52 protein-coding genes (1 of these 52 running past the window's edge) are annotated in these 57,671 nt (G+C 44.5%); 9 read left to right on the forward strand and 43 right to left on the reverse strand.

Annotation, left to right across the window (positions count from 1 at the left end):
* Positions 1 to 35 precede the first annotated feature (35 nt).
* The gene (locus tag Q7S57_04765; protein MDO8512561.1) at positions 36 to 197 is read left to right on the forward strand and encodes a hypothetical protein; all 162 of its coding nucleotides are present in this window, start codon (positions 36 to 38) and stop codon (positions 195 to 197) included.
* A 209-nt stretch (positions 198 to 406) separates the two neighbouring features.
* Here the strand turns inward: Q7S57_04765 and efp are convergent, their stop codons facing one another.
* From efp to Q7S57_04800, 7 genes are all read right to left on the reverse strand, one after another.
* Complete coding sequence (efp, locus tag Q7S57_04770) at positions 407 to 958, reverse strand: elongation factor P (protein MDO8512562.1); 552 nt, start codon at positions 956 to 958, stop codon at positions 407 to 409.
* A 221-nt stretch (positions 959 to 1,179) separates the two neighbouring features.
* On the reverse strand, positions 1,180 to 2,271 hold the full coding sequence (locus tag Q7S57_04775) for a hypothetical protein (GenBank protein ID MDO8512563.1): 1,092 nt from the start codon (positions 2,269 to 2,271) through the stop codon (positions 1,180 to 1,182).
* Entirely contained in the window at positions 2,252 to 3,535 is a 1,284-nt protein-coding gene (locus Q7S57_04780; protein ID MDO8512564.1) for a glycosyltransferase family 4 protein, read from the reverse strand. Before Q7S57_04780 ends, Q7S57_04775 begins: the two co-directional genes overlap by 20 nt.
* A 55-nt stretch (positions 3,536 to 3,590) precedes the next feature.
* Positions 3,591 to 4,568 carry a hypothetical protein gene (locus Q7S57_04785; protein MDO8512565.1) on the reverse strand — a complete coding sequence of 326 codons (978 nt, stop codon included), beginning with the start codon at positions 4,566 to 4,568 and terminating at the stop codon, positions 3,591 to 3,593.
* A gap of 49 nt (positions 4,569 to 4,617) precedes the next feature.
* Positions 4,618 to 5,262, reverse strand: coding sequence for a hypothetical protein (locus Q7S57_04790; protein ID MDO8512566.1), 645 nt, complete (start codon positions 5,260 to 5,262; stop codon positions 4,618 to 4,620).
* Between the two features lie 166 nt (positions 5,263 to 5,428).
* A complete protein-coding gene (locus Q7S57_04795; protein MDO8512567.1) occupies positions 5,429 to 5,962 on the reverse strand; it encodes a thermonuclease family protein in 534 nt (177 codons plus the stop codon).
* Positions 5,963 to 5,969: 7 nt separating this feature from the next.
* Positions 5,970 to 6,980, reverse strand: coding sequence for a glycosidase (locus tag Q7S57_04800; protein MDO8512568.1), 1,011 nt, complete (start codon positions 6,978 to 6,980; stop codon positions 5,970 to 5,972).
* Positions 6,981 to 7,113: 133 nt separating this feature from the next.
* Here Q7S57_04800 and Q7S57_04805 point away from each other — a divergent pair, with 133 nt between their 5' ends.
* The 4 genes from Q7S57_04805 (at position 7,114) to Q7S57_04820 (ending at position 12,313) form a co-directional block, all read left to right on the forward strand.
* The gene (locus Q7S57_04805) at positions 7,114 to 8,553 is read left to right on the forward strand and encodes a hypothetical protein (protein ID MDO8512569.1); all 1,440 of its coding nucleotides are present in this window, start codon (positions 7,114 to 7,116) and stop codon (positions 8,551 to 8,553) included.
* A gap of 145 nt (positions 8,554 to 8,698) precedes the next feature.
* Complete coding sequence (locus Q7S57_04810) at positions 8,699 to 9,436, forward strand: class E sortase (protein ID MDO8512570.1); 738 nt, start codon at positions 8,699 to 8,701, stop codon at positions 9,434 to 9,436.
* A 4-nt stretch (positions 9,437 to 9,440) separates the two neighbouring features.
* Positions 9,441 to 10,763 (forward strand): hypothetical protein, encoded by a 1,323-nt coding sequence (locus Q7S57_04815; GenBank protein ID MDO8512571.1) that lies wholly within the window; start codon positions 9,441 to 9,443, stop codon positions 10,761 to 10,763.
* Between the two features lie 113 nt (positions 10,764 to 10,876).
* On the forward strand, positions 10,877 to 12,313 hold the full coding sequence (locus Q7S57_04820; GenBank protein ID MDO8512572.1) for a hypothetical protein: 1,437 nt from the start codon (positions 10,877 to 10,879) through the stop codon (positions 12,311 to 12,313).
* Positions 12,314 to 12,996: 683 nt separating this feature from the next.
* On the opposite strand, the gene Q7S57_04825 is transcribed toward Q7S57_04820, so the two are convergent.
* From Q7S57_04825 to Q7S57_04835, 3 genes are read right to left on the reverse strand one after another with little or no spacing between them, the layout of a single operon-like run.
* Positions 12,997 to 14,016, reverse strand: a complete 1,020-nt coding sequence (locus Q7S57_04825) for a transketolase C-terminal domain-containing protein (protein MDO8512573.1) — start codon at positions 14,014 to 14,016, stop codon at positions 12,997 to 12,999.
* Positions 14,017 to 14,021: 5 nt separating this feature from the next.
* Positions 14,022 to 14,888, reverse strand: coding sequence for a transketolase (locus Q7S57_04830; GenBank protein ID MDO8512574.1), 867 nt, complete (start codon positions 14,886 to 14,888; stop codon positions 14,022 to 14,024).
* Between the two features lie 18 nt (positions 14,889 to 14,906).
* Positions 14,907 to 21,326: a chitobiase/beta-hexosaminidase C-terminal domain-containing protein gene (locus Q7S57_04835; GenBank protein ID MDO8512575.1), complete on the reverse strand. Its 6,420-nt coding sequence runs from the start codon at positions 21,324 to 21,326 to the stop codon at positions 14,907 to 14,909.
* A 374-nt stretch (positions 21,327 to 21,700) separates the two neighbouring features.
* On the opposite strand from Q7S57_04835, the gene Q7S57_04840 reads away from it, so the two are divergent.
* Together Q7S57_04840 and purQ are read left to right on the forward strand one after the other, a co-directional pair.
* The gene (locus Q7S57_04840; GenBank protein MDO8512576.1) at positions 21,701 to 24,580 is read left to right on the forward strand and encodes an AIR synthase-related protein; all 2,880 of its coding nucleotides are present in this window, start codon (positions 21,701 to 21,703) and stop codon (positions 24,578 to 24,580) included.
* Positions 24,573 to 25,361, forward strand: coding sequence for a phosphoribosylformylglycinamidine synthase I (purQ, locus tag Q7S57_04845; GenBank protein MDO8512577.1), 789 nt, complete (start codon positions 24,573 to 24,575; stop codon positions 25,359 to 25,361). The genes Q7S57_04840 and purQ overlap by 8 nt, the downstream gene beginning before the upstream one ends.
* 27 nt (positions 25,362 to 25,388) lie before the next feature.
* On the opposite strand, the gene Q7S57_04850 is transcribed toward purQ, so the two are convergent.
* The 23 genes from Q7S57_04850 to Q7S57_04960 form a co-directional block, all read right to left on the reverse strand.
* Complete coding sequence (locus Q7S57_04850) at positions 25,389 to 26,555, reverse strand: FGGY family carbohydrate kinase (GenBank protein MDO8512578.1); 1,167 nt, start codon at positions 26,553 to 26,555, stop codon at positions 25,389 to 25,391.
* Positions 26,536 to 27,471 carry an NAD(P)-dependent oxidoreductase gene (locus Q7S57_04855; GenBank protein ID MDO8512579.1) on the reverse strand — a complete coding sequence of 312 codons (936 nt, stop codon included), beginning with the start codon at positions 27,469 to 27,471 and terminating at the stop codon, positions 26,536 to 26,538. Before Q7S57_04855 ends, Q7S57_04850 begins: the two co-directional genes overlap by 20 nt.
* A gap of 7 nt (positions 27,472 to 27,478) precedes the next feature.
* Positions 27,479 to 28,207: a hypothetical protein gene (locus tag Q7S57_04860; protein ID MDO8512580.1), complete on the reverse strand. Its 729-nt coding sequence runs from the start codon at positions 28,205 to 28,207 to the stop codon at positions 27,479 to 27,481.
* 71 nt (positions 28,208 to 28,278) lie between these two features.
* Positions 28,279 to 29,328: a hypothetical protein gene (locus tag Q7S57_04865; GenBank protein ID MDO8512581.1), complete on the reverse strand. Its 1,050-nt coding sequence runs from the start codon at positions 29,326 to 29,328 to the stop codon at positions 28,279 to 28,281.
* A 61-nt stretch (positions 29,329 to 29,389) separates the two neighbouring features.
* On the reverse strand, positions 29,390 to 29,983 hold the full coding sequence (locus Q7S57_04870; GenBank protein ID MDO8512582.1) for a CYTH domain-containing protein: 594 nt from the start codon (positions 29,981 to 29,983) through the stop codon (positions 29,390 to 29,392).
* 29 nt (positions 29,984 to 30,012) lie between these two features.
* Positions 30,013 to 30,612: a hypothetical protein gene (locus Q7S57_04875; protein MDO8512583.1), complete on the reverse strand. Its 600-nt coding sequence runs from the start codon at positions 30,610 to 30,612 to the stop codon at positions 30,013 to 30,015.
* 24 nt (positions 30,613 to 30,636) lie between these two features.
* Positions 30,637 to 30,894: a hypothetical protein gene (locus Q7S57_04880; GenBank protein MDO8512584.1), complete on the reverse strand. Its 258-nt coding sequence runs from the start codon at positions 30,892 to 30,894 to the stop codon at positions 30,637 to 30,639.
* A 3-nt stretch (positions 30,895 to 30,897) separates the two neighbouring features.
* The gene (locus Q7S57_04885; GenBank protein ID MDO8512585.1) at positions 30,898 to 31,167 is read right to left on the reverse strand and encodes a hypothetical protein; all 270 of its coding nucleotides are present in this window, start codon (positions 31,165 to 31,167) and stop codon (positions 30,898 to 30,900) included.
* 28 nt (positions 31,168 to 31,195) lie between these two features.
* Positions 31,196 to 33,403: a copper-translocating P-type ATPase gene (locus Q7S57_04890; protein ID MDO8512586.1), complete on the reverse strand. Its 2,208-nt coding sequence runs from the start codon at positions 33,401 to 33,403 to the stop codon at positions 31,196 to 31,198.
* Positions 33,400 to 34,422, reverse strand: coding sequence for a cytochrome c biogenesis CcdA family protein (locus tag Q7S57_04895; GenBank protein ID MDO8512587.1), 1,023 nt, complete (start codon positions 34,420 to 34,422; stop codon positions 33,400 to 33,402). Before Q7S57_04895 ends, Q7S57_04890 begins: the two co-directional genes overlap by 4 nt.
* A gap of 12 nt (positions 34,423 to 34,434) precedes the next feature.
* Positions 34,435 to 35,391 carry a hypothetical protein gene (locus Q7S57_04900; GenBank protein ID MDO8512588.1) on the reverse strand — a complete coding sequence of 319 codons (957 nt, stop codon included), beginning with the start codon at positions 35,389 to 35,391 and terminating at the stop codon, positions 34,435 to 34,437.
* A 2-nt stretch (positions 35,392 to 35,393) separates the two neighbouring features.
* On the reverse strand, positions 35,394 to 35,888 hold the full coding sequence (locus Q7S57_04905) for a DUF1573 domain-containing protein (GenBank protein MDO8512589.1): 495 nt from the start codon (positions 35,886 to 35,888) through the stop codon (positions 35,394 to 35,396).
* 35 nt (positions 35,889 to 35,923) lie between these two features.
* Entirely contained in the window at positions 35,924 to 38,866 is a 2,943-nt protein-coding gene (locus Q7S57_04910) for a heavy metal translocating P-type ATPase (GenBank protein MDO8512590.1), read from the reverse strand.
* Between the two features lie 4 nt (positions 38,867 to 38,870).
* Positions 38,871 to 39,071 (reverse strand): heavy metal-associated domain-containing protein, encoded by a 201-nt coding sequence (locus tag Q7S57_04915; GenBank protein ID MDO8512591.1) that lies wholly within the window; start codon positions 39,069 to 39,071, stop codon positions 38,871 to 38,873.
* Between the two features lie 77 nt (positions 39,072 to 39,148).
* Entirely contained in the window at positions 39,149 to 40,867 is a 1,719-nt protein-coding gene (locus Q7S57_04920) for a sulfite exporter TauE/SafE family protein (protein MDO8512592.1), read from the reverse strand.
* A gap of 22 nt (positions 40,868 to 40,889) precedes the next feature.
* Positions 40,890 to 41,162, reverse strand: coding sequence for a metal-sensing transcriptional repressor (locus Q7S57_04925; GenBank protein ID MDO8512593.1), 273 nt, complete (start codon positions 41,160 to 41,162; stop codon positions 40,890 to 40,892).
* Between the two features lie 90 nt (positions 41,163 to 41,252).
* Positions 41,253 to 42,023, reverse strand: a complete 771-nt coding sequence (locus Q7S57_04930; GenBank protein MDO8512594.1) for a C39 family peptidase — start codon at positions 42,021 to 42,023, stop codon at positions 41,253 to 41,255.
* Between the two features lie 77 nt (positions 42,024 to 42,100).
* Positions 42,101 to 42,664 carry a hypothetical protein gene (locus Q7S57_04935; GenBank protein ID MDO8512595.1) on the reverse strand — a complete coding sequence of 188 codons (564 nt, stop codon included), beginning with the start codon at positions 42,662 to 42,664 and terminating at the stop codon, positions 42,101 to 42,103.
* Between the two features lie 206 nt (positions 42,665 to 42,870).
* Entirely contained in the window at positions 42,871 to 43,572 is a 702-nt protein-coding gene (locus Q7S57_04940) for a SprT family zinc-dependent metalloprotease (protein MDO8512596.1), read from the reverse strand.
* An 83-nt stretch (positions 43,573 to 43,655) separates the two neighbouring features.
* Positions 43,656 to 44,087 carry an NUDIX domain-containing protein gene (locus Q7S57_04945; protein ID MDO8512597.1) on the reverse strand — a complete coding sequence of 144 codons (432 nt, stop codon included), beginning with the start codon at positions 44,085 to 44,087 and terminating at the stop codon, positions 43,656 to 43,658.
* A 573-nt stretch (positions 44,088 to 44,660) separates the two neighbouring features.
* Entirely contained in the window at positions 44,661 to 45,419 is a 759-nt protein-coding gene (locus tag Q7S57_04950; protein MDO8512598.1) for an endonuclease/exonuclease/phosphatase family protein, read from the reverse strand.
* 9 nt (positions 45,420 to 45,428) lie between these two features.
* Positions 45,429 to 46,229: a class I SAM-dependent methyltransferase gene (locus Q7S57_04955; GenBank protein ID MDO8512599.1), complete on the reverse strand. Its 801-nt coding sequence runs from the start codon at positions 46,227 to 46,229 to the stop codon at positions 45,429 to 45,431.
* 112 nt (positions 46,230 to 46,341) lie between these two features.
* Positions 46,342 to 47,700: a hypothetical protein gene (locus Q7S57_04960; protein ID MDO8512600.1), complete on the reverse strand. Its 1,359-nt coding sequence runs from the start codon at positions 47,698 to 47,700 to the stop codon at positions 46,342 to 46,344.
* Positions 47,701 to 47,721: 21 nt separating this feature from the next.
* Here Q7S57_04960 and Q7S57_04965 point away from each other — a divergent pair, with 21 nt between their 5' ends.
* Positions 47,722 to 48,888: a glycoside hydrolase family 88 protein gene (locus tag Q7S57_04965; protein ID MDO8512601.1), complete on the forward strand. Its 1,167-nt coding sequence runs from the start codon at positions 47,722 to 47,724 to the stop codon at positions 48,886 to 48,888.
* A 62-nt stretch (positions 48,889 to 48,950) separates the two neighbouring features.
* Here Q7S57_04965 and Q7S57_04970 read toward each other — a convergent pair whose 3' ends face one another.
* The 3 genes from Q7S57_04970 to Q7S57_04980 all read right to left on the reverse strand — a co-directional run bounded on the left by Q7S57_04970 (position 48,951) and on the right by Q7S57_04980 (position 50,208).
* On the reverse strand, positions 48,951 to 49,139 hold the full coding sequence (locus tag Q7S57_04970; protein MDO8512602.1) for a hypothetical protein: 189 nt from the start codon (positions 49,137 to 49,139) through the stop codon (positions 48,951 to 48,953).
* A gap of 215 nt (positions 49,140 to 49,354) precedes the next feature.
* Positions 49,355 to 49,546 carry a DUF1059 domain-containing protein gene (locus tag Q7S57_04975; protein ID MDO8512603.1) on the reverse strand — a complete coding sequence of 64 codons (192 nt, stop codon included), beginning with the start codon at positions 49,544 to 49,546 and terminating at the stop codon, positions 49,355 to 49,357.
* 161 nt (positions 49,547 to 49,707) lie between these two features.
* The gene (locus Q7S57_04980) at positions 49,708 to 50,208 is read right to left on the reverse strand and encodes a hypothetical protein (GenBank protein ID MDO8512604.1); all 501 of its coding nucleotides are present in this window, start codon (positions 50,206 to 50,208) and stop codon (positions 49,708 to 49,710) included.
* 147 nt (positions 50,209 to 50,355) lie between these two features.
* Here Q7S57_04980 and Q7S57_04985 point away from each other — a divergent pair, with 147 nt between their 5' ends.
* Entirely contained in the window at positions 50,356 to 50,790 is a 435-nt protein-coding gene (locus Q7S57_04985; GenBank protein ID MDO8512605.1) for a cupin domain-containing protein, read from the forward strand.
* Positions 50,791 to 51,016: 226 nt separating this feature from the next.
* Here the strand turns inward: Q7S57_04985 and Q7S57_04990 are convergent, their stop codons facing one another.
* The 7 genes from Q7S57_04990 to Q7S57_05020 form a co-directional block, all read right to left on the reverse strand.
* Positions 51,017 to 53,143 (reverse strand): NAD(+) synthase, encoded by a 2,127-nt coding sequence (locus tag Q7S57_04990; protein MDO8512606.1) that lies wholly within the window; start codon positions 53,141 to 53,143, stop codon positions 51,017 to 51,019.
* Between the two features lie 31 nt (positions 53,144 to 53,174).
* Positions 53,175 to 54,146 carry a ribose-phosphate pyrophosphokinase-like domain-containing protein gene (locus Q7S57_04995; GenBank protein ID MDO8512607.1) on the reverse strand — a complete coding sequence of 324 codons (972 nt, stop codon included), beginning with the start codon at positions 54,144 to 54,146 and terminating at the stop codon, positions 53,175 to 53,177.
* A 169-nt stretch (positions 54,147 to 54,315) separates the two neighbouring features.
* The gene (gene pncB / locus Q7S57_05000; GenBank protein MDO8512608.1) at positions 54,316 to 55,560 is read right to left on the reverse strand and encodes a nicotinate phosphoribosyltransferase; all 1,245 of its coding nucleotides are present in this window, start codon (positions 55,558 to 55,560) and stop codon (positions 54,316 to 54,318) included.
* A 38-nt stretch (positions 55,561 to 55,598) separates the two neighbouring features.
* On the reverse strand, positions 55,599 to 56,216 hold the full coding sequence (locus Q7S57_05005; protein MDO8512609.1) for a hypothetical protein: 618 nt from the start codon (positions 56,214 to 56,216) through the stop codon (positions 55,599 to 55,601).
* A 158-nt stretch (positions 56,217 to 56,374) separates the two neighbouring features.
* Positions 56,375 to 57,136, reverse strand: a complete 762-nt coding sequence (locus tag Q7S57_05010) for an NUDIX domain-containing protein (GenBank protein ID MDO8512610.1) — start codon at positions 57,134 to 57,136, stop codon at positions 56,375 to 56,377.
* A 192-nt stretch (positions 57,137 to 57,328) separates the two neighbouring features.
* The gene (locus tag Q7S57_05015) at positions 57,329 to 57,595 is read right to left on the reverse strand and encodes a hypothetical protein (protein ID MDO8512611.1); all 267 of its coding nucleotides are present in this window, start codon (positions 57,593 to 57,595) and stop codon (positions 57,329 to 57,331) included.
* Positions 57,596 to 57,611: 16 nt separating this feature from the next.
* On the reverse strand, positions 57,612 to 57,671 hold the final stretch of the coding sequence (locus Q7S57_05020) for a hypothetical protein (GenBank protein ID MDO8512612.1). 930 nt of this gene lie beyond the right edge of the window; only the last 60 of its 990 coding nucleotides appear in the window; its start codon lies off the right edge, out of view; the stop codon is at positions 57,612 to 57,614.

The raw sequence follows: 57,671 nt of genomic DNA on the forward strand, positions 1-57,671 counted from the left end.
CAACCCTGGTTACTTGTTTGTGATAAAATTAAACAATGCTTAAAAAATACGCGTGGTTAATTACAGTGATTGTTGTGTTTGTATTAATTATTATTTTGGTCCGACTGAAAGAAGATACCTGGGTTTGCCAAGATGGTAAATGGGAGAAACATGGAAAACCGACATCGCCCGCTCCAACCTATTTTTGTGATAAGTAAATTTTTATTTGCGGGCGATAATTTTCAATTATCAATTCCCAATTTTCAATTAATTATCAATGATTCAATTATCAACCAACTACGTCGCACTTTGATAATTTAAGAATTGAAAATTAATTGATAATTGGTCATTGAAAATTGATAATTAAATTCCTCTGCTTTACGAAAATTCCCGCTTGCGCGGGAATTTCATTATCAAGAAAAAATTTCTACTGTACCCGTTCCACATATTCTCCGTTACGCGTATCTAAACGCACGACGTCACCTTCTTTGATAAACAATGGCACTTGAATTTTTACTCCGCCTTCAATGATGGCTTCTTTCATAATATTTGATGCGCTATCACCGCGCAGACCCGGGGCGGCTTCAATGATTTTTACTTCAATTTTAATCGGTAATTTCACAGAAACCGGACTGCCTTCAAAAATCATTACCTCCACTTCCATACCTTCGTGTAAAAATTTCGCGACATCGCCAATTTGATCCGCGGTCAAAGCATATTGCTCATAAGTTTCCTGATTCATAAAAGAAAATTCCTTGCCGGTTACATAAAGCACTTGGGCTTTAGTGCGGGCAATATCCGCCTCTTCAATAGAATCACCTTGTTTATAGGTTTTGTTGACCACTTGGCCGGTTCGCAAATTACGCGCTTTCGTACGCATCACCGGACGGCGTTGCGCCTTCTTCATAAAATCCGCTTCTAAAACAATCCATGGATCACCGTTTTCCGCAAAAGTCGCCCCCGTCCGCATATCGTTCATTGTTAACATCAAAGTATTTAGTGAAGATTATTTGAAGATAGTACCAGTACTCACATAATTTATGCAAGACAAATACAATAAACCTCCAAAATTTTCAATTATCAATTCCCAATTTTCAAACGACGTCGTCGTTTGAAAATTGGAGTTTGAACATTATTTGAAAATTGGTCATTGAAACTTGAAAATTACTTAAACAATGATTTTATCTAATGTTCTTCTGCCTAACTTTTACACACCACTTCCGCCCATCTTAGCCGCGCCAACAGATACGTCACGATCGATTCCGCGCCACAATTTATATTCACTCGATCCTCTTGAATACCATCGTATACAGCGCCGTTATCCTTAAGCATCGTACGGCCAATGATGTTATTGCCTTCATACCAGGTTAACCAATTTTCGGCAGATTCTTTGTAATGTTCATGACCAGTGACTTTATATGCCTCCAAACATGCCAAGACCATTGCCGCCGCATCGACCGGCTGTTGATCAAATAATGCTTTTTGTTTGCCTTTGCCGTGCCAACCCATATTCCCAATCAAGGATGGATGCCCGTTGTGTTCCATTACGACAAGCAAAAAACCTAACGCGTCCAAGGCGACAGTCTTTGCTTCCTCGGCAAGGATTGGGTCTGTTTTTAACAACGCTTGCGAAGCCCTAAGTAAAGCAAGAGGAATAGCACCATTACTATAACTCATATCTTTTTCAAACCAACGCCAATCACTCGTCCTTTCTTTCTTGAATTGTTCTATTGCCATTCCTACAAGCTTTTTCATCACATCATAACGTTCAGGAATTCTTTCGTGAGCCAAAGAAGAAATAATTCCCAAAATCACAAAACAATTTGATCTAACATGTTCCAGATTAATCATGAAACCACAAGCTTTCATAAAAATTGCGTCCGCATCACTTCTTTGTTTTTCCGTGATGCCGTTTTTCATCGTATCGCCCAGGGCCCATATTGTTCGACCATAAGAATCCTCCGAACCATTTTTATCAAGCGGTGTTCCTTCCGCCGAATCAAAATTATGAAAACTGCCATCGGCTTCCTGATTGTGGGAAATATACTTCAAATACACTTCCGCCAATTGTTCCAAGTCCCGAGGATCCGTTTCTGTTTTATTTAATTCCGGAAAAAGTTGATTTGCCTTATTTACCACGATTAACGCCCGAGCAATATCATCAATTGAATAGCCCATCGCAAGGTCGGGTTCACTGCCTTTAGTGTGCTGCCAAATTCCCTTTTCTGTTGTGAGCAACCTTAGATAAGAGAGATTTGGAGCGGTGCAGAGATCAAACTGTGACTTGGCCATAACTTTCCGACGTATCTTTTTCTTCCGACTCAATGCCATGCTCCGCGAGCACGCGTCTGAATAAATCCGCGTACCGACTGGCAACGTGATGCCATGTCATTTTACGACTATAAATATAAATCGCCTCTTCCAAATCCCGCTTTTTTTGAGGGTTATCAAGAATTTCATTCAGCGCATTGGCAATCGCCACATCATCACCGAAAGGCACCAGAATACCGCGACCTTTGCGCAAAAGAGATCTCGCGTATCTAAACCGTGTTGAAATAATCGCTTTTCCAAAAGCGGCAGCATACGCCACCGTACCCGAAACATATTGTTCCGGATTAAGCTGTGGCGCCAAATAAATATTGGTTGCTCGTAAAAACAGAGTTAGCTGGTTCAATGTCAAATACTGATTCACAAATTTTACATTTTCCGCCAATCCGTGTTTTTTAACTATCTTTTGCAATTCCCGACGATAACGCTCACCGGCTTCTCTGCGCACCACAGGGTGTGTGGCACCAACAATCAAATAAATTACCTCCGGATGACGATGAACGACGTCGCGTAATGCATTCAAAACATGCTCAATTCCCTTACCCGGACTCAAAAATCCAAAGGTCATCAATACTTCTCGCCCCTCAAGACCAAACACGCGTTTAAAATAATCACTGCCGTGAAATGGCACATCCGGCGCGCCGTGATGAATGAAGGCCATTTTTTCGCGCGGAATACCATAAATCGGCTCTAAAATTCGACGTGAATTTCGTGCCATCAAAACAATCCGATCACTCCTTTGAGCAATTTCTTGGATAGCTTTCAATTGAAGCTCGTTTGGATTTTTTAGTACCGTGTGCATTGTCGTCACGACCGGTTTTTTCAACGCACGCAAAAAATCCAGCACCATACTGCCATCCCAATTGTCTTTAGCGGACTCCGTACCGTAAATACCAAATTCGTGTTGCAATGAAACTAGCGCGATATCACTGTTGTTAATATATTCTGCCGCCCTTAAGTAAGATTCTTTATCATGTTGTTCAATAATAAATTTTACTTCTTTCGAATATGGTTTTGTTTGATTAAGATTAGAGTCGCTAACGGCGACAATTGTTGGTCGCGCGAAAACACCAAGCGTGTTAATAGCCTGAGAAAGATCATACGTAAAAGTCGCAATACCACACTCCCGTGGCGGATAAGTGGTGACATAAGCGATACGCTTACCACGTGGCATTGGACGCACCAATGAAATACCCGATAGCGTCTTCCTTTTAAGAGACTGTTCCATGCGATAAATAAACTATGCCACAACAACCGCGCGCTCACAAGCACGGTAAGAGAGTTTACTCGAAATAGGAGACCAAGATCCTATCATATTCTGAAGTTAATTCTCCCGCGTCAATCAAACCCAAATCCGTCATTAATTTCATTGCTTGATCCAACTTACCAACCAATTCCTTTTTTTCCGTAATTGATGAAAACTCGATGATGATATTGCTGTTTGAAATTAATCTTTGCGCACGACGACAATCGCCATAAGCATCCATAGCGTTACGATAATTCCCTTTCTCGTAAAAACTCCGGGCAATTTTTTGATTTTCTTCTATTGAATCAACAAGCAACTTTTGTCCAAACAGAATTACACCAACCAAACTTTCTTCAGCCAAGTAACTATCAATTTTTATTTGTGTTTGGCTAACTTCTACGGCTAAATCGTCCACAACCATTTTTAAAACCGCATCAGGTACAGGGGCGTCTTCGGGAATAAGACTGGCAACAATTTTTTCCTCAGCCCCCTCAAGAAAATTGTCCCCCAAACTTAAAGACTCGGTACCACTGACCACATTTTCATTAAATTCGGCCTGTATCGCATCCGCACTAGCCAACATTGTTCTCAAAATTCCATCAGTAAGCTTAATCGGTCTTCCACCGCGCATATAATCCCGACCCACAATCTCGGCAGCAAATACTAAATCATTCTGCCAGCTATTTAACAACTTTTGGGCTATTTCATTCGTTATCGTCCCCTGTGAATTTAAAAATTGCAGTTCAGCGACCCGCTCGGCCGCGCTTTCCAAAAATACTTCCGCTCGAAAAGAGCCAATCCCGAAAGTAAAAACATTCTTTTGCACCCATTCATCAAAATTGTCAAGAAAATAAAAAGGACTTGTCGGCAGAACACCGGCATCGATGGTTAAGATTGGCGAACCAATTATTGTTGTTACGGCCACACCTGTTTGCGCAAAAGCTTGCGAACAAGAAAACAAAACCAGCAACAAAAACATTATCGGCAAAAATAACGTCTTTATTGTTTTTCTCATCAAATACATTTTTGTTTTATTTAGCTAATTCTACCACACACCAATAATACTATCCCAAATTAAAAGTACCGGAAATTATTGCGTCAGCGATTACTTTACCCCACCCCTCCATACGATCTCGAAGTTCCGGAAGTTCAACGGGCGTTAAAAATTTACACTGATCATATTCATCATTATTGGGTGCCAGACTCACTTTGTCCGCCCGAACAAGAACCTTATAAATTAAACCCAAATGAACGCGATCAAGCGCCGTTTCTTCGTACATCACAATTCCTGTCGGCACAGGCTTCGGAGAAACTTGAAAAGACAACTCTTCGGAAAATTCACGCAAAATCTCATTATTAAAATACTGTTGATCACCAAAACAATCAGTTGGCTCTAAGTGTCCACCGGCCGCCAGACCGATTTTATTATTATGGCGCGTCTCTTTAAATTCTCCATTCACACTTTGACGCTCTTTCCGCCAGAGTCCCAAAATACGACTGCCATCGGAAACCACCCCATATACTATTGCCTGCAAAATCGTTTCGTCGTCTTCAACATCTTCTCGGGAAAGAAATTTCCCATTTTCACTGAAACACTTCGTGGCTTTACTGAAATAATCAGCGTTTACGGAAAACCCCTTAGGAATATTGCCCCCAAACACTTCTTCTAATTCCTTCCGCTTAATACATAGAACCAGTTTTTTTGACATAGAAGTATCTTAGTACATAATCAAGTCTCATAAAAGTGAAAATTTGAAATTTACAATTTTTAATTTGAAATCAATTTGAAAGATACAAATTTGAAATATCTATTACCGAGTTTTCAAATTAAAATATTAAGTTATTTCAAATTGATTAAAAATTTCAAATTTCAAATTAAAAATTTGTAGCCCCAGTTGCCACCCTCAATCTTTCCTCATACCTAATATTCGGTTCTATCGTCATCAATACGGCCACTCCCGCTTTCAGCAATTCTTCATTCACCATTTTTCCGTCCACCCAAACATACGCCAGCGTTCTTCCGTATTTATCGAATTCTTCCACGTCTTTTTCCAAAATTACTTTTTTTCCTAATACTAATTGCTGATTAAATTTTCGTGCCTCTATGGCTGTAATATTATAATCTGCTGTTTTCTTGTTTTCACCCGACCCTAACTCCGGAGTATCGATTCCGATATAACGCACATGTCGTCCATCTTGCAGAATAATCGTATCACCATCAATTACGTATGTTGCTAAGACTTCCTCAAAATTATTTCCTACTGCTTCCGCGCTTGGCGCAGGAGTAGTTTTTTCTTTTTGAGCAACTGGTTGGTAAATTTGGGGTTGTAATGAATTCGCCCAAACCAAACAAACAGCCAAAAACACCGCAACGACCATCACGACTAACCAATACTGATACTTACGCATAATTTATTTATTTAAGTGAGGCGATAACTTTTTTCAGTGATCCGCGTGCCAACCCAACAACTTTATCCGCCCCACCGTAATACATTAACAATTCGTCGCCACGCAACACTAGACCTTCCGGAAAAACAACACGCGGCACAATTCCTTCTTTTTCATATTTCTCCACCGGTTCAAAGGAGGGTTCAAAACTCCGACCCAAAACGCGCGATAGGTCTTTAAAATCCAAAAGCAAAAAACCCGCGCGGTAAACATTGTGGTGATCCGATCCATGATACAACACCAACCAACCTACATCTGTTTTTATCGGTGGCGCGCCGGTACCAATCCGGCGTTCATCCCAAAGCCCCGGTCGCGTATGTGTCACTTTTTCGTGCCCGTCCCAATCAACCAAATCATCCGAATAGGCCACCCAAATATCCGGTGGCAAGCGATGCAAAATCGCAAACTTGCCATTTACTTTCTCCGGAAAAAGAACGGCGTCTTTATTATCCATCTCCGGCAAAATCACCCCATGCCTCGAAAAACTTTTAAAATCTTTAGTTACCGCCAGCGAAACACGTACCCGCCACGGCTGATCCGGACCAAGCCATGGAGGCAATGGTTCGCCAATCTTATATTTGGATGCCGCGGTGTAGGTCATATAAAATTGCCCGTCCACACAAGATAAACGAGGGTCTTCAACACCTTTTTCTTCAAACTCATTATTTTCATCAGATTCAAAAATTGGTTCCGTTGATCGATAATCGATGTGTTCACCGTTTTTTGTCCGAGCATAACCAAACCTACTAATGCCATCTTTGCCAATTGCGCGATAAACAAGATGAATTATCCCGTCTTTATCTTCGGCCGCCGCAGGATTAAACACCGCTTCCGACTCCCACCAAAGATCCGTGGGCTTTAAAATTGGATTTGAATTGGCACGCGTAAACAGGTCCGTCGCCTTCGACGAAAACGACTTAAATAAAATTCGCGCTGACCCAGTTTTTTTATCTGTTTTAAAGTTCGTAGTTTCTTCCATTTACATCTTCAGGATGCCACAAAAATAGTATTCTGAAAAACACGACATTACTACCTTGCTGTTACACAAACTTGACAAATAAATGTGCCTAGTGTATAAGAACTCCTTAATATATTTTTATTAAACCATCGGCATGAAAACATTACAGATGAAGAAATTGGAACAAAGCAAGAATCTACTTATTAGTGGGGCGTTTTCCATTATTTTGGCGTTATTTGCCTTTGGAGCAAAAGCAAATAACTGCACGGAAAACGTACTAAGCATCGAAAATGTTCTCAATGGGGTGCAAAACAATCAAATAAGCATTTCCTTAACACCGAACCTCGGCGAAAACACTGCTACTGCGGTAATCTCGAATCGTGCTTGTGGCACAATACCGGTTAGTCTTTCCTCTTATACGATGATTGAGCCATACACTACGCGTGTTTCAACACAAGTATTCTTTGCCGGATCGGCATTAACAAACGTCCTTCCGGGCGAAACAAAATCACTTACAGTTGCGATAGCGAATTGTGCCACGCAAGTTGATTTCTGGTACGGACAATTTCCAACCCATTTACAGGATAATCATTCTTACGCCGATGTGTACCTTGCGGCTATTTTGCCCCGATCTGGCAACTGGTGTCCCGTCGCTACTCCAACACCGACGCCAACACCCGTTCCCGCGGCCAAACAATGTGCCAACGGTATCGATGACGATGGTGACGGAAAAATAGATGTTGCTGATTCAAGTTGTCATACCGATTTCAATCCGGCCAACCCTGGGAGTTATGATCCAACTATCAACGACGAAGGTCGTGGTGGTAATGGCACTTGTAACGATTCCCGTGATAATAACGGCAATGGTTTAATTGATGGTGCTGACCCAATTTGTCACACGGATGGCAACGTGGGTAACCCAAATTCATACGATGGAAATCGTAATGAAACAGGAACAACCGTAACTCCAACTTCTACTCCTACTCCAACTTCTACTCCTACTCCAGCAAACAACGTTACAACAGTTACCGATCAAAAAATTACGGTTGTTGTCGCTGCGGATTCTTCCAAGAATGCAAAAGATAATATCGAATTTTCGAAAACTGATGATCGCGAAACGGTTAAACAAGGAGAAACTTTAACCTACAAACTCCGTGTTCGAAACAACAGGGACAACGACATTACAAATGTAAAAATTGTTGATCGCTTACCAAGCTACCTCATTCCATTTGCCACACAACCAACCGCACGCGCCGACGCAAAAAGCAGAACCATTACTTGGGACAACCAAACAATTTCCGCTAATTCCGAAGTAACATTCTCATTACGTGTAAGAGTCGACTTGGATGCCCCGAACGGCTATTTGATTCAAAATTCCGCCATTGTTAACGGTGACGGGATAAGAGGTAACGCGACCGATGCCACATTGATTCAAGGTATCGCCCCGCAAATTGCCAGCGCTTCAATCGCCCCAATCACGGCCGTACCGGTCACAGCCAAAACGGGATTACCTTTTGATACATTTTCAATGTTACTCTCGTTGTCTGGAAGTCTAGCTACAGCCGGAACGCTAATAACAAAACGCTTTATCTAAACGTCAGATTCAAAAAAAAGCACCGTCCGACAAAGGCGGTGCTTTTGTGTTATGGAGAAAGAGAAATGACTTTTTTTTCACATATAATAAACTCCAAATATGGCTTCATTGACATTTATTTGGTTTTGGTGTAGAATAACCCCTTATGTTTTCTACATCAGCAACCCTAATTCACGAAGAAAGAGGGCCGGTAGTCTCGGCAAACCTTTTTTTGACGATCTTGCCCATCATTCTTTTTGTGGCGTTTATTGCCGGTGCCACCACCTTTTTGTTTGGTCAAGACCCGCCCGCCACGACGAACGAAAGACACGCAAAACTCCCGGTTGCGGGCGATCGCTTTATCACCGGCAGTCAGTTGAAAGCGGTAGCCGGCATACCATTAGTCGCTTATGCCGCAAAACCGACTAATCCTCTCACAGCGGTCAGAACCGCTGAAGATGGTAATTGGGTGAGAATTCCCGCTCTGAAAGTAAACGTTCCCGTGTCTGAAGCCATGTCCATGCAAGACAAAGACGTTCTGAATACGCTCGCCACCGGTGTTGCCATGTATCCCAACGGCGTTCATCCCGGGGAAAACGGCAATGTGTTTATCGCGGGCCACAGTACCGGCGAACCATGGAAGGGGCCGTACCGTTTTGCATTTATGAATATTAACAAACTTAAACCTGACGATACAATTCTCATCGATTATAACGGCAATCGTTACACTTACGTGATTACCGACTCGCGCATAATTAATCCCCAGGATACGCGTTTCATCGAATCAACAGGATCCGCGCCCACTCTTTCCCTAATGGCCTGCTGGCCACTTTGGACCGCAAAAAATAGAATGATCATCGAATCGAAACTTGTGACAATTAACCCATTAATTATTATTAAATAATAATATGACAATTATTCAAAAAACTTTAACCGGCCTTTTTGTACTTATGTTGCTTTTTGATACTGCACCTGCTTTTGCGCAAAGCCCGGATCCATTTGGCAATCGCGCCCAGGCCGATACTTCTATTTCCTATAGCCCCCCGGCTATTTATGTGACAAAAATAAACCTAGAGCCAATATCCGCTACCAATGAAATTAAAGGGAAGTTTATGGTATGGAACAACGACAAAGAAACGATCGGCGGACTGCTTTATCGCATCGACTTACTTGATCCGCTTCCGGAACCCGATCCCAACACCGGCAGTGTGGAAGATAATTCAGCACTTTATGACCGTTTTGTTTCAAGCGACCAATTTTCGCTTTCGCCAAACGAACGAAAAGAAATCGCTTTCTCCTACAATCCGCCGGCATTACCGGAAGGAAAATATCGCATTCAAATTACCGCCACCAATTCCCGTGGTCGCGATATGGGCTGGTGGAACGAGGACGTTTCTCTGTCCAGTCAAAAAACGGGTTTTATTAAATTAGTTACGGGTCCATTGCTTTCGCCGGAATATCCTGACCGAAAATTCCCCTCACAAGCCGGACCAAATATTACGCCCGGAAAGTATATCAATCTAAATGTTTCCGCGCTAAATAATTTCGAAACGCCGGCAAATATTATTCCTGTCCTCTATATTTATGAGTTCGATATCGCGCGCGGTCTATTTGATAAAATTAAAATTCCTGCGGTAAAAATTCCTGCCGGCGATGCAAAAAATATCAGCTTTCCTTTACAAGTTGCATCCAAACCAGGTGTTTATTACGGCCTCCTGACACTTGAAGATTTCACTTCGAATCAAAAAGTATCTAATCTCGCCGAATACCGCTGGGTGGTAAAAGGCGAACACGCGGAAGTAATTTCGATGCGAATAATTAAAAACGCGACAAAAAAAGACCAAGAAATGATGGTGCGTGTCGATTTGGTAGGATCAGCCGATGCTTTTACAAAAACAAAAGTTGATCTGAATGTTGCCATCAAAGACAGCGATGGAATTGTCGGCAACATCGACGTCAAAAGCGCGGAACTGACGGATGGCGTCGCCACGACGCAAGGCCCAATTAAACTAACGCGCGATCTTAAGAATAACTCTGAAATTATTGCGACCATCAAAGATCAAAAAGGAAATCAAATTGATCAATATATTATTCCATTGACTGAAAATTCGACTCCCACAATACCACCAAAGTCTTACAAATCAATACAGATCGGGGTCGCAATAATTCTATTGGCTGGAGCGGGATTATATGGCATAAAAAACATTTTCAAGAAAATAAAAAAGATGTAATAAATATTTTAAATCGAGTTGACATAAATATCTAATTGTTGTCTGACATAAACATACCATTGACAAAAATAACCATATAAACTATGTTTATCCGTTAACTAATAATTATCTATATGACCGATTTAATCAAAGGACGGTTGCAAAAAACAGTACTGGTCGCAGGAATATTGCTTTTTGTAATCGGACTCGTCTCGTTTAACATTAATAACGCGAATGCCGCCGGTAGCGGTAATGGCATTGAAGTGCTTTCCCCTGTTACCGCAGGTGCTGTGCGTAGCAATTTTTGGAATTTTGTTGGTAACGCCCAACCGGTAGTACAAGTTTTTGTAAACCAACCGACGCATAACGCGCCGGCCGGCACTTACGAAAAGACCAATGTTCCCTACGCTTATCGCGTGGACTGGATCGCTTGCGCCAACAAATTTGCCGTCGCGCGTGCGATTGTCCGTTATGACAAAAATGGTGGCCGTCAATCGACATTACAAGGCGAAAACAGTAATTGGCAGGTACTCGAAGACAATGTGATCAATGATGTAAATTGTGGTGGTTACGCTTGTATTGCAACACGCAGTTTCTCGGGCAACTATAATCTCTCCGGGTTAGACGCAAGCGCCTGTAATACTACGATCCAATTCGTCGTCAAATGGAATTGGTCCGAATGCGGATTACGCGGCGACTACACACCGACCAGTTCTGTCGATGCCGGTGATGCCCTCATCGCGAAAGGTCAAGCGCACGCGGTCAACGTTTGGGTGAACTTTGTTTGCCCAACGCCAACGCCTGTCCCGACGCCTACACCTACGCCAACGCCGGTTCCTACACCTACTCCAACACCTACACCAACACCTACGCCTACGCCTACACCAACACCTACGCCTACGCCTACGCCTACGCCTACGCCTACGCCTACGCCGGTTCCTCCAACCCCAACTCCTACGCCGGTCCCACCGACACCAATGCCACAAAACAATGTGCAAGTGGTAACGGAACAAAAGATCGTTGTCGTTGTCGCTGATACGAAGAAAGAAAATAAGAACAATATTGAGCTTTCCAAGACGGATAATCGCGAAACGATTAAGCAAGGTGAAACTTCGACCTACAAAATCTCGGTGCGTAACAATCGCGATTCCGATATCACAAATGCTAAAATTGTTGACCGACTTCCATCTTATCTGATTCCCTTGTCCACAAAACCAAATGCTTCCACGAACGAATCAAATCGTACCATCACTTGGGACCACCAAACGATTTCCGCAAACTCTGAAGTAACCTACGCGGTAAAAGTCCGAGTCGCGCTCGACGCTCCAAAAGGTTACCTTCTGCAAAACGTCGTTATCATCAATGGCGATGGCATTCGCGCCACTGCGGTTGACACAACCCTCATTGAGGGAATTGTGCCCCAAATCGCCGCCGCGACGATTACGGCGCCAATACCGGTACCGGTCAGTGCGAAAACAGGACTACCGTTCGACACAATTTCAATGCTTCTTTCCTTCTCCGGTTCAGTCGCAACAGCGGGAACACTGATCACGAAGAAACTGATTAAGTAATTCGTCGTCTTTGCGAGGCCTTTCATGGCCGAAGCAATCTCCCGTTTCAAAGAACAACCCCGCGTAAATCGGGGTTGTTTTAGTTTATGATAATTTATACTTCCTTTACGCTAATTTTTAATTTGAAATTTGAAATTTTTAATCAATTTGAAATATCGTAATAGCTTAATTTTAAAAACGCGGAATTATTTCAAATTTATTTATTAAAAATTGATTTCAAATTACAAATTTTAAATTTCAAATTAAAACCATATAAATACCTTGCCGATCCTTTACTACTATTTTTACTACCAGAAACAAAGCGGGGAATGTCTATTTTGCCCGTTTCCATTGACACGCCGTGAAAGAAATCCTTGCCATATCCTGTACTACCTATAGAATTAAGCGCATCGTTCTTTCATTGGCGCAAATAATATTCGAATTACCGACAAAACTATTTGGGGGCGGGCTGTTGCTGGAAAAGAGATAATTAGAAACAAAGCAAGAACATCTATTTTTTAGACAGAGTGTTTTGTGTTCTAAGGGACCTCAACTTCAACAATAACCCCCGTTGCTGTACGAATTTGCGATGGTAGCTGGAGGGCTTGCGGAAAAAGATATTTTTGCGAGGGTAAATTGCTCTTTTGAGTTATATAGGCACATAAAGTCAAGGACGCTTGGCTTTTTGTGCTGTTCGTTCTATCTCATATTTTTACCAAATCGCGAACGGCTTGAGCAATTGTTTCTGAATCAATTCCGACTTTTTTTATTAAGTCTTGATAACTGCCTGATTCGCCAAATTGGCGTAATCCTAAACGGCGCAGTTTTCCGACATTGTTTTCCGCCATAACTTCCGCTACCGCCGAACCAAGACCTCCGTTAACACTATGATCCTCCACTGTCACGACACGGCCGGTTTTTCGCGCGGATATTAAAAGTGTCATTTCGTCCAGTGGTTTGATTGTTGGTACCGCGATCACTTCCGCATCAATGTTTTCTTTCGCCAAATTTGCGACGGCCACTAACACTTCTGCAACTTGCGGACCCGTGGCCACAATAGAAACATCTTTCCCTTCCTTTAACACATTCGCTTTTCCAATCACAAACTCGGCATCAGTTTTTGTAACCTGCGCCGTAGGTTCACGATACAAACGCAAATAGACCGGCCCCGGATAATTTATCGCCACCACCAAGGCTTTCTTTGCTTCGTTGTAATCGGAAGGATTAATAATCGTCATATTCGGCAACGCCCGCATATAAGCGATATCCTCCAGCGCGTGCGCCGACCCGCCGTCTGGCGCGTTGCTAACTCCTCCATGAGAGCCAACTATTATGACGTGCAAGCCACTTGAAAAAGATGAACTGCTATCTTCAGGGCCTGCCCCGCGCTGCGCCCTTCCGTAGCCTTGCGCGGAGGAGGGAAGCTTTAGTGAAGTGGGGTTCTGACAAATTTGCAAACGAATGTGATCAAATGCCCGAGTAAGAAAAACTGCGAATGAACCCGCAACCGGAATGTACCCACCCAATGCTAACCCGGCCGCCACGCCGGCCATATTTGCCTCTGCCACACCAGTATCAATAAAACGGTCAGGAAACTCTTCCATAATTTTTCCCATCTTCAAACTTTCTCCAAGATCTGCTGTAAGCGCAAAAATGCGCTCGTCTTTTTTCATTATTTCGTAAAGTGCCTCACCAAAAGCTTGTCGTGTAGAAAGAAGTTCCATAAAAATTATTTATCCATTAGTTCATTTTTTGCTTGCTCATACTGTTTTTCCGTTATTTTTCCGGCGTGCCAACTCGGATTGTTTTCCATAAACGACACACCTTTACCGCGCACTGTGTTTGCAATTATCGCAACCGAACGTCTATCGTCCTTTACATCCTCTACTTCCTTTAATGCTGACAAGATTTCGTCAAAATCATGCCCATTAATTTCCAGAACCCGCCAACCAAAAGCGCGATATTTTTCCGCCAGTGGATCAAGACTTGGCATTACCTTGTTTGTCGCACCATCAATTTGCATCCCGTTTTTATCAATAATCGCAATTAAGTTATTTAGTTTTAATTTAGGCGCCAACATGATCGCCTCCCATGTTGATCCCTCCTCTTGCTCTCCATCACTCATCATGACATAGACTTTTTGGCCAGTATTCTTGAGGCGTGCGGCCTGCGCCAAACCAATCCCGACGGATAATCCTTGACCTAAACTGCCGGAACTAATTTCAATTCCGGGCAAAGAACCACGGTGCGGATGCCCCTGTGCACCGGCACCAAGTTGTCGTAATTTTCCTAATTCTGTTTCCGCAAAATATCCAGCTTTCGCCAAAATAGCATAAAGCGCCGGGGCCGCATGGCCATTACTCATCAAAAAATAGTCGCGTTCATTCCAGTCCGGCCTTGCTGAATCATATTTTAAAATCCCGCCGAAATAGAGTGCGGTAAGAATATCCATCGTGGAAAAAGTCGAGCCCGGATGACCAGATCCTGCTTTATAAAGCATTTCCAGTGCACTCAAACGCAACTCTCTGGAAACTTCAGCTAATTCAGCTGCGCTTTTGTCTTTTTGTGGTTCCATGATGTTGTTATCATAGCTCATTCAGTGCATCCCCGTCATTTATCCCCGTCTCATCCCCACCTCGAAGGCCAACGCCCGTGTCGTCGTCTTGATCACCAACTGATTCGCCTGATAAGGAAGATACCCTTCTTTGGTAACGGTAAGGTTATATTTCCCGGGGGTAGTAAGGAGCATAAACTTGCCGGTGTCGGTAGTGGCTTTGGTGGTAAGGAGACGATTGGTGGTTGCGTCATAGAGACGGATGATCGCCAGTCCGATGCCTTCGGATGTTTCTTTGTCTGTCACAAGTCCCAGTGTTTGTTTGAACTTGTTTTTGATGATGATTTTGATCGTGGCAATGATGAGGTAGATAAAGAAGATAACGATGGAAGTGATTGATTTGGTACTGAAGAAGACGAAGGTGTTGATGGTGAAACCGAGCAGAATAACCGGCCAGGAGATGGCATTGAAGAAGGTTTCCAGATGGCTTAATCCTTTGAGCAGTTGCTGTTTGAGTTTGGAAGGAAGATCGGTGATCGGTTTGAGGGCAAGGACAAGGGCGATGACGGCTTCCGCTTTCACGGTGATGGCGGATCCAATGTAACGTTGTTCGGATTTGTTTGTCGCAAAGGATGATTGCTCGGTTGTTAATGTGTAGCCTTGGTTCACAATCCGGAAGAGATACTGTCCGGCCGGTAAGAAGGAAGCAAAGTAACCTTCTTTGTCGGTGTACTCCTGGGCTTTCACTTTGCCACCGGTGGCATCGATAATTAAGACAAGGGTTCTCGCTACTCCCGTACCGGTATAGAAATTAATCACTCTGCCCCAGCTTCTGCGCTTCTTGCCGATGGAGAAGATACCGGAGAAGAGATGGAGGAGGTATTGGAAGAGATACGGTAGGCTTTCAAATAAGCCGATGATACTGGAGACGGCAGAAAGGGCGGCGAGAACGGTAAGAACGGCGAGACCGGTGGTTGCCGCGTCCAGGATGCGGATATTTTTGTCCTGCATGAGGAAGCCGAAGAGACCTTTGAGCGGATTAAAATAAATTTCGGGAAGAGGCGGGAAGACAGTGGCGGGAAAGGGACTGGGGATAAGCTTTTTTATCAGGTCCGAAAGATTCGGAATGGTGATCAGTGGAGCAAGCGGGGTGGCGGCAGGAGTAGACCTTGGCGTCGGATATGTTATACCGACATTATTATTTCCACTGCCACTTGTTTCTGTTGTGGTGGTGGTTGGTGTCGACGTTGAAGTCGGCGTGGCTGGTGTTGTCAATGTTGTCTTCTTGGTCAGTTCCAGTGTCTTCTCGTTGCCATACATATCAGAGGCTTTGAGAATAAAGTAGTAGCCGGTAGCGGAGAGGAGATCGGTGACGGTGGTTTCTTTGGTGTCTTTGATAAGCAAGTTCTTGTCCGAGACACTGTTCCAACTGTCGTTACACTTCTTGGCGTTGCTTAAGGTTAGTCCCAGACAAATCTCATACTCGCGGAAGTTTGCTTCACCGTTGGGTGTACCCCAACTAAAGGAAACTTGGTTGTCTTTGATTGTTGTGGTGTTGAAGCCGGTGATTTGGGGGGCTCTTCCGTCATAGGCAAAGGAATCAGATGTATTTATCTCTCCGTCGGTGATGCCGTCGTACGGGGTAACTCTAAGGTAGACGCTTCCCAGTTCGGTTTCTTCCAGATCCTTGAAAGCGTCCCAGGTAACGATGAGATTGTTACTGCCTTCATCAGTATTGATAGAACTTAATTGTCTTAGATTGTCATTATTAAAGTCCGGTGTTCCACGTGTTCCTTCCACCTTCTTCACGGTGACTTTGGACCAATCTTTATTGTTTTTGGAGTACTCTAGTTTAAGACTGGTCTTTTGCAGATCACTGTCTGACACAGAGACTTTGAAAGAGACATAGTTGGTGCCGTCGGTCGATTCTTTAATCTCGGTAATATCGGTGGAGACGGGAGCGACGTTATCGGGAGTGAGATTGATAATGTATGTTTCTGTCATCACTGCCGATTCATTAGTGGCCGTGTCTACCGCCATTACTTTGAGGGTCAGAGAGGAAGTGATACTGATGGCGCCGGCATAAAGCGTGGAACTTGTTGTTGGAATATCTCCGTTGGTTGTGTAGTAGATGGCGCTACTGCCGGCGGAGGTAAGAGTGACGGATTGTGCTGCAGTGTATGTGCCTCCAATGGGGGTGGCAGATGGGACATCCGGATTGGTTTTATCGTATTTGATAATGAAGGTGCGTTCAGTTCCCCAAGTGCCCGCGCCGTTTTTCGGTCTGACGTGGAAGTAATTGGTGCCTTCAGTAATGGTGATACTGTCTATGTATGGATTGGCTGTGGTTGATTCGTCACCTGTGATGGTGCTTCCTGAACTGGCGTTGAGTTCGTAGTAGAACGTGTCGTCGGAGACGGATGAAGGATCTGTCCATGAGAATGATACTTGATCGTCTGATCCTGTGTTTGAGTATTTAAACCAAGTGTTGGAGGTGAGTGATGTTCTGTCTCCTGAACTGGCGCCGGCATCGATTGCGACGATGTCGGGGATGGTGGTGTCTAAGATGAAGCTCCCCATACTTGTCCAAGCTGATTGTGCTACTCCATCATCATTTTGAGCACACCAGTAATAGGTGGCGTCACTGCCAATTGAAGAACCCGGAGTCCATGATGTATTTTCATTATTTGTAACAGTTGTTGATGATGTTCCACTGGCTACTGTTGTACCTCCTGTGCAATTTACTGAACTGGTGGCAATTCGATAATTAGTGGTGCCTACATCTCCTGTGTCTGAATCAGAATAGCTGGCAGATAAAGTTGGAGTGGAATCTGCTGTGTTTGAACTATTGGCAGGAGAAACTAAAACTGGAATACTTGGCGTAACATTAAAACCTGCCCAGTTCAAATTGTTACCCGAATTTACAGTATTTGTGTTTGCAATTTCACGCCCTAGTGATGCATCTGAATCTTTTACATCTACATAATCAACTGCAAATGTAGTGCTAGTATTTGAAACATTAAGTCCCCATTTTGGATCTCCTGCTGTGAGTGTTCCGCTGGCATCACAACCTCGAAGCGTTAAAATTTTTGCCAAGCCACCTTTCAAGGTAAGTGTTCCACTAGCTGCTATTGCTTGTGTGTTGCTTTGTTGAAAGTATAATGAGTCTGCTGAGGCTGCGGAAATATCTTTTGTAAGGTTGTAGAAAGTGTTGGTGCCTAATACTTTTTGGTCTGTGCCATTGAGGGTGACTGTGCCTGTGCCGGGAGTGAAGGAAGCGGAGTTGGTCCAGTTGCCGGCCAGGGTGATGTTTTGATTGTTGGCGTCTAACGTACCGGCGCTGTTGGTGAGGTTGCCGGCGAGGGTGAGGTTGGTTATTACTGCGCCGGATTGAGTTAAGTATCGAATAATAACAATACCGGAACCGCCCTTACCGCCAGTAAAAGTACCACGACAACCACCTCCGCCTCCACCCGTGTTATCTGTACCTATATTACCATTGGCCGACGCATTATTACCGTTACCACCTCCAGCTGTGGCTGTACCCGGAGTACCACTATTATAGGTAGCACCACCTCCTCCACCACCAATCCAGCGAGTTCCACCAACATCAACACCGGCATTAGCAGCAATCAAAAGTGAAGAATAAGTACTTACACCTGCTCCACCATTACCAGCGATGCCTCCAGTTGCACCTGGTGAACCTACTGCACCAGCACCTCCACCGCCACCCCCAGGATAAGGAGAAACAATACTGCCCGTAGCTCCACCATCATACCCCTGTCTTGGTGATAAATAATCAGCGTCACCGCCTAACCTGCTACCAGCCCCTGATGACTGACCACCTCCACCGCCAGAACCACCCGCACTACCACTTTGTCCATCGTAACCACCCCCACCGCCACCACCTACTGCTGTTATTGTATCAAATGTAGAGTTTACGCCGTTAACACCATTGCCATTGCTAGGTGCAACAATAGCACCATTTCCACCAGTACCGATAGCAACAGCATGAGCCCTTTCGGTCACTGCAAAAGTTGCATTGTATACTATACCTCCAGCACCTCCGCCGCCTCCAGCACCTCCGCCGCCTCCAGCTATTACAAGAGCCTCAACAGTAGAAATACTTGCGGAAGGCGTGAATGTTCCATCTGTTGTAAAAGTGTGAATTGTATAACCACCACTATACGTAATTGTTCCGCCGGTTCCGTCTGACAATGGAATTGCATTTACGGTTAGCGTTCCTGCTCCGGAGTGAGTTATATTATTAAAAGTTCCCGTCGCCACAATTGTCTGTGCCGAACCACTATTAAAATCAACTGTACCCGAATTATGAGTAAATGTTGAATTTAGTTGACTATAATTTCCCCCGACAATCAAACTACCTTTTGTAGAAGTGAAAGTACCGCCGGATAATGTGACATTTCCCGTACTGGTGATATTGGCCGGGGTACCTGCGGTTGAATCGCCGGTAAATGTTCCACCGGATTGTGTGATTGAAGCGGTTGATATTGCGTTGTTACCTTGCACTAAGGTGCCATTAGTAATTGTTAGTGCGTTTGTTGTTGTTAAGGCGTCTTGCGTTGTCCATACGCCACCGACTCCGTTAACTGTAAGGTTGTAGAAAGGAGAGCTTCCGCTGGTGATTGTTTTTCCTATAGCTGTGCCATCTAAAGTTACAGTGCTTGTACCAGGTGTATAGGTACCACCATTTTTAAGCCAACTACCCGCCACTGTGCTGTTATAATTGGCGGTATTAAAAATACCATTTGTTAATGTGAAGTCTCCACCAAGATCAAGGGCTGTTGTTTGATTAAAGGTTGCACCTGATCCGTTAATTGTTAGTCCTCCGTAGCCATAATTCTTTAGGTTGTATGGACCAGTTGTACCGTCATAGGTAACAGTGGTGCCTGATGTGAATGATGGGTAGTTGGTGTTGGCGGTGATCGTTTCTCCACCTTGTAACTGGAGATTACCTGTGCCGTTAACAACCAGCGTACCTGATGAGCCGTTGACGGTAAGGTTTTGACCGTTGAGATCAAAGGTGCCTGCTTGAATGGTGAGATCCTGACTGGCAGCGTCCATTACGAGCGCCGATAGCAAATTTACTTGGCCGCCGGATTTGTTAACGGTGATATCAGCATCAAATAGACCAGTAGCGCCCGTAAGATCAAAAGTTTGAACCGCAGAACCGGAAAAAAGCATTGGAGAAGTACCACCATCAAAAGTGGAGGCGACCACAACATTCCCTTGAGGGTTAAAAGTGCCGGTGTTAACAATGCCTTCGGTTAAAGTTAAGGTATTTGTTGTAACAAGAGTATCTCCACTGGCAATAATAATTGTATTCGCACTCCATCCGGCAAATGTTATATTATAAAATGTTTCCGATGTTGCGACATCAATGGTGTAGTTCTTATAAGCAAACGTTACGGTTCCTGTGCCTTCGTTGAAGGTGCCCGCGGACTTGGTGAAACCGCCGGAGATAGTTAAAGAAGGAGGAGCAATGAATGTTCCTGAGGCTTGCGTAAAGCCTCCTAAATCAATAGTGACTGCGTATGGACCAGATCCATTACCGTTGTAATTAAATGGCACAGCATTGCTGTCTATTGGATCGGTGGTATCAAAATTTGATGTAATTTCAAGACCATAAAGAGTACTTGCTGCATTAAATACTACAAAGTCGTTGGCGTCACTGGCGTCATCAAAGCGTAAGTTCGGACCAGTCCCTCCATTAATTGTATAAGTTTGTACTACTGCGTTATCACCAAAATCAATGGTGGCAGTTCCTCCGTCAAAAGTTGAAGCTTGAGTTATATTTCCTCTGGCATCAATAGTGCCGGTATCAACATAGCCATCGGTTAAAGTTAAGGTACCTGCGACAACCATCGTATCACCGGAAGTAATGGTAAGAATACTTCCTCCAGCGGTCAGGTTTATTGTTACGTTGTTAAATGTTTCTGTGGTGGCAACGTTATAAGAATTAGTTATTCCTGTAAATGTTATTAGTCCTGTGCCCTCTACAAATGTCCCCGCGGTTTTAGTGAAACCACTTGCAATGGTTAAGTTTTCTGTGGCTTGATAAGTTCCATCGGCTTGCGTGTATGTACCTATGGCAATGGCTACGCCCCCCGTTTGAGTGATTGTTCCAACATAGCCTGTATTGATAGTTAATGATGCGTCTCCTAAAGTACTGTTAATATTTGCTCCATTGTCACAGTCGGCATCAAAGATAGCTGTGTCTCCAGCTGTTGGCGCAGCACTGGCATCACCGCTTCCACAACCTGCGGGATCGGTGGTTTTCCAATTTGTGGCGATAGAGGTATTAGCTCCATCGGCTCCTACCCAATACTTGTTAGCGGCGGAAGCGGATTTTACTGATAAGAACAAGAAAAGACATAACGAAAGGAGCGTTAATGAGAAGATTGTTTTTAGGCTTTTGTTTGCTATTAAAAGCTTTAATGTTGATGTCAGGTTGAACACTAGTAATGCATGATAATTCTAGCAGAAAAAAACCATCTTACCCACTGTGTCAAAGGTTACTTTCTTTATTTTTATCCAGGCATATGTTGACAGTGCTCCAGCAGAAGCAATTCAAAGACGGAGCAACAGGTTCTTTAACCTAATTCACTTTAATAATTTAAACGAGGGAGTCGATAGAAACTTGGGGGGATCTGTTTACTCTCTCACCAAACGCAAGAGGGCTTTACTGCCCTTTTGTTGCGTTATAATTGTAAGTTGAATAAATAGCCATTTACTGCTAATATTACCTTAGGCGACGGGAGGGTACGTTTGCCCGCTCTATTGAAAACCGAATAAATTCAGAACTTGTCACAACAACGCGAAAGGAACGAAAAGTGTCAAAAAGCAACATCCACAAGTTTCTAATTCAGGACGAAAGAAACCAGAAAGGAAAGGATCTACTGCGAGAGATCAAAGCAACGCTGGGAATCGGGAGTATCACATCAGTCAACACTCGACAGATATACCGTCTGGAAGGTTTGACTCAAGAACAAGCATATGATTTTGCGATGAGAATTCTTTGTGAACCACTCATCCAAACATGTTCGACGACACTTCCAGAAACAGAAGATGATGCCCCCTTGTTGTGGTATGAAGTCGCTTACAAGCGCGGTGTCATGAACCCGGCGGCGGCATCGATTGTTAAAACAGCGCATGATGACGGCTTAGCGAACCTGATTGCGGCCGACACCAGTTGGACGTACTGCTTTCACGGCAACCCGACCCAAGAAGAACTTGAGCGCATTTTTTCACGCCTCCTGGTGAACGCGACTGTTGAACAGTTAGTCACCGAGGAGCCACTGTCTCTTTTGACCGCAGTTATCCCGGGACCAATTGAACTAGTCGCAATCAGGGAAATGACGGATGAGGAACTGACAACGCTTTCTTCGAACCGCAGTCTTTTTCTCAACCTTGAAGAAATGCGCGTCATCAGACAGTATTTCATCGAATTGGGACGCGATCCCACTGACGGCGAAATCGAGATGCTTGCCCAAACCTGGAGCGAGCACTGCTGTCACAAGATTGCTCGAGCCAAACTTAAGGATGCGGAAACAGGCGCGATGAAAGAACCGCTTCTGAGGCGCCTAAGAGAGGAATCTGCAAAGTATCCGGATAATGTTTTGTCGTCTTTTGTGGACAACTCCGGCGTCATCCTTTTCTACGATGGCTGGGCTATTTGCGCCAAAATCGAAACCCACAACGCACCCAGCGCTTTGGAACCGTATGGTGGTGCAAACACCGGAACCGGTGGCGTCATTCGCGACCCGATGGGCACCGGCCAGGGAGCCAAGACGATTTTGTCTGTCGACGTTTTTTGTGTGGCCCCACCTGATTTACCGTCTTCCGAACTGCCCGAAGGATGCTTGCCTCCCCGTTATCTTTTCCAACGCGTTGTTGCCGGCGTTCGCGACTATGGCAATCGCATGGGAATTCCGACCAGCAATGGCTCGGTTCATTTCCATCCCGATTTTCGTGCTAAACCGTCGGTCATTGTTGGCGCTGTTGGGATCCTACCCGAAGATAAGTGCCAAAAAGGGGAACCTGAACCAGGTGACCTTATTTTGGTTCTGGGTGGCAGAACCGGACGCGACGGCATTCACGGCGCTACTTTTTCCAGCGGAATGATGACAGATAGCACGACGAGAATTAACGGCAGTGCCGTCCAAATCGGCAACGCGATCGAAGAAGAACGGCTTGAAGACGCGATTCTGGATTGCCGAGACGCAAATTTGACGCGCGCACTTACGGATTGTGGCGCGGGAGGTCTTTCTTCGGCAATCGGCGAAATGGGAGCGACAGTAGGAGCGGAGGTGTGGTTGGAAAAAGCCCCACTCAAATACTCCGGCCTTGCTCCCTGGGAGATTTGGATTTCGGAATCACAAGAACGCATGGTCGTTTGTTGCAAAGAAGCCGACGCTCCGACTATCCTTCAGTTTTGCAAGGCACGCAATGTCGAAGCAACCGTAGTCGGCAAATTCACCGGCAACAGCAGGATCCTGGTTACGCACAACGACAACAGTCTTTGCGACCTTTCGATGGACTTTCTACACAACGGCCTTCCCCAGCGCGTCATGACAATGCGACGACGTGCCAAGCAGGAGATAGAGCGGCTAGAAGTTGATGAGCCCGGATCTTCTACAGAGTGGGAAAAGTTGTACGCGAGGGTCATGGCACATGGCAACGTCTGTTCGAAAGAACCGATTGTGCGCATGTACGACCACCGCGTCCAAGGTTCGAGTGCACTAATGCCTTTTTCGGGTCCGTCACAAGCGGGTCCGAACGATGCAACAGTACTCTGCCCAATTCTCGGGAAACCGTACGGTGTCGTTTTTTCACATGGTCTCAACCCCGTTCTCAACCGTATTGATCCCTACCATGGCGGTCTTTGGGCGGCGGTAGAAGCTCTGTCGAATTATGTTGCGGTAGGTGGTGATTACCACGAGGCCGCACTGATCGACAACTTCATCTGGCCGTATCCGGACGAAGAGTACCTTTGGGATTTGGATCAGTCTTTTGAAGCATGTATCACGGCGATGCGGTTGTTCGGGATTCCTTTCGTTTCCGGCAAGGATAGCCTCTCTAGCACCTACAAGAAACGAGGTCTAGTGATTCACGTTCCGCCCGTTCTGTGCGTATCCGTGTTTGGCAAAATTCCTGACGTTTCCAAAACGGTCACTGCTGACCTTAAGCGAAACGACTCTCTCCTCTTTCTTGCGGGAGAGCTCGACACGCAAAACCTCGGTGGCTCCGCATATTACGATGTGCTTGGTGTCGCTGGCGGAGGAGTACCTTTGGCAGACTATCTCAAACTGCCAACCCTCTTCGACTGGCTCCACCGGCATATTGTGACTGATGACATTCTCTCTTGCCATGACATTAGCGAGGGCGGACTTGGTGCCGCGATCGCCGAAATGTGCATTGGCGGAGAAGTGGAAGCCGAAATATGTGTCCCCGAGAATTTCAACGGTCGACCCGACCATTGGTTCTTCAGTGAGACTTCGGGATGTTTTGTCCTAGAAGTATCGCGCGAAAAAGCTGGGCAGCTAATCGAGGACGCGGCCCGGCTGACAATTCCTTTAGCACTGATCGGCCGAGTCAGCTCCGACCAGGACATCTGGCTCAAACACAGTGACGGTCAGCTGCTTTTTGTCTCTTCTCTTCGAGAACTCAAACAAAGTTGGCAGCAGCCAATGAAGGAGGTGTTCGGTGAATAGACCGAGGGTTTGCACCCTTTTAACAGACGGAATAAATTGCGAAAAAGAAACCGGCTATGCATTTGAAAAGGCCGGCGGACAATCGCAACTAGTTCACATCAATCAGCTTCGAAACCGTTCCGTCTCGCTCATGGATTTCGACATTCTCGCAATTCCCGGTGGCTTCTCTTACGGTGATGACATTGCCGCCGGAGTGGTTCTTGGAAACGAATTGATGTCATTCCTGCGAGATCAGTTACTCGCCTTTGTTGAAGCGAAACGTTTGGTACTTGGAATTTGCAACGGATTCCAGGTGCTTGTGAGGACGGGCTTACTCACACCATCAAATGCGAGTCTGCAATCCCCACGCATTGCACTCGTCGCAAATGACTGCGGCAAGTTCGTATGTCGCTGGGTGTCGATGACGGTATGCCAAGAATCCCTTTGCGTATTTACGCAGGGAATCGACAACATACCATTTGAGGCGCCGGCGGCACATGCGGAAGGAAAACTAGTCGCAGACGAACCCACCCTCCAGTGGATTACGGATCACCACCTGGCACCGTTACGCTACTGCGAGGCGGATGGAAATAACACGATGCGCTATCCCGCAAATCCCAATGGGTCACGTCTTTCCATAGCAGGAGTGTGTAATGACAAAGGAACGGTGTTCGGGATGATGCCACATCCCGAGGCCAACATTGAGCCTCATCACTACTTCAACTGGCGCCGTCGGCCTCAAAACTCAAGGCCGCACGGGCTAAAGATCTTTGAAAACGCAATCCGCTACGCGCGGACATAGCCACTGGCATTCCCAATGCCAGTTTTTTTATTGATCAAATACCAACTTCGCCGCTCCTAACGCCGTTCCGTCAAAAATTTTTTGGGGCACAATTTTTATTCCGGAAATTTCTTCTTGAAATTTTCCAACAATTCCATCGCGCATCACCCCACCATCTATCACAATTTCCGTCGGTTTATGCGGTAACTTCTTAATTACTTTATCTACATCAATCGCGATTTCTTTCAGATATTTTTTAAGCGCCGGTTTATCGGCCAACAATTTCAAAACTTCCTTGGCCCCGCGATCCATTTTTGCTTCAATCGCGAAGTTTTCGCCACCGGCCGTGATTGTTGTAAAAAATCCTTCACGTAACAAAAACTCTTTGCCGATAATTTGCATGATGAATGTGCCCGTCCCGTATGTAATTTTTGTCGTCCCTTCCGTGTCCCCCGCCGCATAAAGACTGGCTTGCTGATCGCCACAGACTGTAAGAATTGGTAGAGAAAATCCTAATATATCTTTTTTTAGATTTCCAAAGTGACCCTGCGTTTTTTTAATTTCCGGCAGAATTTCTATATTAACATTAAACATATTCAATAATTCATCGTCCCATTGTTTGGTTTTGATATTACAAAGCAGGGTGCGTGTGGCATTTGTCACGTCGGTGCTAAACACCTGTTCTTCAGTCAAATTCCATAAAAGCCAGGAATCTACTGTCCCGCAAGCCAAACAATTTTTCTCTGCTGCTAATTTTACTTCCGGCACGTTATCTAAAAGCCAGCTGATTTTTGACGCAGAAAAATACGGAAGAATCGGCAAGCCGGTTTTTTGCAAAACCACTTCTCCAAATTTTTTTGCCAATTCCTGACAATATTCATTCGTGCGCGTGTCTTTCCAAACAATCGCCGGATAAAACGGCCAAGCTGTTTTCTTGTCCCAAGCAATAATCGTTTCCCGTTGGTTGGTGATGCTCATTCCCAAAAAATCTTCTTCCTTTATTTTACTGGCGCTTACTGCCTCCGCTAAAACTTCTTTGCTCAATTGAATAATTTCAGCGGGGTCTTGTTCCACGTGCCCGGGATGCAACCTTATTTCTCCGATTGTCCGATTGGCCTTCGCAACAATATCGCCACCCCTGGAAAATACAAACGCCTTGATACCCGTCGTGCCGACATCCAAAACTAAAACAAATTTATTTTCGAGGGATTTCACAAACCAGTTGTTTAGCGTCCGTGGTGCCACACGCGCAGATCGCCAAAGGAAAATATTCGACAATCGATTTTTTTTCAACAATTACCAAGTGCAAAATATTCAACAACGGATAACGAGAATATTTTCCCAGACGCTTACAGATTTGGGCAATTGATTTCGTCCCCTCGCTGGTCATCGCGGAGGCAGGATCTTTCACCAAGCTCACGCCGGTTTGATGATTGTGAGAATCATTACTAAAACCGGTCGCCACTAAATCGCCAATACCGGATTGTCCGTAAACAGTCACCTTCTTTCCCCCCAATTTTGGCACAATTTCACTCATTTCCAAACAAGCTTGCGCCACATACCAACCGCGAAAATTACTACCCAGTTCCAAACCATGGGTAATCCCCAAGCCAACCGAATAAATATTTTTCAAAACACCCGTTAGTGCGACCCCGCGCATGTCGGTAGAAAAAGTAAGTCGTAAATCATGGCAACGGAATAAGGGAATTACTTTTTTAGCCATTCCGGCAGAATATGCCGCCAAAACTGCCGCTGTTCCTTTTCCCGCACTTATTTCTTCCGCAATCATCGGACCGTATAACAACATTCCTCTTTTTCGCCCCAAATACTCCTTGAGAACTTGATCCATCGTTTTGCCTGTATTTGCTTCTAATCCCTTGGCCAAAACAATCACGGGAACACTTCTGCCCACCTCGTCGGAAATATCACTCAAAACGGCACGTACCGCTTTTGAGGGAATGGCTAAAAAAATGACGTCCGCGTTAGGTACCAATTCCCGAAGATTTTTTTGTTTTGGCACTTTCTTTGGCTCGCTATCCCAAAAATCGACTGTGCACTTATTTGCTTTAACGAGAATTTTCGCAATCGCCTGTCCAATCTCTCCCGCGCCAATAATAAGAACTTTTTGCATAAATCAATTATAGCTTAAAACCGCCCGAAACGTTTGCTTTTGCCCATTGATTCAGCCATTTTACCTGTCCCTCACTCACGCCACCTTGAAACGCGCGGGATTCTTCAATTGCTTTATCCATTGGCCAGCCTTGCACGGAATAACGATACAGAACAACCATTGTTCCAGCCCTGCCAATGCCACCACGACAATGCACGTGCACCGGTTGATTAGCGGGATTTGTCACAAAAGTCAAAAATTCTTTCGCCTGTGCATCCGTTGGTGGTGATCCGTCGGCAATCGGAAGTGCTAAATAATTTAACCCCAAAGCATTAAACCCAGGAATCTTACGATCATCACCCACTTCGCCACGTTCGCCATCGACACGCAGATCAATATCGCTTTTCCAGCCATTCTCTTTCATCCACTTAAACCCAGATAATAACGGCTGTCCAGAACGTGATAAAATATTCGGCACCGGCATCGCAAACGACCAGAGGCCATAATCTTTCGGGGCATTGCTTGGAATCCCCTGCCTTGGTCCCACAAAAACAATGTTTGGCGCCGTACTAGGAACGACCGTCTGGACAGCCAGTTCATTCTTTTGTGAGACAGACGATGAAACAGGCAATTTTGTCGGATTTGTAATTTCCAATGGCAAAGACAACTTATTGTCTTTAGGGCGCAATCCAAACCAAACGCCAAGAATTACAACAACCAAGACCGCTAAACCAATAATTATTTTATTCTTTTTCATACTTGTATTCTAGCACTTTAAGGATCACCCCTAAAGTCAGCGTTCATAAATCATATATCATCAATCATTATTCACGGACTATTCTGATCAATCGCGATTGTTGTGACGTATCCTAATTTTTTATATTCATTGACCAGTTTGCCGGTAGTCGGCGTCACTTCCAAAACACCTCCGGAAATAGCGATTAAAACATTGCCATTCCCCAACTTAACTACATCCGTCGGGTGGTTGATTTTGCGACCACCTTCTAAAGTACTTAGCGTCCAAAGAATTTTTCCTTGCTTATCAACTTCAAAAACTTCATTTTTATTCCTATCTTCCATGACGAAGGTGTCGGTGTTTGTCGGCCAAACGTGTTGAATCCACCCTGCATCCGGTTTCGTCCATTCCCAAACAATATTTTTTGTGGCTCGATCAATAATCAAAACCTTCTTCTGTAGGGTATCTGTAATAAGAATTTGTTTGCCCCCATCCAATGGAACAGTATTTGTTCCCGCCATCAACATTCCCGGTTTCGTCCCCATTTTCAAAGTCTCGCCATATTGCCAGACAATTTTATTGGTATTTTGATCGACGATAATTACGCGACGATTGTTGCCGTCGTTAATCAAAACTTCGTGGTCGTTAATCTTAAATGTTTTATCCGGCTGATGCAGATAACCATCCGAGTAACCCTGAATATCTTTTTTGCCATATTGCCAAACCAACTGGTGCGTTTTTCGATCGATTTCTTGCACGAACATTCCTTCGCCGTCCGAAACAATTAAATTGCCGTTTGAAGCAACAGTTACATATTCGGTATGCGTGGAATAACCGCTTGGGGGGAGTGGTGGCGCATCCATGTGCTGAATCCACACTTGTTTTCCCGCTCGATCGATCCCAACAACCCGTTTTCCATCAAAATCCGTATACCAAAGTGTGACAAAATCCAGGGGCACTGGAGTTGTTGCCAATGTCACAATCTGATTTTTTGCCGCCGGCAACCGTTTTCCTGCGAGTTTTAAAATATAATTGGCTACCCTGGAAGCATCTTTCCCACTACCGACATACAAACTACCGACACCGGCAATTATCGCTGTGACAACAAGCACTGTGGTTATCGAAACTTTTTTATTAGCCATACCAAAACATAGAAATACCTATTCCATAGTTTAGCATTATTTTATCTCTTTCACTAACCAACTACTCAATGACAACGCCTTCTTCCAGCAAGATTTGATAGTGAACAGGGGATTGGCGAAAAAGATACTCCACCACCTTGCCACGAACGGAAGCAAGCTTAAGGTCGTGCTTTGACGCAAAACTCACGATTTGCTTTTCCGCGTCTTTCGTTCCCGCAACATCATCAATCAAAAGCTCTACCTCGGCCAGCGCGTAACCAAAATCGCACGCATCAATGTCAATATTAAATTGTTCTTTTTTGAATTTTTCACGCCGTGTAGTAATAGTAACAAATGGAACATACCCCGCCGTCTTTAAATCGATCAGAAATTCCCCACCCTTGGGGATATTTAACATCTGACGCACTTCTTCCTCCGCAGTAAACTCCTCATAACGATTACACAAGTGTTCGTTCTTTTCTTCCGTTTCCAACGGCATTTTCAATTCCACCTGTTTATCGCGCATTCGAAGCCAAATATCATTTTTAGTAAGTTCGTAATTGTGTTTATCGAAATAGGTGTCAGTAAAAACTTTCTCGCCCAAAAATTTCGCACCCTTCTTCAAGCGTTTTTCCTGCGCAGGAGTCAACAAAAACTTCTTTTCAATTTCAATCATAAATCGGATGATACAGGACTTTTTAAGTTTTATCTATTATTTTTGTGGGATTTGGAAACTAGCCATTTAACCAATGCAATAATTCCAACGATACCCAATACCCACCAAATCACGGTAAATAGACTACCCGCTCCACCACCGTAAGAATAGCCAAAATTCATCATAGAATTATAACCGCGTCCCGAACTATTAAACGTTCCACTTCCGCCCATCATATTCATCATCGACATAAATCCGACATCTTGCGCCGGAAAAGCGACCATCGTATCACAACCGCTGAAACGTTTACCCATCACAATGTGCATTTGTTCTTCGCCGGACTTTCCCATCATCCTCTGCATCATTTCGTTCATCACGATGTGCCTTTGTGTATCACCGATCGATTGACCCATAAAATATTCACCAATTTTTTCAAAGTTGTCATCCGTAAGTTGAGAACAATTGATGGTTTTTTGACTTAATTGATCCAAAAACTTTTTCCCGTCTTGTTCTTCTTGTTGCTGACTCTGTACAACCGAGCTATCTGCCGTTTGATTTATATATCCCATCATCCCCTGCGCAAGAGTTGCGCTTGGTAGGAATACTGCCAAGCCTAACGCAACTAAACCGATTAAAAATATTTTATTCATTTAGATTGTAATTAATTGTAAACTTTAATGACAGCTACTGTTGTGTTTTGAATCACTGTCGTCTTTCGTGTCAGAATTTTCTTGATCGTTTTTGGGAGCAGAATGCTTTTTGTGCATCCAAAAATGCAACACCAAAAAACCGCCGATAAAAATCGGCCATAAATACCACCGCGAAAGCCACTGGCCGGCACCAGGAATAAGAACCAACAGCGGAAAAAGACAACACAGCATCATCAGCCACATCATTGGCGAACTGCTATCGCCGTGTTTATGATTTGACATAGTTTATTTGTTCCTTTCTTCAAGGCTGGCATTAAACATCCAAACCATATAACAACCATAAATAACAGAAAAAACCAATACGTATGCGGTACCCAAAATTACACTTCCAAAATTTATCCAAGTAAATCCAGGTAACGTCTCAAAAAGGGCATGGTGTAATTCCATCCCTTGGGTAGACCGCAACGGAAGAAACCCGCCGAGCAAACAAACAGCATAAACTATTTCACCACCCAAGACACAGCGCCAAACGTACTTAACTAACGATAATTTCATATTTTTAAAATATTTATAAATAAATTTTTTACTTTCCCAGCTTTTTTTCGACACGCTTAAGTAGCACGGCGTTACTAGCCACAATAATCGAGGAGGCGGACATTAACAACGCGGCAACTTCGGGCCGTAACGAAATGCCAAACGATGAATAAAATACACCCGCCGCAACAGGAATAGCCAGGATATTATAAATCGCCGCCCAAAATAGATTCTGCTTCATTTTTGTCACCGTCGCTTTGCTTAGAATAATCGCCGAAACAATGTCTGCCGGATCAGACTTCATTAAAACAATATTGGCCGTTTCTATCGCCACATCCGTTCCCGCACCAATGGCAATGCCGATATCGGCTTGTGCCAAGGCCGGCGCGTCATTAATCCCGTCCCCCACCATCGCGACAAATTTTCCTTCCCCTTGCAGTTGCTTAACGTGTTTTGCTTTATCACCCGGTAGCACTTGGGCGAAGTAGCGTTGAATATTCAATTCAACGGCAACTTTTTTTGCCACTGCTTCCAGATCTCCCGTAATCATTACCACATCAATCCCCATTTTTTGCAATTGAGTCACGGCGGATTTTGCCGTCGATTTAATTTTATCGGCAACTCCAATCACGCCCGCAATTTCGCCATCCAACGCGAGAATACTGATTGTATTACCGCCATTTGCCAAACGATCCATCTCCGCCTTAAGTGACAAAACATCAACCCCGTTTTTTTCCATCAGACGCTCCGTTCCGGCCAATACCGTTCGCCCATCAATTGTCACCGCAATGCCGTAGCCGCCAATGGAATTAAAATTTTCCACTTTTCTATTCATTTCAACTTTACGTTTTTTTGCTTCTTCAATTATAGCCGCACTGATTGGGTGATTGGAGTTTTGTTCCGCCACTGCGGCAAAAGACAACATTTCTTCCACTGCAAGTCCTTGACGCGCCACAATTTCCGTTACCTGCGGTTTACCTTCAGTCAGCGTACCGGTTTTGTCCAAAACAATCGCTGTTAATTTGGAGGTATTTTCCAACGTTGCCGCGTCTTTAATTAAAATATTATGCTTGGCGCCAATCCCCGTCCCCACCGCCACCGCCGTAGGGGTAGCTAACCCCAAAGCGTCCGGACAAGCAATCACAACCGCAGAAACGGCAAATGTGAGTGCTGTCATTAAAGTTGCGCCAGCGATAAAATACCAACCGAAAAAAGTGGCGATGCCGGAACCGATCGCCAATACCACCAACCACGCCGCGGCCTTGTCCGCAATTCTTTGCCCTGGCGCTTTTGAGTTTTGGGCGGTCTCCACCATTTTTATAATCTGCGCCAAAACAGTGTCACTTCCGACTTTTACCGCTTTAAATTTAATCGCTCCTGTTAAATTAATTGCTCCCCCAATGACTTTGTCGCCGATTTTTTTCGTTACCGGAATTGATTCACCCGTTACCAGCGATTCATCGATAGAAGACTCCCCTTCGGTCACTTCACCGTCAACCGGAATTTTATCGCCAGGCTTCAGGATTACCGTGTCTCCTTCAACAATTTCGGCACTTTGGATCATAACTTCTTTGCCAGCCCGTAAAACCCGCGCTTGCGGAGGAACTAAATCAAACAAGGCCCTTAGAGAATCCGAGGTTCCTCGACGCGACTTCATTTCCATCCAATGCCCAAACAAAACAAATGTAACCAACAGGGCAGCGGCCTCATAAAAAGTTTCCGCGCCGCCCAACAGTGTTAAGACGACACTAAAAATATAGGCAGCTAAAACACCAGTCGAAATTAAGACAGACATGTTTAGCTTCCTTACTTTCAGGGAATAGTATGTTCCAGTGATAAAAATTGATCCCGCCCAAAAAACTATCGGCGTTGTAAGGATAAACAACAGCCAATTAACCGGAATAGGGGTTGGCAAATTAAGCTTAAAAAAATTAATCCCTACCGGTGAATACAAAAATATCGGGATAGATAAAATTAGTGATATCAAAAAACGGCGGCGCATGTCCGCCTCCATTTTTTTTGCCAACTGCGGGTTTGTCATTGCCGATTCGTGATCTTGATGATTCATCTTTGACATATCTTCCTTTTTTGATTCACCCGGCATCTTCATATCACCCATCTTGTGATCACTTTTACCGCCTGGTTTATTTTTAGGAATCAACTCCATTCCGCAAGCAGGACAGCGACCAGGTTCGTCCTTCAAAACTTGCGGATGCATCGGACATGTATAAATTATCGTGTTTGTTTTGTGATTCATTTTTGTAGTGAGTGGCTTATTATTTCAATATTACAACTACTGTGCTCCTTGCACCACTGCTCACATTTTTTCATCCATTCTATGTCTTCATACCAAAGTTTACATTCAGGACACTGATACAGTTCCCCCTGTATTTCTTTTGAATTATTATTAATTGATAAATTTATGTTATTTTTTTCATCGTCCTTTTTTACTAACACAACAAAACGATAAACAAGATAAACCAAGCCCAAACCAACCACAATATTTGCCAGTGGCCAGCGTTCCGTCCACCTCGTAACCGCCCAGGCGACATTATTAACGATTGGCGATGGTCCTACGGGCATTGCTAATTTTCCGGTAAACACCAACCCGAGGGTAACGAAACCAACTCCGAAAAACATAATCGCCGCCAAAAGATTAGTGATTAACACTGGATACTTATTACCACCCAAACTAATTATGAATAGTTGTTTGCGAAAAATTGGCCGGGCGAGAAAATTCCCGCGTTCAATAAATAAGGCGGCTAGATACAGCGGTGCCACCATTCCCAACACATAAGCCAATCCAACAGACAAGGCCTGTAACAGCGACCCCGAAAGCGAGCTAATTGTTAAAACTCCCACCAGAACCGGCGCGCAACATGCCGAAGTCACACCCGCCACTAAACCAAGTACGAATGTCGACAAAATATCCGTACCTCCTTTTGGCCGATTAAAATGCGGCATCGGCAACTTAATACCAAACAGGGCAAAAAATGCGGTAGCCACCATTAAAACACCGCCAACAATATAGGTCTGATCATGAAACCGGAAGAAAAATTCAGACAATATCTTGGCGCCCAAAACAATCGGTAAAATTACGGCAAATATTCCTAAAGCATAAATGCCTGTCATCAATAAAATTTTTCTTTTTTCTTTAAAGACATTGCCCAAATACGCTGGTAACAAATACGATATGCAACAGGGCGCAAAGAGTGCCACCATTCCGGCAACAAACGCTGCAATCAACGAAACTTGATATAAAGCTGTCGGGTTCATAATTATTATTGATTAAGCGCCACAAGCGGCACCGGCACCACCAACGCCCGGCGTATTGCCTATTTTTGCCTTGATCGCTTTATATCCGGCTGCTGAACTATACTCAGATGACAAAACTTGCTTGGAATCAACATCCGCCCACGTTGTGTTGTTGTTTTTCTGAAAATAATACGCAAGGTCAACATACGTTTGGCTAAACCAATACGAATTAAATGCCAACACCGCGCGGTAAATTTCTTCTTCGGAAAAATTCTGACTAACCATCAACTCCACAAGTCCAAGTGCTGCCATACCGTGATTACAATCCGGAAACGCCGTCGAATTGTTGCAACAGGGTCGATAAATACCGGCACTTATTTTCTTCACTGTTTCTTGTTGAACGACAGTCAGTGGAATAATCGTTTCCTTACCATATAATTCAAGTGCTGGTTTTGCACCCAGCGTCCACCCGCCTGTCGACGCTAAGTTGCCAAGATCTCTTGGGTAATTTTTTTTCATGTCTTCCAAAACCAAAGACTGCTGATTAAGACCCAAGGCCCACAACGTGTTTACCCAAAAATAGGCATTATCCGCATTGACCGTAATGCCATCATTTTTTTCTTCCGTTAGATATGTCATATCATCCTTGTATTTTTCATCCATATAGTTTTTACGAAATTTTTCCAGATCAATTGCGCCATTTTCAACTAATTTTTTTCCAGTATTTCCCCATTTAACACTGAATTTAAAGCCGTCTTTGGGAACAACCGTTTCCTGTATTTTGTTCATCGTCTCTTTTTCTTCCGCTGTTGGAGCATTCACCTCAACAATATTTTTTTTCGGGTTATCTGCTTTTACCGTTACTTTCTTGTTTACAGGCGTACCTGCTTTCAAAACAAAAACAAGAATAAGCACAGCAACACCGACATAAAATAAAATTATCAAGAAGGGAACTGGCTTTACTCTAAATAAACTATTTGGCGTGGTCATGGTTAGCGCGCTACGAATGCGGTCAAAGAAAATGATAACTGCGAATTATTCGTATCATTTGTACTCACTAATACGCGGCGCGAAATTGCCCCCACACCGTTTGGTCCGTGAAACGCGGGGTCAAAAACCACTTTCAGCTCCGCTTTTTTCCCCACCGGAACAACCATCACGTACGGCGATTTCGTGTTCATTCCAAACAACGGCGATGATTCCCCGTCAAGCAACAACTGAGCGGTTGTACAGTGACATGAGGTGTTTGCGTTATATAATTTCAAATCGGACGTCCCCGTGTTTTCGATATTAAATTTCGCCTCTACCTTGCCATTTTGCATACTGATATTGCCCCAGTCGTAAACAGACTTATCGACACGCAATTTTGCATCATTGTTGAATGACACATTCTGCGGCGTGGAAACTTTTGCGTTGATAAACAGTCCACCCACCATTATCGCCACACTAACTGCGATCACTCCAATTATTAATTTTTTGTCACTCATATTTTTTTGTTAGAAACAATAACGTTGAAGTTTCTTTATCGGCCGACTTTATTTTTCACGCCTTGCTCCTGTTTTGTAACATTTGGTTTTTCAGACATATCCGAACTCAAACGCGCAAACTCAATAAACAAACCGGTGAAAAGCAATACCATAACTATCGGAGCAATAATTGATAACCAATTTTTTCTACTCGGCTTAAATCTTCGCAGTAACATCGAATTGGCAACGACGGAAATAGAACTCAAAGCCATTGCCAAGCCGGCCAATTCTGGCTTCAATACTAAACCGAGCCCCATAAATACTCGCGCCGCCACCGGAATCCCAATAACATTATAAAACAGGGCGAAAAACATATTCTGACGGATTTTACCCATCGTTTCGCGCGAAAGTTCCATTGCCGTCACAACATCGCGTAAATCGTTTTTAATTATGACGATTCCACCTGTTTCCATGGCCACGTCGGTACCCGAACCCATAGCAATCCCCAAGTTAGCTTGTGCCAATGCCGGTGCGTCATTGATGCCGTCACCCACCATCGCCACCACTTTTCCTTGTTCTTGCAGTTTTTTCACTTCGTTGGCTTTATCTTGCGGAAGCACTTCGGCCAAGACATTCGTAATCCCAACCTGCTTAGCAATAACTACCGCCGTTCGACTGTTATCGCCTGTAATCATGTAAACAGCAATACCTCGCTTCTTTAACTTAGTTACCGCCTCCAGCGAAGTATCTTTAATCGTATCTGCCACGGCGACAGCGCCCAAAATTTCTTTCTCGTCCGCCAAAATCATCACGGTTTTCCCTTGTTCTTCCGTCTTAGAAATTTTTCTGTTTATTTTTTCCGTACTCAAACCAACCACGTCGGTCATCAATTTTCTATTACCAAAATAATACTTCTTACCGCCAATACGACCTTCCACGCCATGGCCGGGAATAGCACTGAAATCGGTTACTTCATCAATATCGATTTGTTCTTCCTCGGCGTACTTGCAAACGGCTTCTGCCAAAGGATGCTCTGATAATTTTTCGAGAGAAGCCGACATACGAATCACTTCTTCTTCATCCATTTGCGCGAGTGTGAGAATATCCGTTACTTCCGGTTTGCCGTTCGTTAATGTCCCGGTTTTATCGAAAACAATGGCATTAATTTTTTCGGCCGCCTCCAACGGTTCACCGCCTTTAATGAGAATACCGTGTTCGGCACCCTTACCGGTGCCAACCATCACTGCCGTCGGCGTGGCCAAACCCAATGCGCAGGGGCAAGCAATTACAATCACGGCCGTAAACGCCATTAAGGAAAAGCCGATGGTCGCGCCCAGCACGAAATACCAAATGACAAACGTGAGTATGGCGATACCGATAACCACCGGGACAAACACCGCCGAAATACGGTCGGCAAAAGCCTGGATCGGCGCTTTGGAAGACTGCGCGTCTTCAATTAATTTGATAATTTGCGAAAGCGTCGTTTCTGAACCGATTTTTGTCGCGCGAAATTCAAAACTACCTGTTTTATTAATCGTTGCGCCAATAACGACATCGTCGACCCGCTTTTCCACCGGCAAACTCTCTCCCGTAATCATCGATTCGTCCAATGCCGATGAACCTTTGGTAATAACACCATCCACCGGTACTTTTTCTCCGGGACGCACCATGATAATATCGCCATGTATAAGATCATCGACAAGAACATCAACTGTCTTACCGTCACGGACAACGCGCGCGGTTTTAGGCTGTAACCCAACCAATTTTTTAATCGCATCGCTCGTTCTGCCCTTGGCTTTCATTTCCAACCATTTACCAAGCAAGACAAAAGTAATCAAGAAGGCGGCTGTCTCAAAATAAAGATCCGGTATTTTACCCCCGTTAATACCCAAGATTGTTCCAAAGTTATATTTGAACGCCACAAAATTAAATAGACTGTAGAAGAAAGCAGTGGACGTACCGATGGCGATTAAGCTGTCCATGTTAAATGTCTTCATTTTCAGCGAAGACCACATTCCTTTATAAAAACCCGCGCCGGCATAGAACTGAACCGGCAATGTGAGCGCTAACGAAATTATTCCAACATAGGGTGGGAAGACGTTGCCCCCGGGTAGCCACTTGAAAAAGTCCAACAACATGAAATAAAACATCGGTAGCGACAGCACAAAACTGAACATGAACTTGTCGAATAGGCTTTTCGTTTCCAATGCCCGCTTTTTTTGTTCAAATTCACTGTCCTTGGTATCTATTTCCGATGCCCGATAACCGGCTTTTTTTACCGCATTAATGAGCTCAGCGATACCGGCCGAATTTTCATCAAACGTTATCGCGGCTTTTTCCGCGGCAAAATTCACACTGGCCTGTTTCACGCCCGGCACCTTCTTTAAAGTTTTTTCAATTACCCCCGCGCATGATGCACAGTGCATACCGGAAAGAGAAAGATTAATCCTTCGGTTGGCATTTTTACCTTCTGTCTTTTTTACCGTAATCTCATTTTCTGTGCGTTTTTCTGCATCAACACTGCCCAACATTTGCGGTACTCCCAACGCTTCCATGCTTTTCAGCATCCGTTCAGCAAAGTTTTTCAAATCGGCCTGTTCCGGAAAAACAAACTCTCCCGTTTTATTGTTTCGTATTTTTCCATGGAAACTCGGTTGACCTTTTTCATCGTTTACAATAACACCTTCCGCTTCAATTTGCGTTTCCAGTTTTATCTTCACGTTTTTTCCTTCGACTTTTTCCAATTCAATGTTTTCTTTTTTATCATCACCAATAGCAACATCCGTCGTAATTTCAGCCGTGTAATTATTCTCTTTGATTACCGCCAATATTTTTTCCGTACTTACTTTTTCAGTATCCAACAAAACATCCGCGCTTTTCTTTTCAAAACTTACTTCCACTTTTTCAACCCCTGGGAGTTCACTAATCGCCAGTTGCAATATCTTCTCACAGGAAGCACAGTGCATCCCGGAAATTTTTAGACCAATTTGTTGCTTCATATGATTAAGAAACCTTATAGCTCAAGGTTGCGAGCGCCGTCTGCAACTCATCTTTTGAAACTTCGCGATTCGCGGTAACGGCGCCGTTACCAGCCAAATCGACAGTAATTCCTTGTATTCCGTTTACTTTTTCCAAGGACTTTTCAATCAGCTTTACGCACGATTGGCAGGTCATTCCTGAAACTTTGAAATTTGTTGTATACATTGATTTGGTGAAGGTTATTGAATTATTATACCTATACCTAGGGTACAGGTACCCTATAAATATGTCAACCCCCCCCCTTAGATGACCACGATAACTCCTCGCGGGACGCCCATGGCACAGGTAATCTGATACGACCCTTTTTCGGGCGTAAAATTAAACCTGACCGTCTTCCCCTTCTCAAGAAACGTCGGACTATCAACCAAGCCTGGAATCATAATCGTACTCATACAACCCTGCCCATCCGCCTTTACATCAACATCAAATTGCACCGGCTTTCCGGCCGTAACTGTAAATTGGTTAGGATAAATGTCTTCCTGTGGCGAAAGAAATGTGGTTTTGATTAACTGGACACCGGGAATAGAAGCACTATTTTGAGCCTCAATTGTCGGTACTGGAGAAACAACAGGCTGTTTTGTCACGGCACTTGTTTTTTGTCCCCCAACTGCACTTTCAACGACATTGAATTTGCCAGTAAACATCCCCATAGAGCACGTAAACTTTATTTCTCCAACCTCTTTCGGTGTAAACTCAATCGTGTTTGCTCCCGGTTGAAGCTGTTTTCGGATACCCAATTTGGGAATCATAAAACTTGCGGCGCAAGTGTTGACATTTTCCGAATTAATGACCAAGCGCACCGGTACGCCTTTTTTGATCGTGAACGAGTTGGGTGAATACCCTAATGCTCCCTGCTTCATTTGCAGAACCTGAAAGCCGTTTTCCGTGGTCGCAACGTCACCATTTGCTGTTGTCCCACTGCCACTGAACTTCCAGAAACTCGGCCAACCGGTTAAATTGTAGCCGTTCGCAATATTCAAAAAAGCTAACCCGACAACAACCACACCGGCAAATTTGAAAAACTTTTTAGCAAAAGACCCCTTAATTAGCGAAGTAAAACCACCCACACCAAGTAGTCCTGGAGCCGTTCCCAACGCAAAGGTACCCATAATCATCGCCCCCGAAGTAAAACTTCCCGTACTCATTGCAAATAGTTGCATCGCTTGCGTGAAACCACAAGGCAAGAAAAATGTCAGCGCGCCGATCAACGCGGAATTACCATGACTATATTCTTTCTCATGCCGACCACGCAGTCCCAATAACTTAGCAATTCCGGACGGTAAAGTCAGTCCGGTAGCGGAAAGCCGTGGAAAAATTTCCGTGAGTTGTGCCCCCAAAACAAACATTACAACCCCCACAACAATCATCATAATTCCCAAAGACGGTCCGGAAAATTGAAAAGCCTTACCCAAAATACCAATCACACCACCCAATAACGTATAAGAAATAATTCGACCCAGATTGAAAAAGAAGTGCGGTCGAAATTTTTGCATTGGTGTTGCTTCCGGGTGCTTCTCGGCATGACGTGCAGAAACACCCAAAACCAGACCACCAACCAGAGCCATACATGTTGATACCCCAGCCGTTAAACCAACCATTAGAACAACTAAAAGACTAGAAGGGTTACTGCCGGAGCCAACATTCAAATTTAGCAGTCCCGCCCACTTTGCCAGAAAAAACAATACACCTGTCAGAACAACCGCATCCAATAACTCACGATAATCTTTAGGATTACTACTAAGCCAATTTTTTGCATCATCTTTTCCAACCGCGTACCCGGCATCACTAACGGCCCGTCGCACTTTTTCCATGTCTAACAACTCACTGGAGTGAATAGTTGCTTCCTTGCTACGAACACTAACCTCTACCTGGTTAACCCCGGGAACAGTTCGCAAATTATCCCCAACTAAAATTTCACACGAACGACAATGCATTCCCTTAATCGGAACAATGGTTTTCATAAGTTTGTATTTTGGTTAAGCACTATTTGTTAACTAGAGTTGTCACACGGAGAATTTCTTCCACCATTTCTTGTTTTTTCTCCTCGTTACTGGTCTTCATCGCATTCTTAAAACAAGTATTCAAATGGCCCTCCATTAGCATTTGATGAGCGGATTTAAGCAGGCCAATGACAGCCAAATTTTGTTGCATAATATCAACACAATATTCGCCATCTTCGATCATTTTAATGATGTTATCGAGATGAGTACGCGCCTTCTTGAAGTTGATGATGGTTTTTTCGTGATATTGATCCATAAAAAGTTGGGTTTAAGGTTCTTGTGTACACCCACCTATGGTGGAGGTTTACCATTGAGAATAAGTCCCTTCGTTCTTTCTGTCAAACTATCACTCCGTCCTTTCCACCACAATCATGACTTTTTCAATTTTTATTATTTCTTCCTTATAACCGCTAGGATATTTCCTAATCGCCTCAAATAAAATTTTTTCTTTATATCGATACCCATTCCCTTTCCCAATACCTGGATCATTGGTGATAAATTCCCCAGTTCCTACGTCATAGCCCTTAATTACCAGCATATGTTCCGTCGGCCCCGGTTGTGTAAAATATGGGTTGCCTAATTTTTGACCATTCACGGGCACTAACACCAGATTCCCCTTAAAAAGTTCTGCTTTGATATCCACCGTTTGAATATTCGCCTGGTACCTTACGTTTGGATATTTAAAATAATCGCGCATTAGTTTAGCCAAATCCTCCGCCGATTGATCCAAATAAAATCCGTAATGCGCTTTTGAATAATCGGAAATTTTTTGTATTTCCACGAACGCTTCTTCACTGGTTAGCGACTTGCCTTCCACCCACCGCATCGCCATCAAAATACTGGCCTCCTCGCAAGCGTTTTGATAAACAGGATCTTTCCAATTGTGGCGTGGCGCTTGAACAATAAACGGTACATCAAACAGAACACTCTTTGTTTGATTTGGTACCAACGTTGGAGGGGTTGTCGGCCGATTAGTTAGTTTCGGTGAAACAAGCAAAACGGGTTCTGTTTTAGAAGTCGCTTGAATATTAATTTTTTCTTGAGTCATTCTTGGCACAAACAGCCAAACAACGATAATTATCACCGCAATTAACCCGGCAACAATTAATTTCTTCATTAATTCAGTATTACACAAAAAACCACAATTAAGGTCCGACCTTTATAGGTCGGACCTTAATGCGACGCTTTAATTTCTTAAGCTGTTTTTTCTTTTTCTCTAAACCCGTACCAACCGGCTACCAATACCAACACAAACAAGGCAATCACCGTCACCAGCCGCATCAGTTCCGCCGAAAGCATCCAAAGTTGGGTAATAGAAATGAAGAAAGAGACAATTCCACCCAAAACCAGCCCAACTGGAAGCACTCTTATTTGGCGCATAAAAGCACTGGATGCGACGGCCAAAGCGCCACCAATCGCAAAAACAAACAGTGAGACTTGTGTACTCTTTTCCGATTGAATATCCCGTGCTCGTTCAAAACTAAGCGGCCCCTGACAATAAGGTTGTGGTTTTTCGTTTGGCGCGACCGGCATGGCATTCTTCCCGCCAACGTCCTGCGAAACCGTCACCCAACGACCACCAGCCACAGAACACTTTTCCTGTGTACTGATATCCGGATAAGGTTCATTCACTGGTGATGGCGGAGGCGCGATTTGCGTCGCGATACTCCGCAGTACCAGCAAAAATAATAACCCTACGGCGACGGCATAAGCGCCACCCAAGAAACCCCCGCCTATTTTCTTAATATTGGTATCCATGGGGTAGATTATACACCCCATTTCAAATAATATTCTATGTCGACAACGGCAGGGTTGTAACACTAAATTAGCTCCAAAATTTTCAATGATCAATTCCCAATTTTCAATTAATTATCAATGACTCAATTATCAATTACGACGTCGTTGTTTGATAATTTAAGAATTGATCATTAATTGATAATTGGTCATTGAAAATTGATAATTTTTCAGTCTATCACCAATTTATGTCCATGTTCCCTTAGCCACTGTCTCTGTTTCCTGAAACTCGGTTCCATCTTTTCCACAAATTTCCAAAATCTTTTTGAGTGGTTGTGATGTTCCAAATGCGCCAACTCGTGCACAACCACATATGCCACCACTTCTTCCGGTGCCATTATCAACCGCCAAGAAAAACTCAAGTGGCCACGATTGGTACAAGACCCCCAACGCGTTCTTGCACCACTAAACCGAAGTTTTTTAAACGTTAGAGTATTATCTTCCGCGAATCGATTCACTATCGGTGTAATCACCGCTTTCGCTCTTTCGATATACCAGCGTGTAAAAATAGCCGGCGCACGGTGCCTTTGCAAAGCGGAAAGCTCAAAATAATCCGTTAAAACAAGGGGCGGTCTTTTTCTTGTTACCAACAGCAGGCCATAATTCTTACCCAGATATAAAAAATTCTCACCGGCCAAAAATTGTCGCTTCGGTTTTTCCGCGACGCGCTTTTTAATAATTGCTTGTTTCTTCTTGATCCATCCCTTTTTCTCACTAACGAATTTAGCGATTTTTCGTTCCGAAAAAAGATAAGGCGCACGAATAACCACCTTGCCCTCTCTTGTAATCTCCAAAGACATCGTCCGCCGATGCGAGCGAATCACCTTGATACCCAAAAGCGCTACTGCCGGTTCTTTTTTCCCGAATAACATAAAAACCAGTATAGCGCATTACGCATTAAGGTCCGACCTCTTAGAGGTCGGACCTTAATCGGTCAACAGAAACAGAAACTGTATCAATTGCCATTTTTGATAAATTTCAAATACTCCTCAAAGACCTTAATTTCATCATCAATTAAAGCGTAATTTTTATAATCCTCCGGACTAATCCACTGAAAATCATCGTGGTCCGAACTTAATTTGACATCGTTATTTTCCGCAAAACACTCAAAAAATATCGCCGTGATTTGCCAATTTTCGCCACGCACAACAGGGCGCCATTCACTCACAAAAAATGGCCTGCCGATTGTGATCTTTAATCCCGCTTCCTCCATCACTTCTCGCCTTAAACAATCGTCAAAACGTTCGCCCGGATTTATCCGCCCTCCCGGTACACCATATTTTTTTACATTTATTCCGTCTTTGTACTCACCGGATTCGCGCACAATCAAGATTTTTCCTTCGTGCACAATAAATCCTTTTGTGGCGGTAAACTGCTTTATTTCCATGTTTTTATATTAGCACCATAAACAAACAAGGAAAATAAACAATCACCCCACTTCGCTCACCCTCCGCATAAAGCTACGGAGTGGCGCAGTAAAGCTTCGTGGGGTTATTTTATTATAGATAATCCTTTGTAAAGGATTATCTATAATAAAATAAAAAACGGGGAGCCTCAAGGGCTCCCCTGTCATATCTGCGCCTCCTAATGGAAGTTTGTTGTAACAAGAACGCAGTTACGACACCGGTTACTGCCTTTTTTGCAGAAAAATCCGCATAGGGCTGCAACTTCCGGATATTGCGGAAGACAACAGCAAACCCAGAGCTAACCAGCGCCGTAAGATAAAGTGACCACCCCCTTTCTACTCAAGAACAAACTCCAGAAAATGCAACAGAAAATGCGAGATCTTCATGATGTTCTCCTTTCGTTGAGTAGGGGCTTTGAGGTGAAAAAGTACGAACGCAATTACATTATAATCGGGGACCGTCCCTGTCGTCCACACTTCGCTCACCCTCCGCATAAAGCTACGGCGTGACGCAGTAAAGCTACGAGGGGCAGGACAGGGTCGGTCACCGATTATTCAAATTTCCAACACCGCCACTAACGGCACGTGATCCGTCACGTCTTCATTTGTCGAATAATGTTCCAACACTTTGATATTCGGACTGACGTAAATCATATCCACCACCGCACCGGCAAATCCGGAACCAGCCGGCTTATGACGCATATTAAATGATGTTTTTATTTCACCCTTAAAAATATTTTTTAAATCCTTCTCAAAATTAGCCATCGATTTGGTATTTTCTTGCGTATTAAAATCTCCACAAAGAATCGTATTTTCCTTGCCCTTATATGCCTCACGAATCGTATCGCTCATTTTTAATCGCCGTTCATTATCATCACCGTCGAAACCCCAAATACCTTGCGTGTTAAAAACATTTAACTTTTGTTCTCCCGTATCAATTTCGACATGTTCCAAATTGCGCGGAGAAAACGAAAAATCGTTCATCTCCGCATAGTTATCGTCATATGGGACATCAAAAAAAATAGCTTCACCTTTTACAATAGGATACTTGGACAAAATAGCATTCCCAAATTCCGCCTTCGGCATATCAGGACGCGTTCCCACAAACGCCGGCGCATTGTGACAATATGGAAAATTAAAAATCTTCCGCAACTCTTCCAGTGTTCGATAATTGGGCGGTAATTTCTGGTCATCACTTTTCATCACTTCCTGCAATGCCAAGATATCGGGATTCTCTTTGCGGATAAACGCCACCACGTTATCCCATAACTTTCCACCGTACCAAAGATTGAGACAGACAAGTTTTAGTTGCATTGAAATACTTTAAGGGTAATCCTTAAAGCCCACTTTCCTTGCTAATATTCCCATAAAAAGCGGAATTTCTTTCCGACTTTTATTTTCCCTTGATGCCACGCCACCCTCGCTTTTTTTATCCGAAACCCATTCCTCTATTTTCTCAATCACAAACCCGGCTTCCGCCAAATAACCGCTCAATTCGGAAAGTGAAAAATGCATTGACATAGTTACGGGCGATTTCTCTCCCTGACTGGGATGCGCCGCCACCGGAATTTTCATCGCGGTCATATAACTGCTCACGCGTCGGTATTGCACGTTTTGTTTTTCGTCGATACCCCAAGCGGATTGGCGCGGAATCCGAAAACAGGGGTGGTTGATTACCAACACCAACCGACCGTTTTCTTTAAGATGTTTCATTGCGTTTTCAATCACCACCTGCGGTTTATCCGTGTTTTGCAAAGCCAAAAGGCAAACTGCCACATCAAAATCCTTTTTGTCCAAAGATAATTCCTTGGCAATATCGGCAACCTTGTATGAATGGTTTTTGGCGGGATCATTTTTCTGTGCAAAGCTAACCAGACTACTCGCTAAATCAACACCCAAATAATCAACTTTAGCGTCAATGAATCGTCCAAAAACACCCTGCCCGCAACCCAAATCCAAAACGGAACTATAAGGCTGAACACTCAAGAGCCGTGTAACACCGGGCAAAACAACGTGCTGGTGATAGTAGGAACCGCGTTCGCCAACAACATCTTTATACCATCCCGCCACTCCTTGCCAAGAGGTGTCTTTTGTGTAATTATTTTTTCTTCCTTGATTCGGCATTATCAACTAACATATCACAGAATTAAGAATTTTTGTCAGATATCTTCCGTAAATTTACTGAACGTTTCATTAATATGACAACCTAGTCATGTTAATGAAACGAAAAATACATTTATTTTTTTAATGCTCCTTGATTTTGCAACCACTTGGCCAAATATCCCTCCGCGGCCAATTCTGCCACCCATTCTTCCCTGCCGGGATATTTATCTTCGTTTTTGTATAAATACGTTCGACCGTCTTTTGATCTAAGTTGCATTGTCTTTACCGCATTTGCGTGGAGATTCGCCCAATAGTCCCCCTTTTTTGTCGCCGAGTAGTCAAAGCCAAACACATCTGCCTCGATATCCAATGTGGCAAAATTCATTCTTCTCGCCGTACCCAAAACCGTGCCACGCGGATAATTTATTTTTGATTGTCCGTTAACATAAATATTTGAATTAAAAAATTTACCATCAGATAAGGCTTTATAAATAATATCCGCGTTATAAGTTGCAGTTTTGGGAACAGGCAATCCGGCCAAAGCATATGTCATCGCCGCTTGAATATTTAATGAAACAGTCGTCATATAGTCGGGGTGCAATCGACCCCGATTAATCAACGTTCCATCATTAATAAGATTAGATCCTTTCAACCACTGCGACAACGTTTTCCCATCTACAATTTCTCGACTTGTTATATCCAATGGACGCGCAAACGAAGAAATCATCAGTTGCAACATCTTTATCCGCCAAATTTGATTGTTTGGATGGTTAGGCATCATCGCCGTCGCCAGTTGCAAAATAGTACTATTCCAAGCATTTTCTTCCGCCTTGGTATCGCCAGGATAATTAATTTTCCCGTTTGGATCGCGGTAGTAAGGGGGCGGATACGTATTAAATCTGTTCGCTTCATAAATCACCATATTCTGAATATATTTTCTTTCTTGAAGCGACAAATCGTCCCATATCAACCACCCGGCCTGACCGGCTCGACTCGCCCACAACGCACTCTGCCAGGCGTTACCCCAACCATCCTTTGTTGTGACCTTATGATGAAACGCCAAAGAAACGACCATTTTTTTAAGCCTTTGTTCAGCGGTGGATTTTTCTACTCCGGTAATTTTGCTGTCATAAGCCTTAGTTTTTAACGAAACCGCTAAAGCAAAAGCTTCATCGGCAACAGGACGAATGTTATTTTCCTCATTACCAAAAAAATTGAGGTACGCCTCTTTTTGTGTCGCGTAGCCTCGCTTCTGCCACCACGTAGTAAGAGCATATTTGTTAGCATTATTGAGAATATCCCGAAACAATGATCCTTGTTGATCTTGCGGACGCTGATTACTAAACCTATCCCAATTAATGGGAACCACCGCGGTGCTCGATGCCAGTGCGACTAATGGTAATTGGCCGAACAAAACAATCAACGCTAAGATGACCGCAAGATGTCTACCTGCTCGACAAAATATTCTACACAGCTTTCCTTCAAACAACATGTTGGCAATTATAAACTAATCTTGATTATTTTTCTTGTTTTCGGATTGATATCACCTTTTTGCGCGGACGCGATAACTCCGAACATTCTGACAAAAAATGAAATCATAAAAACATTCGAAACAATAAAGAAACAAGTAGCCGGTTCACTCAAAGTTATTCCCCGCAATCGTTTTCCGATACAAACTGACACTAACGGAAAATGGCAAACTACTACCGCCAGCGGTTGGACCAGTGGCTTTTACCCGGGAATTTTGTGGTTACTTTATGAACAATCGGGAAATAAATTATACGCAAAAGAAGCCCGCCTTCGCGAAACTTTTATAACATCACAACAATTCAATACCGTCACACACGATGTGGGTTTTATGATTTTTAATAGTTTTGGTAATGCCTATCGCATATCAAAAAATAGTAGTGACAAAAAAATTGTCCTGCGAACCGCCCAATCTCTTGCCACAAGATACAACCCAAAAGTGGGACTGATAAAATCCTGGGATGGTGATCAAAAATCCTACCAAGTAATTATCGACAACCTTATGAACCTGGAATTACTTTTTTGGGCGTCTAAAAATGGTGGCGATCCAAAACTAATGGAAATAGCGAAAACTCACGCTAAAAATACCGCACGGGATTTTGTCAGAAAAGATGGAAGCACCTTTCACCTGGTAAACTACAATCCCGCCAACGCCAAGATTCTTAGTCGCACCACAGCTCAAGGTTACGCCCCAACTTCAACATGGGCACGGGGTCAAGCTTGGGCAATTTATGGGTTTACGATCGCTTACCGTGAAACAGGCGATAAATATTTTTTGACCACCGCTAGAAAAACGGCGGATTTTTACATAAATAACTTACCGGCAGATTTTGTCCCCTACTGGGATTTTAGCGTTCCAAACAAAATGAAAGAACCGCGCGATAGTTCGGCGGCCGCGATCGCCACATCCGGACTATTAGAATTGGCCAAGCTGGAGATCAATCCGGTGAGGAGTGTCGCTTATCGTAACACCGCCGGCAGTACGCTTGCTTCACTATCTTCCAATAACTACCTCAACCAAAACATAAAACAAGATGGTATTTTGTTACACGGAACATACAATAAAAAAGACGGCAATTTCGACCGTGGGACTGTTTGGGGCGACTACTACTTTATTGAAGCGCTGTTGAAATACCGAGCATTGACCAAATAATCGGCTTATAGTAGAGTATAAGTCTCGTTAAGGGTGTTTTTGTGCTGTTGAGTTGTTCTTTTTCAAATCGGAGAGTATGCGATGCTTTGGAAAACTGGAAAAATAGTTTTTGCCTCTCTTAGTATTTTGACAGTAATTACTGCACTTACCGCGTCTTTCTGTGTCCTTAAACCGGCTTCGTTTCTGGGGTACGGGACATGCGTGGCCTGCGGATCTGTTTTAGCCGTCCCCTTTCTTTGCTTATTCGCCAACGGTTTTCTTTACTGCAAAAAAAGGCTCGAGAAACCAATGGCGTCTTTGAAAATTCGCCGCAACAAACGAGACGACATCTCTCTCGATGCTATCTAGTTAACCCGCCCGCCCGTCACCCGCGGGTTTTTTATATTATATTAGGGAGTATCCCGCGAAGGGATACTCCCTAATATAATATATCCCCCAAAGCTTTAGCGACGGGGGATGTTTCTCTTTACTGCCCAACCAGCATCTCCTCGATCTTCTCGGAGATTTTGTTCTGCGCTTTATCATCAAGAGCGTTCATTTGATCACCGTGATCACCCAAGAAATGATCAATCATCAACTGACGAATCCCGTCGGCAGTTTCGTCTTTGGCCGAAAACGGACACTCCCACCCGCTGACATCTTTGCAATTTATTTCCATAATGGTTGTTTATTAACAATTTAACCACTTTTATATTAGCGCAAGTTTCAAAATGTTTAAAGAATCAAATATCCCACTTCGCTCCGCGTTGCGGAGCTTCGCGGGATTGTTTTCTTTTGTAAAAGAAAACAAAAAAAACCGCCCTTGAGGAGCGGCTGGATTCACGAACGACACTTCGTGAAAATGTGTTGAATGGTATTCGTTGGTATTACCCATACTAGTTGCATAGGCTGAACCGACATTGAATGGTAATTCAACTCATGCACATCAAGTTGCCATTTCAAGGAAAGCGTCTGAAAATGCGCCAGCTTTGTGATATTGTCTGCTCCTTGTTCCAGAAGATCCCCTTTCTCCAGGTGCGGGATTGACAGACCCCAATTACACTCACTGACACGCTCTTCAATTGTCCGACGCGCCGCCTCGATTGTGTCGGCACAAAATTCTTCAAACGCGATATCCGCCGTTGCAACTTGTGTCTGCAAATTACGCGGAATGTTCTCACGACCCAGCCGGTTGGCAAATTCAATCCGTTCATTTCCTGAAAAACCGGAAAGAATCAACTGCGGTCTGTCGCTCCACAATTCACCCACTGAAAGAACCACGCCTTGCGGCCTAATCCCAAACAACGGCTGCAGGTATTGTTGCAATCGATCAACGTTCATTGTTCTACCTCCAAAAAGAAAAGGACATTTCGACGCCAAAATACATTAACATTAAATATATAAAAGTCAAGCCCGGAAACACAAAATCGTCTCATCATTCATAAATCATTATTCATCATTCAAACTATAAAAATTACCGCACTATCAATGACAGCTGAATTTGATATAATCACTATATTATTTATAAACAACACTCTCATGGGCTTCGTAACCAACATCGAAAAAGAGACTTTGGAAAACGAGAATTTCCGTAAAGTTTTATTTACCGCAAAACACAGCCAATTGGTCGTGATGCATCTGCAACCAGGCGAAGAAATCGGCGAAGAAACGCACACCCTCGACCAATTTATTCGCGTCGAAATGGGAAATGGTAAAACAATTATGGACGGCACAGAAACCAATATTATGGATGGTAGCGCATTTGTGATTCCGGCCGGCACAAAACACAACGTAATCAATACATCGCAAACCGAACCGATGAAAGTTTACACAATTTATTCCCCACCGGAACACCGCGACGGCACAATTCATAAAACAAAAGCGGACGCAGTGGCCGACGAAGGCGACCACTATAACGGGTAAGTTTTAGAAAAGAAAAAATTAATTTAAACAATCAACAGCCCAACCACTCCCGCCAACAAAACATAAATCACGCAATACGGAAATACAATTTTTATTACTTGATGCTCTCTGTTTTTCAAACGCCCTGTTGGGCGGGCTATGGGGGATTGTTTTCTTTTACGAAAGAAAACAAAAAAAGAGTACGAACGAATTCGTACTCCTGCCAAAGAACAACCTTGGTTCACTCTTACGGCACGCGATCGCAGTCCGCTTGCCACTCGTCGTCACAACCCTCCGTCGGCCACACAAAGTCCCCACCAAGCGGTGATAGCGACAAGAGGCCCAACTTCACACTGTCCGGCACGCAGTTGCGTTTATACTGACCGTCAAAAAACCGCCGCCAGAAAACCTTTTGCCACTTCACAATCTCCGGCAACGAAAAACTTGGTTCTCCCTCCGAGAAAACTTCCCAAACGGCGCGATTGATCCAGCTGGGACGCCGTCCAAAGCGTAACCCCCAAAACAAAAAGAATTCGCGCAAGATTTCCGGACCGATAATCTCATCCGTAATCTGAACTCGCTTACCGCCCACTAAGCGCGTCAACTCCGGTGATGGCGCCAATCCGGCCACTGCTCGAAATGCATCCCGCACGAGCGGTTGACCCACAAACACATGATCCGCCATCCAAAGCAGAACATGTTTTTCCAAACTCTTGGGCATCGAAGCATTCGGATTGAAATGACTGGCCCCGTCACCATGCATCGTAAACCACCCCACGGCGGCTTCCGTCATCGTGCCGGTACCGATAAACATGCCAATCTCGCGTGCCCCGATGGTCAAAGCTAAAACCGTTCTCAACCAGGCCTGCGCGTTTTCAAATGCCAAATCCTCTTTCAAACCATCGTGGCCGGAGAGAAGAAGAAGCATTTCTGCCAGACCCAACACTTGTTCTGGTCTATCCGAAAGAGGTACATCCAAACTGGAACCATTCTTGGCAATCGGAATTTCGCGGAAATCAAATCCAAACGCCTCGCCGATTGTTCGCGCCAGATCGCGCGTTTCATCGGTTGTTCCAAACCCCGGAATCGACAAACAAACAACATCGTCATGATCGTAATGGAGTAGATCCGCCGCGTGCGCGATCACTCCGGCAACATTTACCGAATCGCGCCCGCCGGAAAGATTGAACAACAACTTCACTTTGCGTTGTTGCTTCTCCTGCATGTAGCGCCAACGACAAGCTAGCGCGTGCGTTTGAATCCGGTGCACCGTTTCGCAGGCATAAGTAAGTTCCGCCGGATCCTCCGGCACGAAAGGTGTACGAGAAATCTTTCGCTTTAGAACATACTGGGGAGAGTGTTCGCCCCGATTCGCAAAAGTAACACCAGGACAAGATACTGGCGATTGATCCAACCACCCAAACTCTTGCACTCGGAAATCAACAGCCCCGGGGCGCAACATGTTTTCAATCCATGCCTTGTTATCACTAAACGTGTGTTGCTCCAAACGATCTTGCACGCAAGAACCAAGATCGACATCGTGCGTAAGATGAGACGACTCGAAACCGAAACGTTGCTCCCCTTGCGCAATAATGTTGCCCCGTTCCGCCACAAGAATCTGGTTGTCCCAAGCAAGTCCCCGATTTCCTTCTCCGGGACCAGCGGAAACATACAAATAGACATTGTTGTTTTTTCCGGAAGCGACTTTGACCAAGTCCTGCCGAAACAAATCTTTACCAATTGTAATGTTACTGGCCGAGAGATTCATCTCCACCATCGCTCCCCAGAGGGCGGCAAAGGCGGAAGGACTGATGGGTACCCACATGTCCTCGCACAGTTCGTGATGCAAAATGAAGTCTTCGCAAAACTTGTGCTTGAGCAAAATGTCCCAACCACAGGGAATTACCGTTCCCAACAACCGCATCTGCCGTAAGGTTGACCGATAGCCGGGAATAAAAAACTTGTGCTCCAAGAACTCGCGATAGTTTGGCAAGAAACTTTTGATGTGCCCCGACAAGGGGCGCCCGCCGTAAAACGAAATTGCGCAGTTATACAAATCCGTACCTTGCACGATTGGCGCGCCAACTGTGATGAGCATCGGAAAATTGCGTGTCTTTTCGGCCAATTCGGCCAATGTTTCCAGTGTCGCCTCTTGCAACGTTTCGCTCTGAAACATTTTGTCACAGCTGTAGCCGGTAATGGAAAGCTCCTGAAAACCGGCAAATTGCGAACCTTCCTGCTTCATCTGTTGTAAAACCTGCATGTGTTCATCGAGATTCTTACGCGGTGCACCAATGTGCGTCCGTGTTACACCCAACGAGACACGTGCAAAACGATGATGACGCAAATCGTACCAGTCGTAATTGTTCTTCATTTTGGTTTCCTCTATGCTTTGGTTTCAGAAACTAGTTTTCGAAATAACTCCGCACCGCCAAGATCTGCTTGGAGATATCGCAGTCAAGTGGCAAAACTTCAAACGGATGACAATCATCTGCCTCCCTTAGGGCGTTAATCGTCCATGGACAGGAATTCGTCGTCCAGAAATGTTCAATCGGAAAATCCGCGTTGCAGATTTTGGTCCAAGACTGATTTGGTGCAACAAGGTGGGTCGCGTACATACTGATTTTTTTGGCACCACCCCTAATAAGCACCTCACCACATTTCAGTTGTGTACCAAAGGTTTGAGCAAGATCATCAACGACCACGCAGTGACGACCACGCGGTTCACCTTCTTTAATCGTCACGATCCTCCGATTACCTTCCCTGTGTTTATCGCAAATAATCAGAGGCCACTCGCTAAACATTTCCCCGAAGCGTTTTTTTGCGCCCTCGTCGGGAAATACGACAGATACGTTGTTACGATCAGGCAATCCACGCAAATGTTTCTGAAGCATCGGAATCGCGCTTGTCAAAATAGGCAACATATTTGTTCCTTCGAAAATAAACCATTCCGACAAGGCATGCATATCCCAAATCACCACACGATTCTTCAAGGAAACACAAGATGGAATACTCGACAAATCACGCGCCATTGATTTGGCCGTGACAATCCGACCTTGCCGATCCATTCGCTCCATTGTCCCGGTTGGGAAAAAGGGAAGAATAATCGTGAGCGAACGCGCTTGGTAATACGCGAAAGCACTCATTACCCAGCGTTGCGTGACACTGTCCTGTGGATTTTCAAAGGCCGCCAAAAACGCCACGTCGCGCCCCCTCAAGGAGTTTTCATCTTTCATCACAATGTGAAAGTCCGGCCAACTGTCGGCAAAACGGCCCCATTGAATGTTTCCTCGCACCATCCCGGAACCGACGCCGGTAATCGACCGCGCCATCTGTTCCATTGCCTCACAATAATAGACAATAATCGGTTTCATCATCAATCTCCTTCTCTACTTATGTAGTTGTGAAAAAACCATCCGACACAAACTGTAAACTTCCGTTGCAATGGCCGAACAATTTTGTTGTTCAGCTGCTGCAAAAAAGGGCCGCGTAAAATTGCACTTGGTGCAATTACGCGGCTGGATTTTGGTTACTTTCAAAAGGGAGCTAAACCCGGCAAACTTCCGTGTCGTTATGCGTGTGTCCGTAGATACGCTTAGCACGCGCGATGTCTTCCAACCTTCCAACAGCCTTCGCAAGATTATCGGAAAGTTTTACCGGCCAGCGACCGTTGGCACGGATAATTTTGGCAACGAGCGAGATCGGATCGATCCCCAAATCATTCCCTAAATCCGTCCCCCACCCGTAGCAGGTACCGAGCCGGTTCTCAAAATGAAGATAGAGTTCAATGATTCTCTCCGCCCACAGACCGTCCGAAAACACACCAAGCTTGGTAAGTGGATTAACACCGAACCCCTTGTAAAACTGAATCGCCCGCTCACCCCACTTGAAGGGGTCACCCGAATCCTGACGCAACCCTTTCCAGAGCATCGCTTGTTCTCGCGTCATATCCCGGAAGAAAAAATCACTGCCGAAAGTATCGGTTAAAGCGATTGAGAGCGACTCGCCGTACAAATCCCACCAATCTTTCAGCATTTGCTGATGCGATTGCCGGATCGAATCGTCATCATCTCCAAATAGGCAAGCATAGACCATGTCAAGCTCGTGCGCTTGCGTCCCTTGGACTTTCAAACCTTGTTCCATCGCAATCCACACGTTGGAGGTACCGGTCAGCTGCTCAGGTTTCAATTCATTCATAAGTCGACAAATTACTTTTTCTTGCCAATCAAGACAACAACGCCGGCGTGTACTAAACTCCATGATCCGAATTCCGGGATACTGCGAAATCATCTCCAATTTTCTTCCCAACCGGAGATGTCCTTCCTTGTACAAATCCTGCAACGTCATATCCTGCGCTCGCAACACAAATTGGTTGCGAAGTTGGTTGACAATGGTAATACCAATCGTTTCCCAAGGACTCGCTTCTTCCCATGCGCCTGGAAACCGCAAATCGTACTGCCCGTCCAATCCAACCTCTAACTCATAGGGGGGCAACTGAAATTCGCGCAGATAATCCACAAACTCTGGCGCATACTGCGGCCGTCCATCAGAAAGACGAAAGCTTCGCAGATAGTCCAATTCGCGATCGGTAAACCGCAATGTTCGACAATGGTCAAGCTGGGCCTGCAGTTCGCTAATGGGGATAATATCCGCCAACCGCACGCTCTTTGTGCGGTTGTTCATCGCAAGAACCACCGGCACACCCCGCCGTTTACTCCAAATCAATTGTTGCATGTTGAGTTTATAGACGTCCAAATCGGTCAAGTGATTGATAATCGGTTTTTCTTTCACTGCTCATTCCTTTTCTAAAATGGGTTTTAGAGAAACAACTAGCTCACACGGTACAACCCGCGTGACAGAATGTAATCGGCCGATTGAGGATTAACATGTTCTATCAAAGCTGCACGATCACCACTGGCAGCTGCCTCGCGCGCCGCGGTAGAACTTTCGTCTTTTCCGTCTACTCCTAATACTTGTGATTCAGGCGGATAATCTTCTTCGTCTATTTCATATCCGACCCGCAGGATAACGTAAAATGGAAACGTCACCCACAACAAAGGACCCTGAATCCAATCTAAACAGATTTTCGATCCCGAAAAACCGCCTCGCACCAGATCCGCTCCGACAGCCAGCCAGAGCTCAACAGCGCCTACGGTTGTATCTTGCAAAAATTGCATTTGTTGAAAGGTGGCCTTTCGCTTGACTTGGTTCATTCGCGTTAAATCGGATAGATCCAAAACAACATTGTTCGGTAAGTTTGGAAAAGCCAACACCGCCAATGCCGCGCGTTCGCTGGGATACAAAGTTCTTGAAGAAGACTTATCATCCCGCGGACCGCACACGGCAACAATCAACTGGTCGCACAAGGTGGCCAACCGCCGAACAATGCGCTCGTGCGCCAAAGTTCCCGGATTACAGCTCAAACCGTAACGAATTATTTTCGTCATTAACTTGTTCCTTTAAGTAACCAAAATTGTCATAGAACATGATTTCAAAACGCTTTTGAAACCAGAGAAATATTGTCGAAAATTCAACAACAGTTCTCTAAAAAATTCGGCGCGGGAAGCAGGTTTCTTCCCGCGCCAACGAACTTACTTCCTAATATCTATTGACCTAGTACAAGGTTCCCGACGATGTTCTTAACAATCGTGCACGCACTGTCATTTTGCAGTAAAAACATCATCAACGCGGCGAAAGCTTTTCCGTCCGTAATTGCACCGAGTTGCAGATGCGCAAGAAATTGCTCGACAGTGAGAAACTCTACCGCGATTTCTTCGTTCTCTTCATCAACGCCACGCAGATATTTCGCGATTGTTCCCATCTTTCGCCTGGAAACACGGATCGTCACCGAGAAGCAAGTGATCTGCTCATCGCAACCGCCCGCGGACGGCGTAAATTTGCCCAGTTTCCGGAGTTTTTCTTTCTTGCGCCGATTGATGTGTAAACCGGTTTCTTCGTCAAGTTCAGCAAGCGCGCGGGAGTTGACTTCATCATCATCCAACATTCCCGCCGGAATCTCGATGAATCCTGCACTACCGAGGGGAACTCGAGCCTGTTTCGTTGTGACAACGAAAATCTCACCTGTTTCCTTACAAACAACGAAGACTAACATCGTTACCGAATCCCCGCGCAGAAAGACAATGCCCGGCACTGGTTTCTTGCTCCGACGTTTCACGACATCAGTTTTCATTTTCACAAATGCGACCCGCGCGCCAAAAATGTCGGAGGACTGAATCTCAATACCACGCAGTTGAAGATTTTCATGATCAAACTTGCGATTTAGCCAGTCATTAAAAACAGGGCTTTCAACAACTTCGACTGCGCCCCTACCGCAAACTCTGACAACGTCGCCCTTTCTTGTCGTCACTTTAATCACTGCAAATCCCCCAAAATTTGAGAAAGTTTTTGTAAAACAACACTACTCGGTTTCCCCGAGAGAGCTTGCGCCAAAATTATATTATAATTTTAGTCCAAATTCTCTTGAGAAAAAATTTGGAGAGGAACGCAGTAAATACTGCGTTCCTCTCCTCGCTATTGCGATTCTAGATCACACCAGTTGTCATCTTCGACGACCGGTGTTTTGTTCTTGAACGATCGCTTCCTTCACGATTGCCCGATACTTTCCTTTCCACGACGCGTTCACCTGCGGCCAAAACTTTTCCAGATTTACCGCCGCAACGTCTGACCGCGTAGCCAAACGGTGCGCCAAATAAACCTGTTCTGCCGCTTCTCCGACAAACGCATCATCGAGATTTCTTCCGCCAGCATTCGCCAACCGAACAAGTTCACATGCTTTCGGAAGCAAAGTCGTGTCCCGAATTTTCATCGTTTCACCTTACTCCTTAAGCAAACGAGTCATCATCGCCCGCGCCACTTCCCGCCCCGGCCGGAACGGCATTCTG

The sequence above is a fragment of the bacterium genome (genome assembly GCA_030647555.1).
GTDB lineage: Bacteria > Patescibacteriota > Andersenbacteria > UBA10190 > CAIZMI01 > CAIZMI01.

Coding starts and splice junctions, on each gene's coding strand:
- Q7S57_04860 (MDO8512580.1), bottom strand. CDS start 28,207: ATGAAAAAGAATAAAATAATTATTGGTTTAGCGGTCTTGGTTGTTGTA.
- Q7S57_04920 (MDO8512592.1), bottom strand. CDS start 40,867: ATGAAAACCATTGTTCCGATTAAGGGAATGCATTGTCGTTCGTGTGAA.
- Q7S57_04865 (MDO8512581.1), bottom strand. CDS start 29,328: ATGGCTAATAAAAAAGTTTCGATAACCACAGTGCTTGTTGTCACAGCG.
- Q7S57_04930 (MDO8512594.1), bottom strand. CDS start 42,023: ATGAAGAAATTAATTGTTGCCGGGTTAATTGCGGTGATAATTATCGTT.
- Q7S57_04935 (MDO8512595.1), bottom strand. CDS start 42,664: ATGGATACCAATATTAAGAAAATAGGCGGGGGTTTCTTGGGTGGCGCT.
- Q7S57_04880 (MDO8512584.1), bottom strand. CDS start 30,894: ATGTCAAATCATAAACACGGCGATAGCAGTTCGCCAATGATGTGGCTG.
- Q7S57_05005 (MDO8512609.1), bottom strand. CDS start 56,216: ATGACGAAAATAATTCGTTACGGTTTGAGCTGTAATCCGGGAACTTTG.
- Q7S57_04815 (MDO8512571.1), top strand. CDS start 9,441: ATGACAATTATTCAAAAAACTTTAACCGGCCTTTTTGTACTTATGTTG.
- Q7S57_04875 (MDO8512583.1), bottom strand. CDS start 30,612: ATGAATAAAATATTTTTAATCGGTTTAGTTGCGTTAGGCTTGGCAGTA.
- Q7S57_04890 (MDO8512586.1), bottom strand. CDS start 33,403: ATGAATCACAAAACAAACACGATAATTTATACATGTCCGATGCATCCG.
- Q7S57_04995 (MDO8512607.1), bottom strand. CDS start 54,146: ATGATGAAACCGATTATTGTCTATTATTGTGAGGCAATGGAACAGATG.
- Q7S57_04895 (MDO8512587.1), bottom strand. CDS start 34,422: ATGAACCCGACAGCTTTATATCAAGTTTCGTTGATTGCAGCGTTTGTT.
- Q7S57_04870 (MDO8512582.1), bottom strand. CDS start 29,983: ATGATTGAAATTGAAAAGAAGTTTTTGTTGACTCCTGCGCAGGAAAAA.
- Q7S57_04985 (MDO8512605.1), top strand. CDS start 50,356: ATGACAGCTGAATTTGATATAATCACTATATTATTTATAAACAACACT.
- Q7S57_04810 (MDO8512570.1), top strand. CDS start 8,699: ATGTTTTCTACATCAGCAACCCTAATTCACGAAGAAAGAGGGCCGGTA.
- Q7S57_04800 (MDO8512568.1), bottom strand. CDS start 6,980: ATGGAAGAAACTACGAACTTTAAAACAGATAAAAAAACTGGGTCAGCG.
- Q7S57_04795 (MDO8512567.1), bottom strand. CDS start 5,962: ATGCGTAAGTATCAGTATTGGTTAGTCGTGATGGTCGTTGCGGTGTTT.
- Q7S57_04960 (MDO8512600.1), bottom strand. CDS start 47,700: ATGTTGTTTGAAGGAAAGCTGTGTAGAATATTTTGTCGAGCAGGTAGA.
- Q7S57_04765 (MDO8512561.1), top strand. CDS start 36: ATGCTTAAAAAATACGCGTGGTTAATTACAGTGATTGTTGTGTTTGTA.
- Q7S57_04990 (MDO8512606.1), bottom strand. CDS start 53,143: ATGAAGAACAATTACGACTGGTACGATTTGCGTCATCATCGTTTTGCA.
- Q7S57_04780 (MDO8512564.1), bottom strand. CDS start 3,535: ATGGAACAGTCTCTTAAAAGGAAGACGCTATCGGGTATTTCATTGGTG.
- Q7S57_04950 (MDO8512598.1), bottom strand. CDS start 45,419: ATGCAACTAAAACTTGTCTGTCTCAATCTTTGGTACGGTGGAAAGTTA.
- Q7S57_04955 (MDO8512599.1), bottom strand. CDS start 46,229: ATGCCGAATCAAGGAAGAAAAAATAATTACACAAAAGACACCTCTTGG.
- Q7S57_04945 (MDO8512597.1), bottom strand. CDS start 44,087: ATGGAAATAAAGCAGTTTACCGCCACAAAAGGATTTATTGTGCACGAA.
- Q7S57_04885 (MDO8512585.1), bottom strand. CDS start 31,167: ATGAAATTATCGTTAGTTAAGTACGTTTGGCGCTGTGTCTTGGGTGGT.
- Q7S57_04855 (MDO8512579.1), bottom strand. CDS start 27,471: ATGCAAAAAGTTCTTATTATTGGCGCGGGAGAGATTGGACAGGCGATT.
- Q7S57_04790 (MDO8512566.1), bottom strand. CDS start 5,262: ATGTCAAAAAAACTGGTTCTATGTATTAAGCGGAAGGAATTAGAAGAA.
- Q7S57_04925 (MDO8512593.1), bottom strand. CDS start 41,162: ATGGATCAATATCACGAAAAAACCATCATCAACTTCAAGAAGGCGCGT.
- Q7S57_04915 (MDO8512591.1), bottom strand. CDS start 39,071: ATGTATACAACAAATTTCAAAGTTTCAGGAATGACCTGCCAATCGTGC.
- efp (MDO8512562.1), bottom strand. CDS start 958: ATGAACGATATGCGGACGGGGGCGACTTTTGCGGAAAACGGTGATCCA.
- Q7S57_04825 (MDO8512573.1), bottom strand. CDS start 14,016: ATGGAACTTCTTTCTACACGACAAGCTTTTGGTGAGGCACTTTACGAA.
- Q7S57_04805 (MDO8512569.1), top strand. CDS start 7,114: ATGAAAACATTACAGATGAAGAAATTGGAACAAAGCAAGAATCTACTT.
- Q7S57_04820 (MDO8512572.1), top strand. CDS start 10,877: ATGACCGATTTAATCAAAGGACGGTTGCAAAAAACAGTACTGGTCGCA.
- Q7S57_04775 (MDO8512563.1), bottom strand. CDS start 2,271: ATGGCCAAGTCACAGTTTGATCTCTGCACCGCTCCAAATCTCTCTTAT.
- Q7S57_04975 (MDO8512603.1), bottom strand. CDS start 49,546: ATGGAAATAAATTGCAAAGATGTCAGCGGGTGGGAGTGTCCGTTTTCG.
- Q7S57_04910 (MDO8512590.1), bottom strand. CDS start 38,866: ATGAAGCAACAAATTGGTCTAAAAATTTCCGGGATGCACTGTGCTTCC.
- Q7S57_04980 (MDO8512604.1), bottom strand. CDS start 50,208: ATGAACGTTGATCGATTGCAACAATACCTGCAGCCGTTGTTTGGGATT.
- Q7S57_04900 (MDO8512588.1), bottom strand. CDS start 35,391: ATGACCACGCCAAATAGTTTATTTAGAGTAAAGCCAGTTCCCTTCTTG.
- Q7S57_04940 (MDO8512596.1), bottom strand. CDS start 43,572: ATGTTATTCGGGAAAAAAGAACCGGCAGTAGCGCTTTTGGGTATCAAG.
- Q7S57_05015 (MDO8512611.1), bottom strand. CDS start 57,595: ATGAAAATTCGGGACACGACTTTGCTTCCGAAAGCATGTGAACTTGTT.
- Q7S57_04905 (MDO8512589.1), bottom strand. CDS start 35,888: ATGAGTGACAAAAAATTAATAATTGGAGTGATCGCAGTTAGTGTGGCG.
- Q7S57_04785 (MDO8512565.1), bottom strand. CDS start 4,568: ATGAGAAAAACAATAAAGACGTTATTTTTGCCGATAATGTTTTTGTTG.
- Q7S57_04830 (MDO8512574.1), bottom strand. CDS start 14,888: ATGAGCTATGATAACAACATCATGGAACCACAAAAAGACAAAAGCGCA.